57 protein-coding genes, 1 tRNA gene and 1 pseudogene (2 of these 59 only partly in view) are annotated in these 55,637 nt (G+C 61.8%); 33 read left to right on the plus strand and 26 right to left on the minus strand.

Annotated elements, in window-relative coordinates; all coding sequences use genetic code 11:
- Positions 1–660, plus strand: partial view of an acyl-CoA dehydrogenase family protein gene (locus RS897_RS15810; RefSeq protein WP_315837457.1) — the 3' portion only. It extends 555 nt beyond the left edge of the window; the window shows 660 of its 1,215 coding nt (coding positions 556–1,215); the start codon falls outside the window, past its left edge; it ends in the stop codon at positions 658–660.
- Positions 653–1,450, plus strand: a complete 798-nt coding sequence (locus RS897_RS15815) for an SDR family NAD(P)-dependent oxidoreductase (RefSeq protein WP_315837458.1) — start codon at positions 653–655, stop codon at positions 1,448–1,450. Before RS897_RS15810 ends, RS897_RS15815 begins: the two co-directional genes overlap by 8 nt.
- 298 nt (positions 1,451–1,748) lie before the next feature.
- On the opposite strand, the gene RS897_RS15820 is transcribed toward RS897_RS15815, so the two are convergent.
- A complete protein-coding gene (locus RS897_RS15820) occupies positions 1,749–2,714 on the minus strand; it encodes an IS481 family transposase (protein ID WP_315837459.1) in 966 nt (321 codons plus the stop codon).
- 91 nt (positions 2,715–2,805) lie between these two features.
- Positions 2,806–4,359: a class I adenylate-forming enzyme family protein gene (locus RS897_RS15825; protein WP_315837460.1), complete on the minus strand. Its 1,554-nt coding sequence runs from the start codon at positions 4,357–4,359 to the stop codon at positions 2,806–2,808.
- Positions 4,360–4,653: 294 nt separating this feature from the next.
- Here RS897_RS15825 and RS897_RS15830 point away from each other — a divergent pair, with 294 nt between their 5' ends.
- The gene (locus RS897_RS15830; RefSeq protein WP_315837461.1) at positions 4,654–5,856 is read left to right on the plus strand and encodes an ABC transporter substrate-binding protein; all 1,203 of its coding nucleotides are present in this window, start codon (positions 4,654–4,656) and stop codon (positions 5,854–5,856) included.
- A gap of 97 nt (positions 5,857–5,953) precedes the next feature.
- Here the strand turns inward: RS897_RS15830 and RS897_RS15835 are convergent, their stop codons facing one another.
- Positions 5,954–6,904, minus strand: a complete 951-nt coding sequence (locus RS897_RS15835; RefSeq protein ID WP_315837462.1) for an AMP-binding protein — start codon at positions 6,902–6,904, stop codon at positions 5,954–5,956.
- A gap of 23 nt (positions 6,905–6,927) precedes the next feature.
- Here RS897_RS15835 and RS897_RS15840 point away from each other — a divergent pair, with 23 nt between their 5' ends.
- Positions 6,928–7,131, plus strand: coding sequence for a hypothetical protein (locus RS897_RS15840; protein ID WP_315837463.1), 204 nt, complete (start codon positions 6,928–6,930; stop codon positions 7,129–7,131).
- 553 nt (positions 7,132–7,684) lie between these two features.
- Here the strand turns inward: RS897_RS15840 and RS897_RS15845 are convergent.
- Complete coding sequence (locus RS897_RS15845; RefSeq protein WP_315837464.1) at positions 7,685–8,515, minus strand: alpha/beta fold hydrolase; 831 nt, start codon at positions 8,513–8,515, stop codon at positions 7,685–7,687.
- A gap of 257 nt (positions 8,516–8,772) precedes the next feature.
- Here RS897_RS15845 and RS897_RS15850 point away from each other — a divergent pair, with 257 nt between their 5' ends.
- The 13 genes from RS897_RS15850 to RS897_RS15910 all read left to right on the plus strand — a co-directional run bounded on the left by RS897_RS15850 (position 8,773) and on the right by RS897_RS15910 (position 22,931).
- Entirely contained in the window at positions 8,773–10,059 is a 1,287-nt protein-coding gene (locus tag RS897_RS15850) for an ABC transporter substrate-binding protein (protein WP_315837465.1), read from the plus strand.
- Positions 10,060–10,126: 67 nt separating this feature from the next.
- Positions 10,127–10,996 carry a branched-chain amino acid ABC transporter permease gene (locus RS897_RS15855; RefSeq protein WP_315837466.1) on the plus strand — a complete coding sequence of 290 codons (870 nt, stop codon included), beginning with the start codon at positions 10,127–10,129 and terminating at the stop codon, positions 10,994–10,996.
- The gene (locus RS897_RS15860; protein ID WP_315837467.1) at positions 10,993–13,533 is read left to right on the plus strand and encodes a branched-chain amino acid ABC transporter ATP-binding protein/permease; all 2,541 of its coding nucleotides are present in this window, start codon (positions 10,993–10,995) and stop codon (positions 13,531–13,533) included. The genes RS897_RS15855 and RS897_RS15860 overlap by 4 nt, the downstream gene beginning before the upstream one ends.
- A 20-nt stretch (positions 13,534–13,553) precedes the next feature.
- Positions 13,554–14,618 carry a Gfo/Idh/MocA family protein gene (locus RS897_RS15865; protein WP_315837468.1) on the plus strand — a complete coding sequence of 355 codons (1,065 nt, stop codon included), beginning with the start codon at positions 13,554–13,556 and terminating at the stop codon, positions 14,616–14,618.
- A 35-nt stretch (positions 14,619–14,653) separates the two neighbouring features.
- Entirely contained in the window at positions 14,654–15,463 is an 810-nt protein-coding gene (locus RS897_RS15870; RefSeq protein WP_315837469.1) for a sugar phosphate isomerase/epimerase family protein, read from the plus strand.
- Entirely contained in the window at positions 15,460–16,602 is a 1,143-nt protein-coding gene (locus RS897_RS15875) for an epoxide hydrolase family protein (RefSeq protein WP_315837470.1), read from the plus strand. Before RS897_RS15870 ends, RS897_RS15875 begins: the two co-directional genes overlap by 4 nt.
- Positions 16,603–16,654: 52 nt before the next feature.
- Positions 16,655–17,578, plus strand: a complete 924-nt coding sequence (locus RS897_RS15880; RefSeq protein WP_315837471.1) for an alpha/beta fold hydrolase — start codon at positions 16,655–16,657, stop codon at positions 17,576–17,578.
- 74 nt (positions 17,579–17,652) lie between these two features.
- Positions 17,653–18,468: a sugar phosphate isomerase/epimerase family protein gene (locus RS897_RS15885; protein WP_315837472.1), complete on the plus strand. Its 816-nt coding sequence runs from the start codon at positions 17,653–17,655 to the stop codon at positions 18,466–18,468.
- 3 nt (positions 18,469–18,471) lie between these two features.
- A complete protein-coding gene (locus RS897_RS15890; protein ID WP_315837473.1) occupies positions 18,472–19,305 on the plus strand; it encodes a shikimate dehydrogenase family protein in 834 nt (277 codons plus the stop codon).
- A gap of 158 nt (positions 19,306–19,463) precedes the next feature.
- A complete protein-coding gene (locus RS897_RS15895) occupies positions 19,464–20,273 on the plus strand; it encodes an IclR family transcriptional regulator (RefSeq protein ID WP_315837474.1) in 810 nt (269 codons plus the stop codon).
- A 63-nt stretch (positions 20,274–20,336) separates the two neighbouring features.
- Positions 20,337–20,948, plus strand: a complete 612-nt coding sequence (locus tag RS897_RS15900; protein ID WP_315837475.1) for a nuclear transport factor 2 family protein — start codon at positions 20,337–20,339, stop codon at positions 20,946–20,948.
- The gene (locus RS897_RS15905) at positions 20,948–22,018 is read left to right on the plus strand and encodes a maleylacetate reductase (protein WP_315837476.1); all 1,071 of its coding nucleotides are present in this window, start codon (positions 20,948–20,950) and stop codon (positions 22,016–22,018) included. The genes RS897_RS15900 and RS897_RS15905 overlap by 1 nt, the downstream gene beginning before the upstream one ends.
- A 43-nt stretch (positions 22,019–22,061) precedes the next feature.
- A complete protein-coding gene (locus tag RS897_RS15910; RefSeq protein WP_315837477.1) occupies positions 22,062–22,931 on the plus strand; it encodes an intradiol ring-cleavage dioxygenase in 870 nt (289 codons plus the stop codon).
- A 128-nt stretch (positions 22,932–23,059) separates the two neighbouring features.
- On the opposite strand, the gene RS897_RS15915 is transcribed toward RS897_RS15910, so the two are convergent.
- The 3 genes from RS897_RS15915 to RS897_RS15925 all read right to left on the minus strand — a co-directional run bounded on the left by RS897_RS15915 (position 23,060) and on the right by RS897_RS15925 (position 25,503).
- Positions 23,060–23,911 (minus strand): alpha/beta fold hydrolase, encoded by an 852-nt coding sequence (locus RS897_RS15915; RefSeq protein WP_315837478.1) that lies wholly within the window; start codon positions 23,909–23,911, stop codon positions 23,060–23,062.
- A 35-nt stretch (positions 23,912–23,946) separates the two neighbouring features.
- A complete protein-coding gene (locus RS897_RS15920) occupies positions 23,947–24,825 on the minus strand; it encodes an alpha/beta fold hydrolase (protein ID WP_315837479.1) in 879 nt (292 codons plus the stop codon).
- A gap of 141 nt (positions 24,826–24,966) precedes the next feature.
- Complete coding sequence (locus tag RS897_RS15925; protein ID WP_315837480.1) at positions 24,967–25,503, minus strand: TetR/AcrR family transcriptional regulator; 537 nt, start codon at positions 25,501–25,503, stop codon at positions 24,967–24,969.
- Positions 25,504–25,797: 294 nt separating this feature from the next.
- On the opposite strand from RS897_RS15925, the gene RS897_RS15930 reads away from it, so the two are divergent.
- From RS897_RS15930 to RS897_RS15940, 3 genes and pseudogenes are all read left to right on the plus strand, one after another.
- Entirely contained in the window at positions 25,798–27,000 is a 1,203-nt protein-coding gene (locus RS897_RS15930; RefSeq protein WP_315837481.1) for an ABC transporter substrate-binding protein, read from the plus strand.
- A gap of 113 nt (positions 27,001–27,113) precedes the next feature.
- Positions 27,114–27,350 (plus strand): annotated as a pseudogene (locus tag RS897_RS15935) (LysR family transcriptional regulator); the annotation flags it as partial.
- Positions 27,351–27,598: 248 nt separating this feature from the next.
- Positions 27,599–28,411, plus strand: coding sequence for an SDR family NAD(P)-dependent oxidoreductase (locus RS897_RS15940; protein WP_315837482.1), 813 nt, complete (start codon positions 27,599–27,601; stop codon positions 28,409–28,411).
- Between the two features lie 404 nt (positions 28,412–28,815).
- Here the strand turns inward: RS897_RS15940 and RS897_RS15945 are convergent, their stop codons facing one another.
- The gene (locus RS897_RS15945; protein ID WP_315837483.1) at positions 28,816–29,448 is read right to left on the minus strand and encodes a TetR/AcrR family transcriptional regulator; all 633 of its coding nucleotides are present in this window, start codon (positions 29,446–29,448) and stop codon (positions 28,816–28,818) included.
- A gap of 119 nt (positions 29,449–29,567) precedes the next feature.
- Between RS897_RS15945 and RS897_RS15950 the strand changes: the two genes are divergently transcribed.
- Positions 29,568–30,638, plus strand: coding sequence for an NAD-dependent epimerase/dehydratase family protein (locus RS897_RS15950; RefSeq protein WP_315837484.1), 1,071 nt, complete (start codon positions 29,568–29,570; stop codon positions 30,636–30,638).
- Complete coding sequence (locus RS897_RS15955) at positions 30,638–31,711, plus strand: MBL fold metallo-hydrolase (RefSeq protein ID WP_315837485.1); 1,074 nt, start codon at positions 30,638–30,640, stop codon at positions 31,709–31,711. The genes RS897_RS15950 and RS897_RS15955 overlap by 1 nt, the downstream gene beginning before the upstream one ends.
- Before the next feature lie 286 nt (positions 31,712–31,997).
- Here the strand turns inward: RS897_RS15955 and RS897_RS15960 are convergent, their stop codons facing one another.
- The 7 genes from RS897_RS15960 to RS897_RS15990 all read right to left on the minus strand — a co-directional run bounded on the left by RS897_RS15960 (position 31,998) and on the right by RS897_RS15990 (position 36,770).
- Positions 31,998–32,414 carry a nuclear transport factor 2 family protein gene (locus RS897_RS15960; protein ID WP_315837486.1) on the minus strand — a complete coding sequence of 139 codons (417 nt, stop codon included), beginning with the start codon at positions 32,412–32,414 and terminating at the stop codon, positions 31,998–32,000.
- Positions 32,415–32,460: 46 nt separating this feature from the next.
- Positions 32,461–32,886 carry a nuclear transport factor 2 family protein gene (locus RS897_RS15965; protein WP_315837487.1) on the minus strand — a complete coding sequence of 142 codons (426 nt, stop codon included), beginning with the start codon at positions 32,884–32,886 and terminating at the stop codon, positions 32,461–32,463.
- Between the two features lie 89 nt (positions 32,887–32,975).
- Positions 32,976–33,596, minus strand: a complete 621-nt coding sequence (locus RS897_RS15970; RefSeq protein WP_315837488.1) for an NADPH-dependent F420 reductase — start codon at positions 33,594–33,596, stop codon at positions 32,976–32,978.
- Between the two features lie 25 nt (positions 33,597–33,621).
- A complete protein-coding gene (locus RS897_RS15975; protein WP_315837489.1) occupies positions 33,622–34,572 on the minus strand; it encodes an SDR family oxidoreductase in 951 nt (316 codons plus the stop codon).
- Between the two features lie 62 nt (positions 34,573–34,634).
- Positions 34,635–35,369, minus strand: a complete 735-nt coding sequence (locus tag RS897_RS15980) for an SDR family NAD(P)-dependent oxidoreductase (protein WP_315837490.1) — start codon at positions 35,367–35,369, stop codon at positions 34,635–34,637.
- A 146-nt stretch (positions 35,370–35,515) separates the two neighbouring features.
- On the minus strand, positions 35,516–36,109 hold the full coding sequence (locus tag RS897_RS15985) for a malonic semialdehyde reductase (RefSeq protein ID WP_315837491.1): 594 nt from the start codon (positions 36,107–36,109) through the stop codon (positions 35,516–35,518).
- Between the two features lie 61 nt (positions 36,110–36,170).
- A complete protein-coding gene (locus RS897_RS15990; RefSeq protein ID WP_315837492.1) occupies positions 36,171–36,770 on the minus strand; it encodes an NADPH-dependent F420 reductase in 600 nt (199 codons plus the stop codon).
- A gap of 252 nt (positions 36,771–37,022) precedes the next feature.
- On the opposite strand from RS897_RS15990, the gene RS897_RS15995 reads away from it, so the two are divergent.
- On the plus strand, positions 37,023–37,922 hold the full coding sequence (locus tag RS897_RS15995; RefSeq protein WP_315837493.1) for a LysR family transcriptional regulator: 900 nt from the start codon (positions 37,023–37,025) through the stop codon (positions 37,920–37,922).
- A gap of 325 nt (positions 37,923–38,247) precedes the next feature.
- Here the strand turns inward: RS897_RS15995 and RS897_RS16000 are convergent, their stop codons facing one another.
- From RS897_RS16000 to RS897_RS16010, 3 genes are all read right to left on the minus strand, one after another.
- Positions 38,248–39,618, minus strand: a complete 1,371-nt coding sequence (locus RS897_RS16000; protein ID WP_315837494.1) for a tyrosine-type recombinase/integrase — start codon at positions 39,616–39,618, stop codon at positions 38,248–38,250.
- Positions 39,619–39,839: 221 nt separating this feature from the next.
- A tRNA-Leu gene (locus tag RS897_RS16005) sits at positions 39,840–39,924 on the minus strand.
- 68 nt (positions 39,925–39,992) lie between these two features.
- The gene (locus tag RS897_RS16010) at positions 39,993–40,382 is read right to left on the minus strand and encodes a YdeI/OmpD-associated family protein (RefSeq protein ID WP_315837495.1); all 390 of its coding nucleotides are present in this window, start codon (positions 40,380–40,382) and stop codon (positions 39,993–39,995) included.
- A 276-nt stretch (positions 40,383–40,658) separates the two neighbouring features.
- Between RS897_RS16010 and RS897_RS16015 the strand changes: the two genes are divergently transcribed.
- Positions 40,659–41,201, plus strand: coding sequence for a disulfide bond formation protein B (locus tag RS897_RS16015; protein ID WP_407654500.1), 543 nt, complete (start codon positions 40,659–40,661; stop codon positions 41,199–41,201).
- Here the strand turns inward: RS897_RS16015 and RS897_RS16020 are convergent.
- Positions 41,198–41,773, minus strand: coding sequence for a TetR/AcrR family transcriptional regulator (locus RS897_RS16020; protein ID WP_315837496.1), 576 nt, complete (start codon positions 41,771–41,773; stop codon positions 41,198–41,200). The two genes, RS897_RS16015 and RS897_RS16020, sit on opposite strands and share 4 nt — an antisense overlap.
- 126 nt (positions 41,774–41,899) lie before the next feature.
- Between RS897_RS16020 and RS897_RS16025 the strand changes: the two genes are divergently transcribed.
- Positions 41,900–42,331 carry an acyl-CoA thioesterase gene (locus tag RS897_RS16025; RefSeq protein WP_315837497.1) on the plus strand — a complete coding sequence of 144 codons (432 nt, stop codon included), beginning with the start codon at positions 41,900–41,902 and terminating at the stop codon, positions 42,329–42,331.
- A 3-nt stretch (positions 42,332–42,334) separates the two neighbouring features.
- Here RS897_RS16025 and RS897_RS16030 read toward each other — a convergent pair whose 3' ends face one another.
- Positions 42,335–43,387, minus strand: a complete 1,053-nt coding sequence (locus RS897_RS16030; RefSeq protein WP_407654501.1) for an AbrB family transcriptional regulator — start codon at positions 43,385–43,387, stop codon at positions 42,335–42,337.
- 249 nt (positions 43,388–43,636) lie between these two features.
- Positions 43,637–43,927, minus strand: a complete 291-nt coding sequence (locus tag RS897_RS16035; protein ID WP_315837499.1) for a PsiF family protein — start codon at positions 43,925–43,927, stop codon at positions 43,637–43,639.
- Between the two features lie 215 nt (positions 43,928–44,142).
- Here RS897_RS16035 and RS897_RS16040 point away from each other — a divergent pair, with 215 nt between their 5' ends.
- The 6 genes from RS897_RS16040 to RS897_RS16065 all read left to right on the plus strand — a co-directional run bounded on the left by RS897_RS16040 (position 44,143) and on the right by RS897_RS16065 (position 49,483).
- Positions 44,143–44,649, plus strand: coding sequence for a hypothetical protein (locus RS897_RS16040; protein WP_315837500.1), 507 nt, complete (start codon positions 44,143–44,145; stop codon positions 44,647–44,649).
- A 72-nt stretch (positions 44,650–44,721) separates the two neighbouring features.
- Complete coding sequence (locus RS897_RS16045) at positions 44,722–45,585, plus strand: LssY C-terminal domain-containing protein (protein WP_407654502.1); 864 nt, start codon at positions 44,722–44,724, stop codon at positions 45,583–45,585.
- A gap of 21 nt (positions 45,586–45,606) precedes the next feature.
- The gene (locus RS897_RS16050) at positions 45,607–45,993 is read left to right on the plus strand and encodes a CidA/LrgA family protein (protein WP_315837502.1); all 387 of its coding nucleotides are present in this window, start codon (positions 45,607–45,609) and stop codon (positions 45,991–45,993) included.
- Positions 45,990–46,529: an LrgB family protein gene (locus RS897_RS16055; RefSeq protein WP_315837503.1), complete on the plus strand. Its 540-nt coding sequence runs from the start codon at positions 45,990–45,992 to the stop codon at positions 46,527–46,529. The genes RS897_RS16050 and RS897_RS16055 overlap by 4 nt, the downstream gene beginning before the upstream one ends.
- A gap of 73 nt (positions 46,530–46,602) precedes the next feature.
- Positions 46,603–47,643, plus strand: coding sequence for a hypothetical protein (locus RS897_RS16060; protein WP_315837504.1), 1,041 nt, complete (start codon positions 46,603–46,605; stop codon positions 47,641–47,643).
- A 130-nt stretch (positions 47,644–47,773) separates the two neighbouring features.
- Positions 47,774–49,483, plus strand: a complete 1,710-nt coding sequence (locus RS897_RS16065; protein WP_315837505.1) for a long-chain-fatty-acid--CoA ligase — start codon at positions 47,774–47,776, stop codon at positions 49,481–49,483.
- A 185-nt stretch (positions 49,484–49,668) separates the two neighbouring features.
- Here the strand turns inward: RS897_RS16065 and RS897_RS16070 are convergent, their stop codons facing one another.
- The 4 genes from RS897_RS16070 to RS897_RS16085 all read right to left on the minus strand — a co-directional run bounded on the left by RS897_RS16070 (position 49,669) and on the right by RS897_RS16085 (position 52,956).
- Positions 49,669–50,049, minus strand: coding sequence for a nitrile hydratase accessory protein (locus RS897_RS16070; RefSeq protein ID WP_315838658.1), 381 nt, complete (start codon positions 50,047–50,049; stop codon positions 49,669–49,671).
- A gap of 5 nt (positions 50,050–50,054) precedes the next feature.
- The gene (gene nthB, locus RS897_RS16075) at positions 50,055–50,723 is read right to left on the minus strand and encodes a nitrile hydratase subunit beta (protein WP_315837506.1); all 669 of its coding nucleotides are present in this window, start codon (positions 50,721–50,723) and stop codon (positions 50,055–50,057) included.
- Entirely contained in the window at positions 50,723–51,343 is a 621-nt protein-coding gene (nthA, locus tag RS897_RS16080; protein WP_315837507.1) for a nitrile hydratase subunit alpha, read from the minus strand. Before nthA ends, nthB begins: the two co-directional genes overlap by 1 nt.
- Before the next feature lie 92 nt (positions 51,344–51,435).
- Positions 51,436–52,956 carry an AMP-binding protein gene (locus tag RS897_RS16085; RefSeq protein ID WP_315837508.1) on the minus strand — a complete coding sequence of 507 codons (1,521 nt, stop codon included), beginning with the start codon at positions 52,954–52,956 and terminating at the stop codon, positions 51,436–51,438.
- Positions 52,957–53,287: 331 nt separating this feature from the next.
- Between RS897_RS16085 and RS897_RS16090 the strand changes: the two genes are divergently transcribed.
- Both RS897_RS16090 and RS897_RS16095 read left to right on the plus strand, forming a co-directional pair.
- Complete coding sequence (locus RS897_RS16090; RefSeq protein WP_315837509.1) at positions 53,288–54,223, plus strand: cyclase family protein; 936 nt, start codon at positions 53,288–53,290, stop codon at positions 54,221–54,223.
- A 128-nt stretch (positions 54,224–54,351) separates the two neighbouring features.
- On the plus strand, positions 54,352–55,242 hold the full coding sequence (locus RS897_RS16095; protein ID WP_315837510.1) for a VOC family protein: 891 nt from the start codon (positions 54,352–54,354) through the stop codon (positions 55,240–55,242).
- A gap of 21 nt (positions 55,243–55,263) precedes the next feature.
- On the opposite strand, the gene RS897_RS16100 is transcribed toward RS897_RS16095, so the two are convergent.
- Positions 55,264–55,637 carry the final stretch of an SDR family oxidoreductase gene (locus RS897_RS16100; RefSeq protein WP_315837511.1) on the minus strand. The gene runs 634 nt beyond the window's last position, so only the last 374 of its 1,008 coding nucleotides appear in the window; the start codon falls outside the window, past its right edge; it ends in the stop codon at positions 55,264–55,266.

A 55,637-nucleotide genomic window follows, 5' to 3' on the forward strand; every position in this document is an offset into this window, starting at 1 on the left:
ATGGTCATTGCGAAGACCGACGTCTCGAAAGGCGCGGAAGGGATCAGCAGCATCTTGGTCGAACGGAACACACCGGGGTTGACGATTACCCCGCTGCCCGAGACGATGGGTTGCAAGGGGGGCGAGCACGGCCAAATCGATCTGGTGAACGTCCGTGTGCCAGTAACCAACATCCTCGGCAGGGAAGGCGAGGGCCTGACCCAAATGGAGGAGGTGCTCGAAATCAGTCGGGTGTTTATCGCCGCCACTTCGCTTGGCACCGCCGAGCGCGCATTGGATCTATCGCTCGACTTCGCAAAAAAGCGGGTGACTTTCGGCAAACCCATCGCTTCGCGACAGGCGATCCATCGCTACATCGCGGAAATGGGCACGGATATCTACGCGCTACGCGGAATGATCGACGACGCTACCGCGAAGTGGGACGCAGGCCGGCGCATTCCGGCCGAGGCCTCGATGTGCAAACTTTTTGGACTTGAGGCCGTCGGGCGCGTTACAGACCGAGCTCTCCTTGTCCATGGCGGAATCGGCTATACTCGCAAGTATCCGGTCGAGCGGCTCTATCGAGATGCGCGTCTCAACTGGCTAGAGGAGGGGCCTCCGACTATTCAGATGGCGGTTGCTGCGCACGCGTTTCTCAACGGCTATGACTGGAATGCTTGATATGGCCGGTTGCGCGGGCAAAGTTGCACTGGTAGTCGGCGGTACGCGCGGCATCGGCAGGGCAAGTGCACTGGCCTTGGCGAGTGCGGGGGCAACGGTAATTGTCGCTGGCCGTTCGCTCGAAACGGCCAACGAAGTCGCAAACGCGGCGGTAGCCCTAGGCGCCAGGGCGGAGGCTATGGCGCTCGACATTGCCGATCCAGCCCAGTCAAAGGTTGCTATCGACGAGGTTGCCAACCGGCATGGCGCGCTCGACATCCTGATCGCCAACGCCGGAATCAGCCCATACTGGACACGTGCCGAAAACGTGACTCCGGAAATGTGGGACACGCTTATGAATGTTAATCTGCGCGGAGCCTTTTTTGCGGTGCAAGCCGGAAGCATGCATATGCTGAAGAATGGGGGCGGAAGCATTGTTTCAGTTTCATCCGTGACGGCTGTCGTCGGCGTAACGCGGGGTCTGCCGTATGTGGCGTCAAAGGGAGGCATGGATGCCATGACCCGATCGCTCGCTATCGAATGGGCCGACCGGCAGGTCCGTGTGAACGGTGTTGCGCCAGGATACATCGCCACAGACATGACCCATGGCATGCGAGGAAACGACACACTAAAACAGTCGCTTCTCGACACGGTCCCGATGGCTCGCTTTGCTGACCCGGAGGAAGTGGCATCCGTGATCGCCTTCCTGGCATCGGACGCTGCCTCCTATATCACCGGCCAGACGATAGTGGTCGATGGAGGATTTGCGGCGGGTCGGGATTCTTCACCTAAGTACCGTTCCAAAAACTAGCTAAACATCGCTGGAAGGTCATAGACGGAATATCAGCCCATTCTCATGACGCTTCTACCCTGGAGCCGAATAGCAATCTGTGCTCGTGCGAGGCGGTCTTCGGGAGGATATGGGTCAGAAATTGCAAGCCTTCGCCTCTCTCGCAACTCCCGCTATCGATTGCTCGTCGCACTACGTGCATTGACCTAGTGCCGGCACAAGTGCCCCCAGTCACCGACCGCCTCGTGCTTGTTCTGAAAGCGCCGAATAAACGCTTTTCGACGGTTTCGACGTCATCATCTTCCGGTTATCAACGTCACTAGGTGTTCAGTCCCGAGGTCAAGTGGATGGGATCGAGCCGGAAGCGGTCTGGCTCGTTTGCCCAAGCTGTACAGATGGCTTCGTAGGGTGTGAGGCCGCGTAGCGTCTTCAACCGCTTGGCGAAGTTGTAGCCGTCCAGGAAGGCGCCGAGGTGGTCTTCGAGTTGGCGCTTGGTCTCATAATGGTATCGCCGGACGGTTGCCTCCTTCAGTGTTCGGTTCATCCTCTCGACCTGACCGTTGGTCCAGGGATGGTTGGGCTTGGTGAGACGATGCTCGATGCCATGCCCCCTGCAGGTGCGGTCGAAAGGATGGCCGCGCCACATGGCAGTTGGGCCCGATCGGTTCTTGGGCAGGTCGGCGAATTGGATGCCGTTGTCCGTGAGCACGGTGTGGATTTTGTAGGGGACAGCCTTGACCAGGTCGTTGAGGAAAGCCCTGGCGGTGGCAACGGTCGCCTTCTGCATCAGCCGAGCGAAGGCGTACTTCGAGGTGCGGTCCACAGCCACGAAGAGGTAGAGCTTGCCCTCCTCGGTGCGGACCTCGGCGATGTCGATGTGGAAGTAGCCGATCGGATAGGCCTTGAAAGGCTGCTTGGCAGGCTTGTCACCGGCGACCTCGGGCAGGCGGCTGATCCCATGGCGTTGCAGGCAACGGTGCAAGGATGACCGCGTCAGATGGGGGACGGTCGCCTGCAGAGCGTAGAGGCAGTCATCGAGAGGCAGCAGCGTGTGCTTGCGGAACGCAACGACCATCGCCTCCTCCTCTGCCGTCAGAACTGTCGAACGCACAATCTTCGGACCCATCGGAGCATCGTGAACAAAGGTCCGTTTGCGCCACTTGGAGACCGTCTTCTGATTAAGGCCGTGCTGCACGGCTAGATCTTTGAGCGGAGCCTTCGATCGCTGTATCGCCGCTCGGATGGCGTGCGTGGTCGTGGCGCTGCCGTGAAGTATCTGTCCCATAACTCCTCCCGGAATGAGGGATCAGCTTGGCTGATTCCCCCACACTCCGGGACCAGACACCTAATCATAGAGGAGGACCGGTCGGGCAGTATCAAATCTGGCGCACTTTCTCAGCCCAGTACTTGCTACGTACTTCACGGCGCAAAATCTTTCCGACGGTGCTTCGAGGAAGTTTGTCCCAGATCTCGATCTGCTTCGGCGATTTTACGCTACCTATTCTTCCTTTGCAGAACGCGATGAGTTCCTCCACGTCTAGAATGCACCCGCGTCTGACCTCGATCGCGGCGACGATGCGCTCGCCCCATTTCTCATCAGGGGCACCGACCACCGCGCAATCTTGGACCATGTGATGACTCATCAAAGCCTGTTCGACTTCGGAGGGAAAAACATTGAAGCCGCCCGTGATAATCAATTCGCGTTTGCGATCCGTAAGATAAATGTAACCATCCGGGTCCTTGTAGCCCACGTCACCCGAGCGATGCCAACCATTTAGTTGTGAAGCCGCAGTCTCGTCCGGCTGCTTATAGTAACCGACCATGAGCAAACCGCTCCTGCAAACAATTTCACCGGGAGTGCCATCGGAAATGATTTTTCCGTCTTCACCCATGATTTCGACATGGCTGAATGGTCCAGCGCGACCTGCGGAGGCGATACGGTGATTGAGTGCCGGATCAGACAGGATTTCTACATGATCTTCACGGGTCAGCACCGTCATAGTCATCATGCATTCGGTCTGCCCGTAGAGTTGCATCATAACATCCCCGAAGGCGGCAGCCGCAAGCCGCAGCTTCTCTACCGACATCGGTGCGGCACCGTACATGAAATATCTCAAGGATGAATAATCGTACTTTTTCAAATCCGGTTCCGACAGGAGCATGTAGATGAGCGTCGGCGGTAGAAACAATACCGAGATCTTGTACTTTTCGATACTCGTGAGAATATCTTTGGCGGCGGTCGAGTTTTGAATAACAGTGGTCGTTCCCAGCGGCAGTAGCGCCCAGTGTAGGACGCCGGCAGCATGGGTCAGCGGCGCCACGACCAGATGTACCGGCGGTGCGTCTAAATGCATCGTTGCATAGAAACTCGCGGTCATGACGCCGAAGGAATGGCTGTTATGGACAACACCCTTGGACGCGCCCGTCGTGCCACCGGATGAGAGTATGCAGACAACATCGTCCATCCTCGTGTCGGGAAAGGCCACGGGCTCGCCGGGTTGCGAAAGCCAATCGAGGATATAGGGGCGGTCGCCGTCAGACTTGTCGAGGCAGACGGCACCCTTCATCGCCGGCGACTGCTCTAGTAGTGCGGTCGCCTGGTCCGAAAGGCTTGAATGATAGAATAGCCAAACGCAGTCGAGCTTCACGGCGTGACGGACGTTTTCCTCCGTGGGATTTCTGTAGTTCAGAGGTACCCAGACTGTTCCAGCACGTTGGATCAAATACTGACTTGAAAGAACGTGGGGGTGATTTGGTGACACGACGCCGATTGACTCGCCAGGAAGGACGCCGGCGCGCAGTAACGCTTGGGCGCCGGCTTCGCAGTGTGCGTCAATCTCCGCGAACGTATATGTAAGTTCGCCATCGGTCACGCATACGCGGCCCGGATACTTGACGACGCCTTGTTTGAAGAAATCGATGAGCAGCATTGCTCTTCCTCCCAATTGCTCTTTTATGTTTGCGTTACGTCAAGGTAGATCGGCCGGCATTGACGACCGAGTCGCGACTGCCGTAACCGGATTCTCGACGACACATCGAACCGTCCTTGCATCGAAAGTCCACAACAGACGGCTGTTTCAATTGACTATAGAGTCAATAAATAGTATTTCAAGATCAATTGTGGTCTGGATCGGACAAAATCACCTAGCCAACGATCCAATAGAAAAATGAGCGCGCTCAAAAGCCGCCGTACACAGCCTATCGACAACCGGAGGAGATGCTAAATGAAAGCCCGTATGAGCCTTGGAGTGTTTATCGCGCTCGCGATACTAGTAAGACCGGCGTGCGCCGGCCAAGACGGTGTAAAGATCGGAATTCTTAGCGACATGTCCGGCCCCTATGCTTCGATAACAGGCCCGGGCTCCGTGGTCGCAGCCCAAATGGCAATCGAGGACTTCGGGGGCAGTGTGCTGGGCAAGCCCATTTCGTTCGTGTCAGCCGATCATCAGAACAAGGCCGATCTCGGCTCTGGCATCGCCAAGCGTTGGTATGATGCCGAAGGGGTCGACGCGATATTCGACGTACCGAACTCAGCGGTCGCCTTAGCTGTTGCGGCAATCTCCGGCGAACGGAAAAAGATCGCCGGATTCTCGGGTGCCGCCACCTCGACCCTCACGGGCGCGGCATGCCAGGAGACCACATCCGCCTGGGCTTACGATACTTATTCCCTCGTCAACGGATCAATTAAATTCATCACTCGACAGGGAGCCGATACATGGTTCTTTGTCGCGCTCGATAGCGAATCCGGAAAGGCCTTTGAGACGCTCGGGACCCGCGCCATCGAAGGCCTCAACGGGAAGGTGGTGGGAGCCGTACGGCATCCTATCAACACGGCGGATTTCTCATCTTTTCTTTTGCAAGCCCAAGGCTCAAAGGCCAAAGCAGTGGCATTGGCGAACGCCGGAAACGACACGGTCGTGTCGCTTAGGCAGGCACACGAATTTCGGTTGCCCCAGAGCGGGCAAAAGGTCGTTGCCCTCATTTTGGTGCTAAATGACGTGAAAGCTCTCGGGCTGGAGACCGCGCAGGGCGCGATCCTCTCCGAAAGCTTCTATTGGGACAGCGATGACGACACACGTGCCTGGAACAAGAGGTTCACGGATCGGCATGGCGCACCCGCAAATATGATGCAAGCAGGGGTCTATAGCTCAGTCTTGCACTATCTGAAGAGCGTCGCCAAGACGGGAACGGTTGAGGGAGGAGCGGTCGCCGCCGCCATGAAGTCGATCCCGGTTGAGGACTTTTATACAAAGGGCGCGGTCGTGCGTGCGGATGGTCGGGTTATGCGCGATATGTATATCTTCCGAGTCAAATCACCCTCGGAATCCAAGGGCCCATGGGATCTTTATGAGAAGCTCGGGAAGGTCGATGCCGTAGAGGCTTACGTACCGATCGACCAGAGTTTGTGCCCGCTCGTTAAGCGTTAGTCTTGAAGACTGTATCGGAAGGGCTGAAGCCGGCGATGTTCTTGTCGGCTTCAGCGGATCCGATCACATAATATCCGCGAATACGCGAGTTGGGAAATTATCGTAGACTGCGTCGCAGTGCGACCTTGTCGATCTTGCCGAGCGCCGTCACGGGCAGCCTTTCAAGGATCGTGATGCGCTTTGGCGCAAGCACAGATCCTTTTCGCTGTTTGACGTAGTCGATCAATGACTGCGTGTCGACGGCGCTTCCGTCCCTTAGGACGACGGCAGCGACGACGGCCTCACCCCAACGATCGTCAGGAACTCCGACAACTGCGGCTACGGCGACAGAGGCATGTTCGCTGAGCGCATCCTCCACTTCCCGAGGATAGACGTTGAATCCGCCAGATATGATCAGGTCCTTCTTGCGATCGACGATATAGAGATATCCCCGCTCGTCCATTCGTGCGACGTCACCGGTGTGTACCCAGCCTCCGGCCAGCGTTTCCGCCGTTAAATCTGGCTGTTTCCAATAGCCATCCATCGCTGCAGGAGTCCGTGCGCAGATCTCGCCAGCGTCTCCGTGCGCGACCTCGTTACCGTCGCTGTCAAGAAGTCTGACCTCGCAGGTAGCAACTGGAACTCCGCAGGAAGAAAGCAGCTCTGGATTACGGGGATCGTGATCCTGTCGCCTGAGAACGGATATCGGAAAGCACTCTGTTTGCCCGTAGCCTTGCGCGAGCACGGGACCAATTCGCTCTATGGCCTCGATGAGGCGGGCGGGAGAGGCGGGGGCCGCCCCATAGAATAAGTATTCAAGGGACGAAAGGTTGGCTTGGTTCAGGTATGGCTCATCAAGAAGCGCATAAAGCATCGTCGGAACAATAAAAGTGAAGTTGATTCCCTCGCGCGCAATCCGTTTCATTATCTGCGGCGGATCAAAAGCGCCGGCAAGATGGACAGTGCCGCCACGGCGCCATGTCGGTAAAAGCATCGTTCCACCGGCGTGACTGTTGGGAGCGATGGCGAGGTAACGTGGTGTTGACGGAAGGTCAAGATCGGCCAGCATGCCGAACGATGCAAAAGCGACCGATGAAGGCCACGCCGATCGAAGACTTCTATTCGGACAAAGTGGTGCTCCGGGCAGATGGCCGCGTCGTTCGCGACTTCTACCTATTTCAGGTTAAGAGCCCGGCGCAATCAAAGCACCGCTGGGACAATTATCTCGTGCTCAACAGATTGCCTGGCGCACAAGCCTTCCCGGCCGCCCGCAGCGAGTGCCCTCTGATGAAATAGCCGAAGGTTCGGATGTACGCCGTCCCAAATCCCTCGTGCCAGATTAGTCGCTGGTTACCGCCGGCTGGCCGCAATCCGCAAACACGCGTGTAGACAACGTCTGCCGCCTCAATGGCTTCCGGCGCGCGTCAGCCGAGTTCGAGCGCAGTTAAGTGGTCAATGTCGCCCTCACAGGGATTGGCACGCGCGAGCGAGTTGCACTCATGCCCGCCCTTCACCGGGCCGCAACGAATCTCAGTGGGATCGACGAAAAGCACGTCGGCTGAAGAATTCGGCCGTGACGTCGATCTAGCGACTGCGTGGGTGTTTCAGAACGCCGCAACAGCCGTCAGAACTCACAACGCCAAGATATTCGGTGGCTGTTCGATCCGAAGCGGAGCTTGTTGAACTGCTAAGCGTGCTTCAATACCGCGCTGCCTACGGTAAGGGTCCGTTCAAGGAAAGCGGGAGACGGTTTAACGACTAGAGGAGCTACTCGCAGAACTTGATTTGACAGCATTGGAGATACCGAAAGTTCGTACCCATTTGTGCAAAGCACGACGGCAGCACAACTCTATGCCAGCCTTCCGAGTTCGCGGGCAAGTTCAAGCGGCAGGTCCACCATGATGTCATGGCCGCATGACATCTTGGTAACGCGCCAACCTAGCAGCCCGGTTACCTTTGCGGCGTAGTAACGGAACGGGCTTGGATCCCAGCCGTCGGCGAGGATAAACACGCGCTCCTTGATTGCCGAGCCGGCTCCGGTAAGTAGAACTGGCGTCTCGAATGTCGCAAGTGATTGCGGGCCGCACCGCCGATCAACCCACGCACGCTTGTCTTCGATGACCTTGAAAGCTTCGGCCGGCAGTGCAGCCATCAGGCCGCTATTGCCCTTCACGGCGCTTCCCCGAAACCCGTCGACTAACGCCTTGGCGTTTTCCGGTGACAAGGCGAGTTCAAGGCATTTGTTCAGGGATTGCCCGTGCTCCGGAACGAAGGCGTCGAGGTACACCAGCGTTCGAATCCGCGAGCTCATTCGATCGGCGACGCCGGTTATCACCATGCCCCCATAAGAGTGGCCGCAAAGGATCACATTGGAGAGTTCTTCCGCTTCGATGCAGCCGCACACGTCCCGGATATGTGTCTCGAGTGTGATGCTTTCGCTGCTCAGATGAGAACGTTCACCCAAGCCGGTATGAGTGGGAGTAAACACCGTGTGTCCGGCGGCCCGGAGTGCGTTGGCGACGTCGCGATAGCACCAACCTCCATGCCAGGCCCCATGCACAAGTACGAAGGTTAGTGGCGATTTGGTTTCGGCGCCTTGTGCAGCCTCCGTGCTCGCGAGCGCGGATCCAGCGGCCGCCGCTCCTGCGATCGCGCCGCCGATAAACTGTCTGCGATGCATGCGCATTCCTCCGTACTATTGATGCACTCGTCCGCGCGGCTTCGGCGGCAATGCTTGTCGGGTCACAAATATATATACATATAGACCAAACGATCTATAAATGCAACGTTTGGCCGGAAGGTAGAGGCTCACTCAGGAGGCCATTGACATCCTGCCGAGACCGTACATATAGAAGAACTAGTTCACAGGCAAGAACGTACTTTGTCGCCACTGAATTGGCGCCCGAAATTGAAGAGCTCTTGAGAGCCAGAAACCGAATGTCGAGGGAGGAAGCTATGTCGTCTAATTCATCGCGCCATGCGGGCAAGATAAGTCGCCGTGCATTGATCGGCGGCGCGAGTGGCCTTGTGGTGGCGCAGGCAGCCGGGTCGAAGCTCGGCATGCCCTATTTCGGGAATGCCGCCGCCTCCGAGCCGATCAAGATTGGCATGATCTACGCGAAGACAGGCGCGGTGGCCGATCAAGCGGAGTATATGGCGCAGGGCAGCCTGTTAGCGCTCGAGCTTCGTAACAACACGGTTCTGGGTCGGCAGGCGGAGGTCGTTTGGCTGGATGAGCCGACGTCGCAGGCCGCTCAGCAGAATGCGGAGCGCCTGATCGGTGAACACAAGGTCGTCGGCCTCGTTGGAGGCTCGCTGAGCTCGAGCGCGCTGGCAATCTCGGCAGTCGTGAAGAAGGCAAAACTCCCATTCGTCGCCCCCAATGCCGGGGCGATCGACCTCACAGGTCGGCTTTGCAACAAGTATACCTTCCGTCTTCAACCGCCGGCCGATGCCCATACGCGTGTTCTCGCGCCGTATTGTGCGGGTCTTGGCAAGAAATGGTATCTCATCACTGCGGCGTTCGCTTTCGGGCAGGATATCAAGCGCGAATTCACTCAATTCAGCGCGGCCAATGGAGGCACACTCGTCGGTGCCGATGAAGTGCCGCTCAATACTGCCGACTACAGTTCTTTCATTCTTAAGATCCGCGCCGCCAAGCCGGACGTCGTGGTGGGCGGGCTGGCGGGGAGCGATATTTCGACGTTTCTGAAGCAGTGGAACGAACTCGGCATGAAGGGCAAGATTCCGTTCGCGGAAATAGCCGTCGGCGCCACTGATCTCTGGGGCGTGGGTCCCGAAGCGGCCGACGGCCTGTTCACGCTCAATTGGTACTACAAGAACCCCAACAACACCCCGGAAGAGCAGGCGATGGCGTCGACCTACGAGCAGAAATACAAGCGCCCGGCGGCCGACAAGGCATGGATGGGCTGGATGGGGATGAAGGCGTTGCTCGACTCGATCGAGACTACGAAATCGACGGAGCCTGGCGCGATCGTCAATGCGCTCGAAAATTGGGGAGTTCAGCGCGGTGGCGTCAAGGCGGGTTATCGTGCCTTCGACCACCAGATGGTCAACCGCATGCTTGTCGTTGGTATCAAGCCAAAGATCTCCGACAAGTGGGACTATTTCGACATTCTCGCCGAAACACCTTCGACGCATGCTGAAATCGAAAAGGTCTTCGGCGCGGAAACCCAAAGCGCATGCAAGATGGACGCGCTCTGAAAATAATCACGGGTGACGCGGCCTCGCATTTCCCGGGAATGCGGCTCCGTTCGATCGGGAGTGCTTCATGCTCGACATGATCATATCCCAGGCCGTGAACGGCCTGGTGCTGGGTTTTCTCTACGTTCTGATCGCCGTGGGCTTGTCCGTCATTTTTGGAATGCTCGGCATCGTGAATTTCGCTCATGGCGCGTTTTTCGCCATCGGAGCGTACCTCGCGCTGATGTTGAACCGCGAGTTTGGCTGGGGCGCGGTGCTACTCGCGCCGATCATCACCGGCCTCATCGGCGTCATTGTCGAGATGGTACTCATACGCCGGCTCTACGGAAAGGAACCGCTGCTTGGCCTGATTCTCACCTTTGCGCTGGCGTTGTTCATCGAGGCGATGCTTCGCCTCGCGTTCGGTGCCGCACCGCTCCCTTTCAGTCCGCCCAAATTCCTATCGGGGTTCGTGGAATACGGACCGATCCTGATCACCAAGTACCGCATCACCGTTCTCGCCGTTACGGTCTTCGCGCTTTTCGTATTCTGGAGTTTTCTTGAATACACGCCGTTCGGGCGGATCATTCGCGCCGGCTCGCGCGACGCGGAGATGGTGGGTCTTCTCGGCATCAACCTCCCGATCGTGCTCAGCGGCGTTTTCGGCATCGGCTGCCTGCTCGCCGGCCTCGCCGGCCTGCTCGCGGGCCCGCTCTGGACGGTGAATCCGTCGATGGCGGCGGGTGCGATCATGCCAGCTTTCGTGATCGTCACTATCGGGGGTCTCGGGTCCTATGCCGGCGCGATCATTGCTGGCGTCCTGGTCGGCATCGTGACGTCGATGACGATCCAGTTTCATCCCGATTGGTCCAGCGCCGCCATGTACATCCTGATGGCGATCATCCTACTGGTGCGTCCGCGTGGCCTCTTCGGCGAGCGGTGGGAGAGGTTCGAATGAAAGTCCGGTCGCTGCTACGGCATCCCGTTCTCTGGGTTGCCGTCGTCCTCAACGTATTGAGCGCCCTCTGGTTCGCGCTCGGCGCGCCTGTTTCACTTGTCACGCAGATCGCGATTTATACGCTGTATGGCGCAGGGGTGAACCTGCTCGTCGGCTACACCGGCCTCGTGCCGTTCGGTGCATCCGTGTTCTTCGGCTGCGCGAGCTATGCGGCGGCGTTCTTCCTGCTCGGCGGGATCGGCAACGAGTTTGCCGCGCTGGCGCTGTCGATCGCTTTCTCGATCCTGCTGGGTCTGGCCATCGGGGCGATCATCCTGCGCCGCAAAGGTCTGTATTTCTCGTTGTTGACGCTCGCCTTCTCGCAAATTGCCTTCGAAGTTGCGTTCAAATGGACTTCGGTCACCGGCGGCGAGAACGGCATTCAGGGCGTTCCCCGTCCGAATTTCGCCAGCGACACCTCGTTCCATTTCTTCGTGGTCGTGACGGTGGTGCTTGCCATGTGGCTGATGTGGCGGCTGGCGCATGCGCCTTTCGGCCGCGTACTCCAGGCCGTACGGGACAACGAACAGCGCGCGAGCAGCCTCGGCTACAATGTCTACCTCGTCCGTCTCGGCTCGTTCACGCTGATGGCTGCAGTCGTCGGCTACGCCGGCGCTCTCCTGACCCTGATGCTGCAAGGCGTCTATGCCGATAATCTGAGCTGGCAGCACGCAGGCGACAGCCTGTTGATGACCGTCCTCGGCGGCGTCCACCATTTTCTTGGCCCGCTCTGGGGCGCTATCGCTTTCATTATTCTGGAAAACCGCCTGTCCGCATTCACCGAGAACTGGTGGCTGATCTTCGCGCCGATACTGATTTTCTTCGCGTTGCTGTCGCCCGAAGGAATCCAGGGTTTGGCGCAGCGAATGGTACGGCGCGAGCGTTGGACATTGACCAACAACACCATTCCTCCCCGTCCTCACGCCATCAAGCCCTATGAAAGCGCGGCCCTTGCGATCGACCCGGCCAAGCCGATCCTCGAAACCCGCAAGCTCTCCAAGAGTTTCGGCAGCCTAGTCACGGCGAAGGAAATCGATCTTGAGGTTCGCCCCTTCGTGCTCCACAGCATCATCGGTCCGAACGGGGCCGGCAAGACGACCTTCTATAACATGCTGACCGGCGTTCTGCCGGTGAGTGGCGGCCAGATTTTATTCGAAGGCAAGGACATCACGAAGCTGCCGATCCACGCGCGGGCGCGTCTCGGCATCTGCCGTTCGTTCCAGATCCTCTCGATCTTCCCCAACCTGACTGTATTTGAAAACGTGCGGGTGGCCGTGCAGGCGCAGCGTCACGGCGCGAACGGATTGTTTTTCGACGCCCATGGCCTGACAGCGATAAACGACAGAGCCTGGTCTATCCTCGATGCGGTCGGCCTCGCCGACCGGGCAGCGGACCCCTGCGTCAATCTCCCCCATGGCGCCAAGCGCCTGCTGGAGATCGCAGTCACGCTTGCGATCGACTCCAAGCTGCTGCTGCTTGACGAACCTCTCGCCGGTCTTGCGGAGGCGGATCGGGTCGTGGTCGCCGATTTGATCAGGCGGCTTGCCGAGAAACACGCCGTGCTGCTCATCGAACACGACATCGACCGCGTCCTGGCCATCTCCGACCGTATCTCCGTTTTGCATCAGGGGCGCATCATCGCCGATGGGAAGCCGGCCGAGGTCGCCTCAAATCCGCAAGTGATCGCGGCCTATCTGGGCGCCAGCAAGACAAGCGGGCGGCATATGCCGCCGGCGGTTGAGCGGTTGGCCCATGCCTCACGGCGTCCGCTGCTCGACGCACGGGCCATGGCGGTCGGCTATTCCGGCAGTACGGTGCTCGCGGGAGTGAACCTCACCGTGCATGAAGGTGAGGCGGTCGCGCTGCTCGGCCGCAACGGCGTCGGCAAAACCACGATGCTCAAGGCGCTTACCGGCAGCCTGCCCTTGAGCGCGGGTGCCATCACGTTCAACGGCGTCTCGCTGAACGGACTCAAGCCGTATCAAATAAACAGGCTGGGCATCTCGTTGGTGCCGGAAGGCCGCCGCCTGTTTCCAAATCTCACGGTCATGGAAAACCTTCAACTCGCGGCGCGTTCGGGCGGCATCAGCATTGCGGAAGTGTTCGAGCTTTTCCCCCGTCTCCAGACGCGCCAGAAGGCGAGGGCGGAGAACCTGTCCGGCGGCGAACGACAGATGGTGGCCATTGCCCGCGCGCTCGTCGTGCCCAGCAAGCTGATCCTGCTCGACGAACCGTTCGAAGGCCTCGCGCCGGCAGTGGTCAACGAGGTGATGGAGGCGCTCGTCAAGCTGCGCGGCAAGGTCGCGATGATCGTCGTGGAACACCACGCCGAGACCGTCCTGACCATCGCGGACCGGGCCTGCGTGCTCGTCAATGGGGCGGTCGCATTCGAAGGCGAGGCACGCACGCTCGGAGAAGACCACGCACTCCAGGCCCGGCTGCTCGGTGTGGTTCAAGACGAGGCGTCGGCCTCCTTCGCCGAACAGGCAATCGCGTAATCAGACAAAGGGAAATTCGGGTGGCTTCAGCACGTATCGGTATCATCGGCCTCGGCACGATCGGCAAGGCGCATTGGAAGGTCATCCGCGAGTCGTCGCAGACGACGTTGATCGCGGTCGCCGATCCCACGCCTTCGGCGCTGGATTTTGCGCGCTCCGAGGACATCCCGGCCTACGCCGACTACTGCGAAATGCTGGAAAATGAGACGCTCGACGGGGTCATCGTCGCCGTGCCGAACGCACAGCATGTACCGGTGGCGCTCGCCTGTATCGAGCGAAATATCGCGGTGTTGGTCGAAAAGCCGGTGGCCGATTCAGTCGAGGACGCGCGCGTGATGTGCAAGGCAGCCGAGGCACGTGATGTGCCCCTGTTGGTCGGTCACCATCGTCGCCACAATGCTGCCATCCAGCGTGTGCGCCGGGGTATTCATGACGGGCTCATCGGGCGGCCAGTGACGGCTACGGTCATGTACAACCAGCTCAAGACGGCGAGCTATTTTGACCTCGATTGGCGACGGCAGGTCGGCGGCGGACCCATCCTGATCAATCTGATTCACGAGATTGACCTGATCCGCTTCATGTTCGGCGAGATCCACTCGCTCCAGGCGGTCAGCTCCAACGCCGTGCGTGGATTTGCGGTCGAGGACACTGCCGCGGTGCTGTTGCGCTTCCACAGCGGCGCCATCGGCACGATCAGCGTTTCGGACACTGCGGTCTCGCCGTTCTCTTGGGACCTGACTTCCGGCGAATTCGACCTGATGCTGGAAACGTCCGATCGAATGAAGCGGCAGAAGGTCAGCACACATGTTTTCTCGGGAACGGAGGGTTCCCTGACGCTGCCGACATTGCAACACTATCATTATCGCGGGGTCGCCGAGCCGGGGTGGCGCAGCGATCTCAACGCCGAAGTGCTGGCCGCCGAAAGCGCCGACACCTATCTGCGCCAGGTCGAGCATTTCGCCCGCGTCATCCGTCGCGAAGAGGCACCGCTGGTGTCAGGCAAGGATGGAGTGCGTACGCTGCAGGCGACCCTTGCGGTCAAGGAAGCGGCAGCCACCGGTCAAACGATCATGCTGAGCGAATAGACGCGCGCCGGCTATCTCTCCGACGAGGACAAGGAATGCCACTTCTTTCGTTAGCCCACTTCACGGTCGTTGAAGCAGATCCGATCACGCTGATCGAGTCCGCGCAGGCCGGAGGATATGATGCAATCGGACTGCGCATCGTACCGCCTTTTCCAACCGACCATGTATTCCCGGTGATCGGCAATCCGAACTTGATCCGCAGCATCAAGCGGCGGCTCGTGGAGACAGGCATTAGGGTGCTCGACGTCGAAGCGATCTGGCTGACGGCCGAAAGCGACGTCGCGTCATTGGAGCCTGCTCTCGACGTCGCCGTCGAGTTAGGCGCTGGATATGTGATCGTAGTGGGCAATGACCCCGATCGCGGGCGGCTCGCGCGAAACTTTTCCCGCCTCTGTGCGGCGGCCAACCTCAGGGGGGTGCGGGTGATGCTGGAATTCATTCCGTATTCCCAGATCCGCTCGCTGGCGCAGGCCGTCGCACTGCTAACGGAGGCCGCGCCCACGAATGCGGGCGTGCTGGTAGATGCGCTGCATCTCAGCCGCTCGGGCGGCAGCCCGGCAGATCTCGCGCAATACGATCCGGCGCTGTTTTCCTACATGCACTTGTGCGATGCGCCGGCTATCCTCCCGGCACCGGAAGGGGTGCGGCCCGAGGCGCGAGAAGGGCGGCTCTATCCGGGAGAAGGTGGGCTTTGGCTCGCTGATTTCATCAGAGCATTTCCCCGGGACACGCCGATCGCCATCGAGGCCCCGAGCGCCCGCCGGGCCGGCTTGCCGCCGGCGGAACGCGCGGGCTTGGCTGCGTCCGGGACGAGGCAGTTGCTCCGGGAGCTAATCGCAAGATGACCACTCCATTCACGCTTCCGGTCCCCGACGAGCAGGTTGGCGCGCTGCGGGCTCGACTTCTTGCAACGCGCTGGCCGTCCTACGATTCGCGTGACGATCGGTCGCTTGGTACGAGCTCCGATGATGCCAGGCGTTTGGCGCAGTATTGGGCCAATCAGTTTGACTTCGACTCTCTGCGACAGCGCCTTGCTGCGTTACCACATGAGAACGTTACCATTGACGGTGCGGCGGTTCATCTCGTGCATGCCCGAAGCCCGCATCAACAGGCGGTGCCCGTGATCATGACGCACGGCTGGCCCAGCAGCTTCCTGGAGATCGTCCCGCTAATCGAGCGGATGACCGAGCCGGAACGGTTTGGTGGTCGTGCCGAAGATGCCTGCCATCTCGTCATCCCGTCGCTGCCGGGATTCGGCTTTTCTTCTCCTGCGCGAAGCCTCGAAGGATATACCGGCGCTGCCATCGCCGACCTGTGGGCGCGCGTGATGACGTCGCTGGGATACGAACGATTCTTTGCCAGCGGCGGCGATATCGGCGCGCGGGTGACGTCGTGGCTCGGTGTGCGACATCCGCAGCGGGTGAGGGGCATTCATGTCAGCTCGAATGCGCTCCGGGTGGCGTTGCCGGGCGAGGCGGTACCCACAGTGGACGAGCGGGCCTATCTTGTCCGGCGCGAGCAATGGGCTACTGCGGAGGGCGGCTACATGCATGTTCAGCAGACCAAACCGCTCAGTCTCGCCTACGGACTGAGCGACTCTCCCGCGGGGCTCGCTGCCTGGCTGGCGGAGAAGTGGGGTTCCTGGAGTGACGGGCTGGATTGCGCGAGCACCGAGGTCATGGACATCATCCTCAGCCACGCCTCGCTCTATTGGATATCGAATACGATCGCCACATCGTTCCTGCCCTATTTTGTCTACGATTGGCCGCCCGGCGCACGGTTGGATGGCGCGCAAGTCAAGGTACCCGTCGGCTTCTACCTGTCGGCTGCTGAGATTGGCGGCATACCGCCGGAATCCTTTGCCCGCCGGCAGTTCGAGATCGCGCGCTGGAGTGTCTTGCCGCGCGGAGGTCACTTCATGGCTACCGAGGAGCCCGGTTTACTGGCGGATGATTTGCTGGCGTTTATCCGCGCCTTCCGATGAGCTGCTCGCCGCGAAAGAAGTCGAATCAATTTGTCATTGAAAGATCGTCCACATGAGCCAGGCTTCGCGCCTCTTTGAAGGGTTTTCAGCGCTCGATCGCCAGACCTCACGTGTGCGCTTCGCGGGCGTGATCGGCGGAGAGGGGCCACCGGTCCTCCTGTTGCATGGCTATCCGCAATGTCATGCCACCTGGCACGATGTCGCGCCGGCCCTGGCGGAGAGCTACACCGTCATTGCACCCGACCTGCCGGGCTACGGGAAGAGCCGCGTGCTCGATGACGGGCCCTGGCACAAGCGGGCGGTCGGTGCGGAACTCGTCGCGCTGATGCGCGCGCTCGGGCACGATCGCTTTGCCGTCGTCGGACATGACCGGGGAGCGCGCGTCGGTTATCGGCTCGCGCTCGATCATCCGGATCGTGTGAGCGCGTATTGTTCGCTCGCCGTCGTGCCGACACTCGATGTTTGGCCCGCCGTCGACCGGCAATTTGCCAAGGGAGCCTTTCACTGGTTTCTTTTCGCCCAGCCAGGCGATTTGCCGGAGCGCATGCTGGCGGCCGATCCGGATGCCTTTCTTGATGCCACGCTGAACCAGATGGCCGGCGGAATCGAGAAACTCCATCCCGCCGCCGTGGACGCTTACCGCGAGGCGTTTCGACGGACTTCGGTGCGCCAAGCGATGATAGAGGACTATCGGTCCGCCTATGACGTCGATGTTGAACATGATGCGGCTGACCGTGCATCGGGACGCAAGATTGTTTGCCCCGTGATGGTGCTCTGGGCCGCCGAGCGGCTTGTCGCCAGTGGAATGGAAAGCGGCAAGCTGACGGCGCCCGATGTTTGGCGCCGTTGGGCGGACGACGTCCAGGGATTCGACATAGCCTGCGGCCATCTTTTGCCGGAACAGGCTGCCGAAGCGGTAATCGAAAAGGTCGTCCCGTTCCTCGAGGCTTCGTTGCGGAGCGATGCAAATGATTGAATCGCGCACGGACCAGGAGATGGAAGCCGTTGCTCCGTGGCCACCGTGCGTCTCGTCAAATTGAAGGAAACCACGTGAAAACTCTCTCCCTTGGCGCAAGCACATGGACCTATCTCCAGACATGCGGCTTGGAAGCGGCCCTTCGGCGCTTGCAGAGCGTGGGATATAGTCGATTCGACGTTCTTACGATTCCACCGCACTTGTGGCCCTACGACATCGATATAACCCAACGTCGCGCGCTTCGCGATCTGCTCGCCAGCGAAGGCTTGAACTTCGATTCGTTGAATTTACCGAGTACCGATCAAAATCTGTGCAGCGTTACGCCGCAGATGCGCGAATACTCGGTCCAACAATTTCTCGACATGATCGACCTCTGTGAAGAGGTCTGCGTGCCGATGATCGTTGTTGTTCCGGGAAGACGGGCCAACTTCGTACCGCCGCCGCCGGAAGCGTCGTACGGTTGGTTAAAGGCCGGACTCGATACGCTTATTCCCCACGCGGAGCGGGCGGGAGTGCGTTTGATCTTGGAAAATCACCATATGAGTCCGATGCCGACGGTGCAGCAAATGGTGACGTTTCTGGAATCGGTTGGCAGCGATCAGCTCGGAATTGCGTACGACGTAGCGAATGGTGAATTCGTTGGCGAAGACCAGACTCAAGCGATCCGTACTGCCGGACGCTGGTTACGCCAGGTCCATCTTTCCGATGCAAGCCGCAGCAAATGGGATCACGCTCCAATTGGTCAGTCCGCCGTCGACTTCGCCGCGGTTGTGCAGGCGTTGCGTGAGATCGATTTTTCCGGGACGAGCATCGTGGAAGTGATATCTCAAACACCGGATGCCGATATGGCCGCAGCCCGGCAAGCGCTGCACCTCCATGGCTGGAATTGAGTCATGGCCAACGCCCCGGCATCTGAAGCGATTGGCTTGGATAACGACTTTCCCAACGGACAGCTGCGCATTTACGGGCTCATCGGTGATCCGGTGTCGCAGGTGCGCGCACCATCTCCGATGACTCAACGTCTGCGTCAGGCCGGCCTCAACGCGGCCCTTCTGCCGCTGCACGTGCCGGCCGTCGTCTTGCCGATAGCATTTGGCGGCCTGAAGCTAATCAGAAATCTCGATGGTTTGGTGATCACCGTGCCGCATAAGATACCCATGGCCGAATTGGTCGATCGCTGCTCCGAGCGCGCGCGCCTGGTCGGCGCGATTAATGTCGCGCGTCGCGAAGCGGATAGCTCTTGGAGCGGTGACATTCTCGATGGTGTCGGCTTTGTGCGCGGCCTAATAGATCGCGGTTTCGACCCAAATGGTCAGAGCGCCTTCGTGATCGGTGCGGGTGGTGCCGGGTGTGCTGTTGCCATGGAACTTGTCCTGGCCGGAGCATCGGTGCGCGTCTTCGATGTCTCCGCCGCCCGCGCCAACGCGCTCGCAGCGCGCATGCAACAGGCCAACTATTCGGTCGCATCGGTTGAAACGGCCGATCCGCGCGGAGCAGCCTTGGTAGTGAACGCGACTCCCCTCGGCATGCGCGAGGATGATCCTCTCCCGCTAGACCCGGCGCTGTTGTCGCCGGAGATGCTGGTAGCCGAAGTGGTCATGAAGCCGCCAGTGACGGCATTCTTGAAGCACGCGATGGCGCGTGGCTGCCAGACGCAGCTCGGCGAAGCCGTGATGCTTTATCAACTCGATGCTCAAGTTGAATTCTTTCGGAAAGGACTCGCTTAGTTCCGGGCAAGAACGGCGTTGAAAGAGCTCACCAGGCGCCTCGCCGTTGGGCTCCTGATAGCGCGCAGTGCTCGCGACCCGCGAGACGATTCGTGCCGCGTTGACAGGCCCCTCAAATTGGCAGAAGAGTTCGTATATGTGAACTGAGAGGGTTGCTCATGTCAGATTCTGTTCTGGCGGCCGTCAAATCTGCCGATCGCGTGCTCGATTTGCTCGAGTTGCTCGCGCACGCGGGGCGCGAGATGTCGCATAGCGAGATCGCCGAGATATTGCAGATTCCCAAGAGCAGCCTTTCGCAGTTGCTGAAGAATTTGATCGCCCGTGGTTATGTCGAGGGCACGGTTAACGGCCGCGGATACCGTGTCGGCGAGGCGCTGCTCAGCCTGTCGCAGAGCGCAGGGCGAATGCGCGATCTGGCGACGCAGTCGGAAACATTCCTGGCGGACCTGACGCAGAAGACCGGAGAGAGCAGCGCGTTGAATCTTCTCAGGGGCGACGATGCCGAGGTCGCGGCAACCATTCTCGGACCGCATCGACTTGTCACCCATATGCGGTTGGGCGATCTGGCCCCGCTCTACGCCACTTCCGGCGGTAAGGCGATTTTGGCATACATGCCGGGCGATTTTCAGAAGGAATATTTTGCCCGTGTCCAGTTCGAGCGAGCGACGCCGAAGACCATCCATTCGGTCAAGGTATTGCGGCAGGAGATCGAGAAAATCCGTACCAAAGGCTTTGCGTACTCCCACGAGGAGTGGACCCCCGGGATCATCGGCATCGGAGTTCCGGTGCTTGACCCCGCCGGAGAACCGCTGGGAGCAATTAACGTCGCAATTCCGGCATCGCGCTTCAATCCGGAGATGCAACGCAAGGCCGAGCATGCCTTGATTCAAACCCGCGATGACTTGCTGCGGCATCTGCTCCTGCGTCCGCGCCTGAAGCGAGGAGACATCGAATCCCGCCGCGATTGACATTCACCAAGAATGTACATATATGAGAACTTGTTCGTAAATAAGAACAAGTTGGAAATGGATATGGCGGCGAAGTCAGAGCAAGAGGTGACGGATCACCGACAGATTCGGGACTTGCTCGAAAATTGGGTGGTCTGGCGCGACTCCGGCGATTGGGAGCGATTTCGGCAGGTATGGCACGCCGATGGGCGCATGATGGCAACCTGGTTCCAGGGGAGTGCCGACGAGTTCATTCGCGTCAGCCAAGACGGCTGGGCGCGCGGCGTGAGTATCCTGCATTTCCTCGGAGGAATTTCGATCGAGGTGGCTGGCGACCGCGCAATCTCGCAGACCAAAATGACAATCTCCCAGCGCGGCGATGTCGAGGGCGTAACCTGTGACGTCGTTTGCACCGGGCGCTTCTATGATTTCTTGGAAAGGCGAAACGGGCGCTGGGGCATCGTTCTACGGCAGCCGATTTATGAGAAGGATCGAATCGACCCGGTCTCGCCCTCAGCCAAGCTGGAGCTCGACCCTGCCTTGTTGGCTCGTTTTCCCGAAGGCTACCGCCACCTCGCGTATATGCAGACGCGGATCGGCTACACAGTCAAGCCGGACATGCCGGGCCTCAAGGGACCGAAGGTAGATCAACTTTATTCGCAAGGCGCCGCGTGGCTTGGCGGGGCGACACCCTAGTGCAACCGGCCACAGCTTCCTTTACTTACGTTCCTAACCCCGGCCGAGTGTTGTTCGGGTCCGGTAGAATGCGAGAGATCGCGGCGGAGTTGGAGCGATTGGGCTGCCGACGAGCCTTCGTGGTCTGCACGACGGACCAACGCGAACTGGCGCTGCGTGCGGCTACGGAATTCGGAGCTCGCTCGGTGTTCGCGGAAGCGACGATGCACACGCCGATGACCGTCACCCAGGCGGCGCTTTCCCAGTTGCAGGCTGCGGATTGCGACAGTCTTGTCGCGATCGGCGGCGGTTCAACGATTGGCCTGAGCAAAGCCTTGGCGCTGCGGACCGATCTACCGCAGATCGCGGTCCCCACCACCTATGCGGGCTCCGAAATGACACCGATCCTGGGGGAGACCAGCGAAGGCCAAAAGACCACTCTGCGTTCGCCAAAGGTGCTGCCGGAAGTCGTTATCTACGACGTTGACCTGACACTCTCGCTGCCACCTGGGCTCTCGGCCGTCAGTGGCGTCAACGCCATCGCGCATGCGGTGGAGGCGTTATATGCCCACGACACCAATCCTGTCATTTCGCTGATGGCGGAAGAAGGCATCGCGGCACTCGGGCGCGCTTTGCCATGTATTCTCACTGTACCGAACGAAATTGCCGCGCGCGAAGCTGCCCAATACGGCGCCTGGCTGTCCGGCATTTGTCTCGGCTCTGTTGCGATGGGGCTTCATCACAAGATCTGTCACGTGCTGGGCGGAAAATTCGATCTACGCCATGCCGAGACGCACGCTGTCATGCTGCCCCATGTTGTCGCGTATAACAGCGCTGCCGCGCCGGCAGCGATGGTCCGCGTCGCGAAAGCTCTGAAGAGAGCAGGCGCTGCATCCGGTCTGTTCGCGCTCAATCGGACGCTCGCCAATCCGCTTTCCCTGGCCGAACTTGGCATGCCCCGGGAGGGTATTGCGCAAGCGGTGGATCAGGTCATGCAGGATCAATACTCGAACCCTCGGCCGCTCGATGCGGCTGCATTGCAATCGATGCTTGCGAGGGCATGGTCAGGTGAAGCCCCACGTGGCGGATAAGCCACCAGCGCTTCGTCTCGAGCGACAAGGACAAGAGGCAGCGATGCGAAATTTCGACGAGACGACCATAACTGAAGCGGTGCTGGAACGGGTGCGCAATGCGCCCAATCTCCGGCAGCGTATCATCAGCGAGGCAATAGTCCGTCACCTGCACGATTTCGTGCGCGAGGTAGAGCCGAGCCAAAAGGAATGGGCCGAGGCTATCGCGTTCCTGACCCGCGTCGGCCAAAAATGCACAGACACAAGACAGGAATTCATTCTGCTTTCCGACACCCTAGGTGTTTCGATGCTGGTGGATGCGATCAACCACCGCCTTCCCGGCAATGCTACCCAAACCACGGTGCTGGGCCCCTTCCACGTTGCCGACGCGCCCGAGTTCGCACTCGGGGAAGATATCTCCGGCGGAATGGCCAGTGAGCCGCTTCTGGTCGAGGGCAGGGTCAGCGGCATCGACGCAAAGCCGATCATCGGTGCGGTCGTCGAGTTTTGGCACGCCGACGCAGAGGGTTTCTATGACGTTCAAAGCGAGACGGGGTTGGCCAGCCTTGCCGGACGCGGCATCGTGCGCACCGATGCCAAGGGAGAGTTCTGGTTCCGAACCGTCGTCCCTGCCGCGTATCCTATTCCCGATGATGGACCGGTAGGGGACATGCTCAAGGCGCAAGCCCGTCATCCATACCGTCCAGCGCACGTCCACTTCATGATCTCCGCGCCGAACTGCGAAACCCTCGTAACACATTTGTTTCTGGCAGACAGCGAGTACCTCGATTCCGATGTTGTGTTTGGCGTCAAAGATGCCCTGATTTGCGAACTCGAGACGCAATCCGTTGGACCGACCGCGCGAGGCAACAGGGTTGCGAAGGACATGGCGGCACTGCGCTACGATTTTGTACTCGCCGATGCCGGCAGGTGACTAAGGTTTCGACGGTCCTGCTCTCTGACGGACAAATCAGAACCGCTAGAACTGACATAGCCGGTAAAGACGCGTCGCACTTCCGCCGATAGCGGCGACGATGATGCGGGAGTGCTGGTCCTAACGCTTCATTGAGCGAAAAATTTGAGAAGTGCTTCGGCCGACTCCGCCGGCCGTTCCTCTACTAACCAATGACCACATTCCGGGATGCTGCCACCTGACACGTTGGTAGCAAATTCCTCCAGCATGGGGACGATCTTCGGTCCCCACCGATGCTCGCCTCCCAATGCGAGGACAGGTATCGTCAAGGGATTTTGCTTCCAGTTTAAAGCGTTTGCGTGGTCCTCCGGGAAAGCGCGGTACCACTCGAGGCCACCCCGGGTATTCCCGGGCTTAGCCATAGCGCGCGCATAAACTTCCACTTCCTCGACCGGTAGCGCACCATGGTTAAACGTCCGATCGGCGAAGAACACCGAGACGTAGTCGAACTCGCGACCGTAAATGAGGCGCTCCGGCAGATCACGCTTCATATGGAACGCGAAATGCCAAACCATCGGGTCAGCGAAATTCGCCTCCCACTGGCTCCATCCCGGCATCGGCGCATCCAGGATTGCAAGGCGCGTCACAGCCTCGCGGTGCGTGAAGGCCAGGGCCAAGGCGACCATCGCTCCGATGTCATGCCCGCAGACAGCATAGTGCTTGAAACCTAATGCTCCCATTGCGCCGTGCACGTCTTCGGCCAGGCTTGCCTTGTCATAGCCGCCCTGAGGGCAGTCGGAATGACCTGCTCCGCGCAGATCGAGGGCAACCACGGTATGTCGCTCGGCAAGCACTGGCATAATCTTGCGCCATTCCCACCAGGTCTGTGGCCAGCCATGGAGGAGAACGAGCGGCGGCCCCTCGCCACCTACGACAGCATGGATCTTTACATCACCTGCGCGCAGCACTTGATGACGGAAGTCGTCCAACTTGGAATTCATTGCGGGTCCTTTCGTTGAATTTGGCGTCGAGAAGCTCAACGTGCGATCGATGGTGCCGTCACCAAGAAATCAGTGATCACGCGAGCTAACTCGCTCGGAGTTTCCTCTGCAGGGTAATGTCCGCAGCGTTCGATGATCGTGGCCCGAACATCTTTCGCGACCCGACGAATGGTGTGTTCGGAAGCGGGGCCGTAGCCCCACTCAGTTCCGATCGCCAGGACGGGCATTGGCAGGGGCGTCCGTCCCCAGACGGAATTATCGCTCCGGTCGATTGGTAACGTGCGGTAGTAGCTAAAGGAGGACCTCAACGCGCCTGGTCGCTGAAGCGCGCGTGCGTAATGTTCGATGTCGGCGTCGCTCACTGAATTTGAATCGAAGAGTCCAACTTTCTCGCGCCGCATGAAATGATCCACGAAAAGCTTCTCCCGTCCGCGAACCAACTCCTCGGAGATGTCGCCAGCCATATTGAAGCCGAAGTGCCAGCTTCCACCTTTCGACACGTCCATCGCTTCTTCCTGGCCGAAACTCGGAAGGCTGCTCTCGATGAAGATCAGGTGGCTAACCTCTTCCGGCCATTGTGCGGAGTAGGCATAGGCGACGTGCCCACCGAGATCGTGACCGGCCAACGCGATGCGCGACAAACCAAGCGCCCGCACAAAATCCCTGAGGCGACAGGCAATTGTCTTTTTATCGAAGCCGCCATCGGGTTTCGACGTGTAGCCAAAGCCCGGCAAATCAGGAATCACGACATCGCATTCTGAAACCAGGAGCGGTGCCACCCGGCGCCAAGCATGCGATGTTTGTGGCCAGCCATGAAGCAAAACGATCGGAAGTCCGCCATGGCCTGACCGGTGATAGGCGAAGCGGATGTCACCGGCTCGCAGGGATTCGTAACGTCTCACTTCAGTGTCCACGGCAATATCCCTTGGAGATTCGATAAGGACTACCGGCAAACCAGCGCACACCGGCAAATTCGCCCAGATCGCGTGAGGTTATTTGTAGACCTTTTGGTTTAAAAATGCTCGCACGAACCGACTTGCTTGGCATGGGATGAACTACTTTGCGAAGCGATCGATAAGGGTCTGGACCACGGCTTGGGATGCACTCCGGTCCGAACTCGTCTTGCTAACGACACGCATGCCTTCGAGCAGACACAGAATCAAGCGGGCGGCCGTTGCGGGCTCGACACCATCCGCTAGTCGACCTCCCGACTTTGCGCGCACCAATGCCGCCGTCAGCCGCGTCTCCATTGCCTTAAAAAACCGCCGAATTCGCTGCTCTACCTCGGTGTCATGGCCAGCCAATTCCATGGCGGTCGCCACGACTAGGCACCCCCGCTTTCCGGCAGCCCCACTGGTCCGCTCGACGTATCTCGCAAGACACGCTCGGACGCCAGCCAAAGCATCTTTTTGCGGGTCCAACTCGACATCGAGGCGCGTCAAGGACTCGGCGATGTATCGGTCGAGAGCATGCAAGAAAAGCCCGTGCTTGTCGCCAAAGGCTGCATAGAGGCTTCCGCGTGAAAGATTTGTTGCCTCAAGGAGGTCAGGCAACGATGTCGCGTAATAACCAGACGACCAGAAAACGCCCATGGCGCTTTCAATAGCCTCATCCGTATCGAACTCTCTCGGGCGGCCACGCGCCCGTTGCGAAGTCTGTCGTATCATGCCCCATAAATAGACCAATCGGTCGCGAACAGCAAGCGTGTTCTCACAGTGGCGCGCCGGCGTGAGACTGCCTCAACATGGAACGACAGGGTTAAACGCTCACCCTCCTGCGCTGAACGACAGGGACCGTGAGGCGACGCCCGGAGTCCAGGGCGAGGGGGTTGCATTTAAGGACCGAATGGTCCATAAATTATTGAGCCGTATAATCGGAGGATGCGGATGGGGTCGGTTACAAACAAGCCCGTAAATGTGGCCGTCGTGACCTATCTCTCGGGGCGCGCAGCTGCGCCTTTCGGCTTTCCCGCCCGGAATGCCGCAGAACTCATGGTGGAAGCCATCAACGCCGGAGACGAACTACCCGAGCCATACTCGTCTCGGGGCTTCGCCGGTCGCAAGTTGTCCTTGAGAGTTTACGACGAGGGCGGCTCAGAGAGCGACCAGGTCGAACAGTTGCAGCGCATACGCGCCGACGGTGCAGACATTGTCGTTGGCTACGCGGGCAGCGCAATTGCGATGGCCATTGCTCCTATCGCCGAAGAGCTACGCCTGCTGACCGTCATCGCCGGCGGCGGCGCGAGTCAGTTATTCGCTCGGCAATGGGACTGGGTGTTTCGTACCCAAACGACAACAACAACGGACGCTGTCGGAGCTGCTCGCTATGTGGCAGCCCAACTCGGTTTCTGTGGCTTGGGTTTTGGCGGCATCAACCAACAATACGTTTGGGGAACGGATAGTTGGAGAGAATTTCGCGCGGCATTGCAGGTTCTTCAGCCGGATGCCCAAGAGGTGGGGGGGCATTTCGCCCCGCTATATTCAGGTGCAGTTGATACCCCGATCAAAATTCTGAAAGAGCAAGGTGTCCAACTCGTACATTCCGGTAATTGGGGTCTTGATCTGTTTCGGTTGGTAGAAGTCGCACGGAAAGCAATACCGGACGCGCGCTTGCTTTTGGTTTCCGGAGAAAGCGGACTTCACCGTCTGGCTAAGACAATTCCTGAGGGGACAATCATCGGTGGCCGCGGTTCGCACGGGCTGTTGGCACACGACACAGAGTTGAATCGCTGGTTCAATGCCTGCTACCGCGACCGATACGAAGTAGCGCCGATTTATCCCTCGTATGGAGTTGCCAACGCGCTACTCGGTCTGAAGGCTGCGTGGGACAAGGCCGGCGCAACTTCAGCGACGATTGATATCGCGTCATTGCTGGCCGGTTCAACTTTCGAAGGTGTGGGATCCACTATCTCTATGGCTCGTGCGAACGGTCGTCAGGCCGTCGCGGAGGCTGTCTACGGGACGGTAAAGCGGAGCCCGGGCGGGGAAATAGAGCTGACCGAAATAATGCGCTTTCGGCCGAGCGAGGTAAACCCGCCGGACGGAATGGCCGGACTGGAGTGGATTGAGAGTCGTTTCGGCAACCGGTAACTCAAGTACGTATTTGCTCCGACAGGATCCTTTCCTCAAGTGAAGCCCGGGTCGTTCAAATCACTGGGAAGAAATGGCTCTTATTATCGAGCTTGCCGTAGAATGGCCCCTTGATATTGGATGGCCTCTCCCTTGACCAACTCAGGACCTTCATCGTTTCTGCCGATGAAGGTAGCTTTTCGGCCGCTGCCCGTAAATTGCGTCGGGCACAGTCCGTGATCAGCGATTTGGTCGGCGGCGCCCGGCTGTTCGATCGCTCGGCGCGCTATCCGACGCTGACGCCAGCCGGCGCCGCTTTGCTCGCCGACGCTCGGGGCATCGTCGCGGGCGTCGACTTCATGAAGGCGCGGTAGCTCCTGCGACGCGTGGCCTGCGCAAAATGGTGCATAAACGCACAACCGATGTTGAAGATTCGGGAATCCCGTTCGCTTGCGCACCTCCTACTTAGCTTCGTGAAGAGGAGCCGGCCCGCGCCATGCCTTGCGCGCGGGGCGCGCGCGGAGACCTGATCGCGCGGTCGGCGTCTGCTCGCGGCAACGCGAGGTGGCGTTCTACGTGCCGAGGTTATCGTTGGACGCAATCGTTGGAGATCGACGGCATGAAGATCGAACTGAAGGGCCGCAAGGCGATCGTAACGGGATCTACCGCCGGCATCGGCCGCGCGACCGCGGAAGGACTGGTACGTGCCGGCGCTTCGGTCGTCGTCAACGGCCGAAAGCAAGAGCGAGTCGACGAAGCTGTGCGGCAGATGCGCAAGTCGTTCCCGGGGAATGAGATCTCGGGCGTCGTCGCCGATCTCTCGACCGCCGAGGGCGCCAAAGCCTTTTGCGCGCAGGTGCCGGACGCCGACATCCTCGTGAACAACGTCGGTACGGCTTTCATCCGGGAATACAAAGGCGTCGAGGACATTGCGAAAATCCCCGACGAGGACTGGCTTGGCCTGTTCCAGTTGAATGTGATGAGCGGCGTGCGCCTGACGCGCCACTACGTGCCGCGCATGGTGGCGAAAGGCTGGGGCCGCGTCGTGTTCGTGAGCAGCGAATCCGCGGTCAACATCCCCAAGGAAATGCTTGACTACGGCATGACCAAGACCGCGCAACTCGCGGTCTCGCGCGGGCTTGCCGAGGCGGTCGCGGCCACGGGCGTAACCGTCAACGCCGTCCTGCCGGGACCGACCCGTTCCGAGATCCTGGGTGACTTCATGGCGAAGCAGGCCGAGGCAAACGGAATCACACAAGAGCAAGCCGAGCAAGGCTTCCTGAAGGCGATGCGTCCGACCACGCTCATCCAACGCTTTGCGACCACCGACGAGGTCGCCAACATGATCGTCTACGTGTGCTCGGAGCAAGCTTCCGCGACCAGTGGGGCGGCGCTGCGCGTAGACGGCGGCGTCGTCCGCTTCGTCGCTTAGCACCCGGCTTGAACGAAACTCGAAGAGAAAAGTTACCAGGCTGAAGAATGCCGTATCTGCCGACGCGCTCGATCAAATCTTTCGGTCCGCCTGGACCCATCAGGGTTGGACGGAGAGCCCTGTCGAGGAACGCGTGATCCGCGCGCGCCACGAAATCATGAAATGGGGGCCGACTTCAGGCACCTCCAGCCCGGCACGGTTCGTCTGGGTTCGCAGTCCGGAAGGCAAGGCAAAGCTCGCAGAACGCGCTTTCGAACGGAATCGACCCAAGATATTGCTGGCGCCCGTCACGGTGGTTATCCGCAACGAAGGAAGTCAGCGGCCGTTCAGTGGTCCAGAATTTCTTCCGCACGATTTCGGCGCGAAATCTTCTTCGTTCGTCCCGCTCTGGATTTCGACTGGCGTCAGACCAGGTCGACCCCGGCTTGGAACGCCGCGCAAAGCGTACGCACGACGTTGCGGGCCATCCGCTCGCTGGGCAAGCCGGCCGCAACGGCGGTGGCAACATGTGCAGGATGAACAAAGACGGTGACGGCGTCTCGCACGACGACCGCCGCGGCCTCGACGTTGTCGATCCGGATCTGCTTGCGCCGGACGCCATCGGCGAGGATGCGGGCGATCAAGGCCGTCATCGCGACCGAGTAGGCCGTGATGATCTCCGGCCGCTCTTCAACGATGCGGCGATAGAGCCCGTAAACCTCAGGATCGGTCGCAAAACGTTCGCGCTTACGGGCATGCAGTGCCAGCACCATTCCTTCCAGACGCTCGACGATGGGTCCATCCGTCTCGACGAAACGGTTTGCCATCTCCTCCTCGTCACGCATCGCTTCGATCACCAAGGCGTCGAATATATCCGCCTTGCTGCGGAAGTGCCGGTAGATCGTCGTGTGTGAGGTGCCGAGGGCGCGGGCAATGTCCACCACGTTCGTCTTGGCCTCGCCGTGGCGTCGTACCTGGATGCGCGCCGCGTCGAGGATCTGCGTACGAAAGGACTGTTCGTCGATTTGTGAGGCGGGTTCGGACATGTCGGCCTTCATGTTGGCAACATAAAGTAGCTTTCTGGAACAAACAATGCAGAACATATTATGAAATATGTTCGTTGAATTATGTTTGGACGAGTGCTACGTTGGGGTCTCACCTCACGAAGGGAACTCCGATGGCGAACTTGAACATCCCCCCCGAACCATCCCGCACCGCGCTCGTGACCGGCGGTTCGGGCTTCGTCGGCGGACGGCTGATTCCACATCTGCTGGAACGCGGCTGGAAGGTTCGGGCGCTCGCGCGAAGTCCTCAAAGCGAGGCCGAAGTGCGAGCGCTGGGTGCCACGCCGGTAAAAGGCAGCCTCGCTGAAAAGTCAGCGTTGCGAGACGCCATGGCGGGTTGCGAGGTAGTGTTCCACGTGGCCGCGCACTTCAAGCTCTGGGGCAAGCAGTCGCTTTTCGATCAGGCGAACGTCGAAGGAACGCGCAATGTCGTGGACGCGGCCGCGGCCACCGCAAGTGTGCGCAGGGTGATCGCTGTCAGCGCGGCCGCTGTGGTGATGGGTGACCCCGAGCCTATGATAGATATAGACGAGACCCTTCCCCTGCAGTTCCGCGCCTTCTCCCCTTACAGCTCCTCGAAGGCTAAAGGCGAGCGCCTCGTATTGGGCGCTAACCGCGTGCGACCTGACTTCGAAACGATCGCGCTGCGCCCACCATTCGTCTGGGGTGCCGGGATGCCGACCCTCGAAGAAATGGTCGAGACCGTACATGCCGGCCGCTGGCAATGGGTCGACGGCGGTCGGCAGGCGATGTCGAGCTGTCACGTCGACAACCTTTGCGATGCACTTGTTCTCGCCGCGGACCGAGGCCGTGGCGGCGAGGCCTATTTCGTTGCCGACGGTGAGAAAAGCACACTCAAGGGCTTCATCTCGGCTTTGCTCGCCACTCGCGGCGTAAGCGTGTCCGACAAGGCTGTCCCGTTCCGGGTGGCTTGGACGATGGCAGGTCTGATGGGAGCTGTCTGGCGCCTGCTGCGCCTCAAGGGGCAGCCTCCCATCACTCGCCAGATGCTCCGATTGATCGGAAAGCCTTTCACGGTCCGCACCGACAAGGCGCAGGCCGATCTGGGGTACACGCCGCGAACCACGATGAGCAACGGACTAGCCGCCATGGGAGGCGCCAAGTCCGGCCCTGCCGGTTTGACTTCTCATCGGGGCGACCGCCACGCTGTCGCTGCGTCCTGATGGTGAGCAACAGGCCCTCGCGACGCTCGGCAATTGCGGGCTTCACCGCTCTCATTGCGAGCGTTCTGCCGAACCGCGCGTTCGCACGAACCAACACCTATTATCAAGGACCGGCCAGCGACCACTTCGACGGCACACGCTTCTTCAATCCGGGCACCAGGGACGAGGACCGTGGCCTGGTCGACGTTCTGCGTTGGCAGCTTGGCTCCCGCGCGACGCCTTGGCCGGCCACCCTGCCTGCTATCGTCCCCGACCGGCCGCCGGCGCGGTTGGAAACAGCTCGTTGTCGCGTCTCGTTCGTTGGTCACGCGAGTTTCCTCGTTCAAGTCGATGGCCTTAATATCCTCCTCGATCCGGTCTGGTCGGAACGCGCCAGCCCGCTGGCGTTTGCCGGGCCGGCGCGACACAGTCCGCCCGGCATCGCCTTCGACGACTTGCCACCCATCGACACGGTCCTCGTCAGCCACAGTCACTACGATCACATGGATCTCGGCACGCTCGCCCGCCTCTGGCGGCGCGACCGGCCTCGAATCATCGTGCCGCTCGGCAACGATGCCATCATTCGGGGTGCGGACCACACCATTGCTGTTGAGAGCGGCGACTGGGGTGACAGTATTCGTTTGAACCCGCAGGTCGTCGTTCATCTTCGCCGGACGCACCACTGGTCGGCACGCGGACTCAACGACAGGCGGCACGCTTTGTGGGCGTCGTTTGTAATCGAGGCGCCGGGTGGCGGCATCTACTTCGTGGGCGACACGGCCTTCGGCGATGGCGGCACGTTTCGTGACGTGGCCCGCGCGCATCCACGGCTGCGGTTGGCGCTGCTGCCCGTCGGGGGTTACGCGCCTCGCTGGTTCATGAAGGATCAACATATGAATCCGGCCGAGGCCGTGGAAGCCTTGCGCCTCTGCGGTGCGCGGCAAGCGATCGGTCATCACTGGGGTACGTTCCGCCTCACGGACGAAGGTTACGATGAACCGTTCCGAGACCTAGCCACGGCGCTCGCGGAAGCAGGGATGCCTCCCCAATCGTTTGCAACGCTACTGCCGGGCTCCGTTGTGAATCTTTCCTAATACTGACATTCGACGCCGCTCCAACTCAACGTCAAAAAAATGTCGGCGCAGAAGATCCTCTCGTTGCCGAAGTAATTGAACGCGTCAGTCGGAGCCTCCAGCGCCTTCGTTCCGATCCATTGGATCACTTCGCTACCCAAGCCTAAATGCGTTGCCGTTTGCACGAGCGCCTCGTCCCATCGCGACAATAAGGATCCCGCTGATTCTCGGAAGCGCGCTCTTCGGAAATGTTGCCGCTGTGGAACGTATTCGCTAATTTTTCGCGTGGAATCGGTCTCTCGACAGGCTACGGCCTGGGGCTCGCGTCCATCTTAGATGCGCGCGCCAGTGCTTGCGTATCGATATACTCCCGGATGTTCGTAAGTTTGCCATTTCGGACGGTTATGGCGAAGATCCAATGATCCTCGAACGCTCTATTCGTCGCTTTGATTTTTCCCTTTGCGAAGCCGACGACCAGAACCCGGTCTCCTCGTGCTACGAATTCGGGAGGCGCTGGGTAAGAAGTCTCCACCGTCTCGGAAGCCTGCTGAAGCAAATCCGCCAATCCCGCATGCCCACGATGCGTACCGGCCAGCGGCCAGTCCTCGCCCGGAATGATCCACTCGATGTTCTCGGCGGACAACGCGAGCAGACCTTGCCTGTCGCTTCGGCCCATTGCCGCAAAGAAGTCCCTAACGATCTGGGTATTCTGTTCGATGCTCATCACACCTCTCCATTTCTCTCACATCGGATAGCCCAGCGCCGGCGATTCAGCCGGGACCGACGCCTAGTTGCTGCTGCATCGCGGATGCCTCGTTGTAGCAATGAAAGGATACTATCTTCCCGTTCTCGAGGTGAAAGACATCGCAGGACGGGACGTCGATCACCTTGCCCGTCGGAGCTAGTGTTCCGGAAGCAAGGGCAAGTTCACCTCTGTGCGTCCCCTGAATTGCGGTCTCTACGACGACGACATTCCCCGCGACGTAGACGTTCAACATTTCACGGTGGACGTCGGGAAAGGCGTTTGCGAGTCGCGCAATGGAATCGCCGATGGCCTGCCCGCGGAACTTCACGCCGGTAGCCATATCCCACATGTAACCTTCGGCAGAGAACATGGAGACGAACTTTTCGGTATCAGTTCCTCGCCCTTCTCCCGCTGCATAGAGCTCTCTGATGATTGCTTCATTGCCGGGCATTTCAAATCCTTTCTGCAGTTCGTTGTGGGCCCGATGGTGCGTCGGAGCTGTCGTCAAGCCACGCGTTGTCGGTTCGTGGTGTCGGTGATTCAGCCGATCTCGACTTTCAACGCGACGTCCCAGGTGCCTGCGCCGCTTTTGGCCAGGCCGATCATCATCAGGCCGAGTGCCTCGAGCGTCTGGGCCATGTTGAGGCCGCCGACGTCGAGCGGACGCAACCCGAGACTCTCGAGGAAGGTCGAGACGCGCATCTTCGCCTTCGCATCGTCGCCTGCGATGAACGCGTCGAGCCGTCCACCCTTGGCAAGGACGTGGCCAAACATGGTGTTGAACGCCTTCACGACATGCGCGCCGGCGGGGAGGCTCTTGGCGATCTCCTGTGCGCCAGAACTGCCGTGGGGCGTGACGAGGCCCGAGAGGTCGGGGGCAACCGGGTTGGTGATGTCGATGATCACCTTGCCGTCGAGCGCTTTCCCAAAGTCGGCCACCGCCGCCGCCGCACCTGTGTACGGCACGGCGAGGATGACAATGTCGCCCGCTGGCGCCGCGCCGTAAGCCCCTGTGGTTGTTCCGGCTGCGAGCCGGTCGGCCAACGCCCGCGCCCTGGCGGGGTCGCGGTTGACGACCTCGACGTTATGCCCGGCGTTGGCAATACGGCCGGCGATCGCCGTGGCCATCTTTCCTGCGCCTACGATGCTGATGGTTCTCATGCTCAGTCTCCTAGGAGTTACGGTGCTAGGCGGGCTCGACCGACGGGAAGTAGTGGCCGTTGTCGAGGTCCTCGAGCAGGCCGGGCTGAGCGGGTCTCCAGCCGAGGGCCTGACGCGTGATGGCATTGGACGCCGGGAGGTCCAGCGTGACCAAATTCGTGAGAAACCCGAAATATCCCGGCAGCATCAGTACGTCGGCGGGAATGCTCACGGCCGGCAGGCCGAGACGGCTGCCGATGGCCTCGGCGATCTCGCGAAACCGGATGCTCTCGCCCTCGATCCCGTGCCAATATTTGCCGGCCGGGCCCTTCTCCAGCGCCAAGCGGAACAAGGAGGCGAGATCGCGGACGTGCACGGCCGGCCAAACGTTCGTGCCGTCTCCGGGATACCCGATGACGCCCTTCTCCTTCGCGAGCCCGATCAGCAGCGGCAGGAACCCGGCATGATCGGTCGTGCTGTGCATGACGGGAGGAATCCGCACGATCGAAGACCGCACTTCTCGCTCCGCGAGGTCGATTACGGTCGTCTCCACGATGTTGCGAACCCGCAGAGTACCCCTGTACGCCTCGCCGCCGGGAAGGGCCGGGTCCTCCTCTGTGGCTGGCCGGCCTAGGTTTTCCCATCCTGGCGAGCCGATGCTGCCCGACACGACCAGCGCTTTTCCGGAGCCTGCCAGTGCCTCGCCGTATGCGAGCATGATCTGGCGCTCCGCGGCGGCCACGGCGTCGAGTCCGCCGAAGGTAAGCAGGTCTTGCCTGTGCGCGACGTGAATGACGCCGTCGAAGTCCGCGGCCGCCGCCTTGAGCCCGTCGAGATCCTCGAGGCTGCCGCGACGCGCCTTCGCGCCGAGCGCAGACACCGCCGCAACAGCCGCGTCCGACCGGGCCAGGGCGGTGACTTCGTGGCCGGCGGCGACGAGCTCGGAAATGATGTAAGGACCGGAATGGCCGGTCCCGCCGATGACGAAGACGTGCATGTTGCTCTTCCTTTGCAAGGGCGCTCCGAATGATCGAACGGAGCGCCGCTTGGCGTCGCCCGTCAGAGTTGGGCGAGGCCGCCGTCGACGGCGAGTTCGCTCGCGGTCATGAAGCTGCTGTCCGGAGATGCTAGAAACGCAGCCGCTGCCCCGAGCTCCGCCGGATCGGCCATGCGTTGGAGCGGGTTCATCGCGGCGAAGGCTCTCTGGCCCTCTTCGCCCAACGCCGCCTTCGCGAGCTCGGTCGCTGTCGGCCCCGGCGACAGCACGTTTACCCGTATGCCGGTGCCCTTCAGGTCCTCCGCCCATGTCCTTGCGAGGTTACGCACTGCCGCCTTGCTCGCGCTGTAAGCGGTGAACGCCGGGGCGCCCGTGGTGCCGGCGCTCGATCCGGTCAGGATGATCGAACCGCCCTTGCCCATCAGCGGCAGCGCCTTCTGGACCGTGAAGATCGTACCCTTCACATTGGTGTCGAAGGTTTCGTCAATGTGCTCGGCGGTGATCTTGCCGAGCGGAAGCTGGCTTCCCGCCCCGGCATTGGCGAAGACAATGTCGAGGGTTCCGCGCTCGGCCTTCACTGCCGCGTAGAGTCGGTCGAGGTCGGCCTCATTGGATACCGAGCCCTTCACCGCGCGGGCATTGGGCCCGAGGTCGGCCACAGCGGCGTCGAGCGCTTCCTGCCGGCGGCCGTAGATGAAGACGAATGCACCCTCCTCGACGAAGCGCTTCGCGGCAGCGTGGCCGATGCCGGTGGCGCCACCGGTGATCACGGCGGTTTTTCCATTCAGTCTGTTCATGTCATTCATCCTTCGTTGGAGATTTGATGTTCGGGCGTATCCGTGCTGCGTGCACACTCGGCCGAGAAGGCCAACTCCGGGTGAGGAGTTGGCGCGATCGATGGAGTGGGCAACGAGCCCCATCGGATGGGTCGAAGACTGGCCGCTTACGCCCAGCGACCGGCTTCCTCAAAACTTAGGCGAGGATTGCGCGGGAACACGGAAGCTGGATCGCCGTGCCCGATGCAGCAGATGAAGTTCGACCGGACCCGCGTGCCCGAGAAGAACGCCTTGTCCACGCCGGCATTGTCGAAGCCGGACATGGGGCCGCAGTCCAGCCCCAACGCCCGCGCAGCGACGATGAGATAGGCGCCCTGCAACGTCCCGTTACGCATTGCCGTCACCTCAGCCACGCCCGGTGCCGCAAAGGCCTTCTGCATGGCCTCGGCGTTGTGAGGCATGAGCTTCGGAAGCTCGCCGGCGAAATCCAGATCGTGACCGATGATGACCGTGACAGGAGCCTTCAGAATTTTCGGCTTGTTCGGTTCCATGGCAAGCCCCGCGAGCGTTGCCTTGCCGTCCGCGCTACGGACCCAAACGAAACGCGCGGGACTGCTGTTCGCAGATGTCGGCCCCCATTTCATGAGGTCGTAGACCTCGCGCACCGTAGCGTCCTCAACGGGACGATCTGCCCAACCGTTGGGGGTGCGGGCGGAACGGAATATCTGATCGAGTGAGTGGTCGGACAATGCGGCTGTCATGGATAGATCCCTTTCGGATTGATTCAGATTTGTTTGCTGCGACATCTGTGATCGCGAGCCGTCAGTCGAACTTGACCAGGTCCTGGAAGATCAGATGAGCCCAACTATTCCCGCGCGCCTGGACAAGCCGTCCGCCTTCCGAAAGCCCGCCGAGTTTGATCGGCGAGAAACCGAGTTTTTGAGCGAGCGCCGCAATCTCCGTCTCGGCGGCGTTATCGTCGCTCGCCAGAAACATGACTCTCCTGCCGCCGTGCACGGCCGGATCCTGGCCGAGGATGGCGGCGGCCAAATGGTTGAAGCCCTTCACCAGTCTCCCATCAGTAAAGGCCTGCGCGACGGCTTTGGAAGAAGGTTGCCCCCCCAGTTCCTCAGGGGACACGCCGTAGGCATTGGTCACGTCGACGATGGTTTTTCCCTGCCAGGAGGGCAGCGCCTTCGCGACAACCCGGTGCGACTCGAAACGGACAGCCAAAAAGACTATGTCCGCCTTGACCGCCTCCGCCAGTTTCTTCGGGATGATGGTGGGTCCGATCGCGGTCGCAACGGATGCGAAGCTTTCCGGGTCGCGAGTGGTCGCAACGGATACTTCGATGCCGTTGCGGGCGAACGCTTTGGCGAGCGCCTGGCCGATGTTGCCGAAGCCGATGATTGCGTAGCTCATGTACTTCTCCTGCGGCTTGGCGGTGGGACCCGGCAAGCCCCCGAGTGTTGCGGATGCGGCGCAGTGGAATCCGCCAGCGGGTCATTGACGGGCGCGTCGCCGCTTACGCTTTGGAGTTAGCGCGCCGAATTCAGCGCTATCAGTACGGAAAGTCGCACAATGGTGGTGCATAATCTCACCACCCGCATTACATGATCGGTGCTAACCGCACCGCACTACGGCAATGCATCGGGGTGTGTGGACAGGGACACGATGGCGATCGATTGGGACGATGTTCGGTATTTTCTAGCGGTGGCGCGGCACGGGTCTGTCCGCGCGGCCGCCGACCGCCTCGAGGTGAACCACGCCACGGTGCTGAGGCGCATCGCGCAGCTGGAGGAGCGCCTCGGGGTGCGCATGTTCGAAAAGCTGCCTTCGGGCTACCGCTTGACGGCTGCGGGCGAGGAGGTCCTTGAGTTCGCGGACCAGATGGAGGCGTCATCGCACCTGCTGGAGACGCGCGTCTTCGGGCGCGACCAGAGCGTGCGCGGGCTTCTGCGGGTGACGCTGGCACCGCCCCTTGCGACACATCTACTGATGCCGGACTTCGCCAATTTCGCGCGTCTGCATCCGGACATCGAGATGGACATCATGTCGTCCGGCGAGCTGGCAAATTTGACCAACCGACAGGCCGACGTCGCGATCCGCGTCGTCTACGACCGCAAGACCCTGCCGCTCAATCTTCATGGCCTGAAGGGACCGGAGCTGTTCGGAGGCGTCTACATATCTCGCGATCGACTAGCCGCGTGGCGTGCGGGCACGCCGGATCCCATCCGGTGGATCGTCATAAGCGTTCATGGAATTCCGGATTGGGCCAGCGAGGGTGAGGTTCGCACCATCGGGGTTCCATTCAGGACTTCGGACGCTGAGACGCAGCTCGTTGCGGTACGGCAAGGCCTCGGGATTACGACGATGCCGTGCTTCGTCGGAGATGCCGACCCTCAACTGGTAAGGGTGCCGGGCACCGACCTGCACATGTACGGAACCGTCTGGCTTCTCACAAAGGGGGAGTCTCGCAAGACGAAGCGCGTGCGGCTCTTCACGGAGTTCGTGTCCCGCAGGCTCGCCGCCTATGCTCCGCTTCTCGCTGGGCTGTCCATATCGCGCGACTGATGCGCAGCAGGTCGTCGGCGACGCTTGCAGTGGACAAGTGCCTGCAAGCGGCCATCCCCAGCGTACGACTTGGGGCGGTCCTCGGCATCAGGTCTGAAACCCGACTTCGTCAGGTCTGACCGCTGGCGTGGTGCTCGCGGCAGAGAACGACCCCTGGCAGACGTCATAGGAGCCCGCTCATTACCGGTGGGCGTGGAGGTCGGGTTTCGGCGGCGACGTGCGCGGCTCAAGGCGACCCCGCGTGGACATTGCCAGCGTCCGCATTTCGCGTGGCTTCGCCAAGGTCAGCTTTCCGCACCGTGTCGTAGACCCTCGGCGTAGAGCATCAGGGCTGCGTGCCGCGCTTTATCGGCATCACCTTCTTGGGATCGAGCCAGCCATCGATCCGGTCAGCCCAATGCTGCATCAGCTTCGTGCGCGAGCCGATCAGCGCGAGCGGTCCGTGCTTCTTGTAGAGCCCTTCCACAGTGGAGTTATCGAGATGCGCGAGCTGCAGCTCGACGACATCGCCATCCCACGCCTTGGTTTCCTTGATCTCTTCGTGGTGAGACAGGGTCGAGAAGGTGGTCCGGAATCCGTGGGCGCAATGATCGGTCTTGGTGTCAATGCCAAGCAAACGCAAGCGCTTGTTGAGCGTATTGTTTGATAGCGGCGCGTCCTTCGAGCAAGAAAACGCGTACCGGCGATGGCCGGTCAGCGCCTGAACGCTGCGCAAGATTGCAAGTGCCTGCCGCGACAAAGGCACGACATGGTCCCAACCAGTCTTCATTTTTGTTGCTGGGATGGTCCAGCGTTCGGCATCCCAATCGACCTCGCTCCACTCCATTTCATTAACCATGCCGGGGCGGGGAATTGTCAGCGCATCGAAGCGCAAGGCAAGACCAACGACGTCACTAAACCTCGCTCTAGCCCACGGTACGCTGATGAGCTTGAAGACGCGTGTCACGTCGCGAAGTTCGGTGACGCCAGGACGCGGCGTTGAAATGTTGGCAATCATCTGACCATTCAGGTTGCGGAACGGATTATAACCGTCGCCTTCGACATCGGCATAGTCGCAGATTTGCTCACCGATGCTGCGCACGCGGTCGCGCGTTTCCAGCTTTCCTTCGGCTTCATATGAACGCATGAAAGCAAGCACGTCCGGACGCTTGATGTCTTGCCTGCACAGCTTGCCGAAGCGATCCTTGACGTAGCCGACCCGCAGCTCGAGCACCTCGATGGTCTTGGGGTCGCGCACCGCGACGATCCTGCCGCGTTTGACTTTCTCGACCTTCTTCTTCGCGAGCCACTCGTCGGCCCATTGCCCGAAAGGTCGGGCAGCCGACTGCCTGTGCTTGTCGAGTTGCTTTTCGGTGCTCGGGTCTTTGCCTTCCTTGAGGAGGTCTTTGGCCTTGTCGCGCTCGCGCCGCGCGTCGGCGAGCGAGAACGTGCCATCCTTGCCGTTGCCGTAAGGACCGATGGAGTAGGTTTTCTGACGGCTGTGAAAGCGATAGGCCATCCGCCAGAGCTTGGAGGCAGCGTTGCCGGGCCGGCTCGCGTCCGCCGTGACGAAGAGATACAGACCGCCGCCTGTCACGTCGGAAATCTTGGCGGGGCTCCACGCGCCCTTGTCGAATTTCGGTCGGGCGGCGCGGCAGTCGACGTCGGTCCTGATCTGCTTGGGCTTGGCGCACGCGCCGTCGTTCTTGCGGGTCATCTGCTCATTCCCTCGTTCGGAATAGCGAAAGTCACCATGAACGTTTGTTCTCCCGATACCAACACGATACCAACAAAAATACCAACAAATCGGCCGGATGGGATCGGATGAGAACAAACGGTGACGAACACCGATGTACGCCGAAAGGCCTATTTTTCAAGGGTTTCCGAGTAGTGAGCGGACGGTTGCGGACGCTTCAGAACGAGCCCGAACAGCCTAGTTGGTGCCCCTGGCCGGAATCGAACCAGCACTCCTTGCGGAACTCGATTTTGAGTCGAGCGCGTCTACCAGTTCCGCCACAGGGGCCCACGGGGCCTTGCCGTGAGACGGCGGGACCGCGAAGCGGGCGGACTATATCCGGCAATCCCCGTGGGTCAACCGGCCTTTCGCCGTGATTTGGCAGTTTTTTGGCCTGAGGCCCCGCCCACGGATTTCGCCGCGGGGCGCGGGGATTTGCGAGCAGGGCGGGGCTTGGCAGCGGGCTTAATGGTGGACTTGGTCGCTGGCTTGGCATTCCCGGTCCATGTCATCCGCATGTAGACCCCGCCCCGGCGCAATTCGTCGAGCATCTGGTCGAGCCGTTTCAGGCGGGTGTCCTCGCGTTTGGCCTTGTTGATCCACATCAGATAGTCGTTGCGCTGGTAGGCCGGCCTCGCCTTGTAAAGGTTGGCCAGGCCCTGCTGCGTGAGTGCGGTGCGGACGAAGGCCGGCATCGGCTGCCGCGGGCGGATCAGGCGATCGGCGGAGGGGGGCGCGGAGGGCATCGAGAGGATCCTTGTCGGTGCTGCGGTGCTGGGGACAGTATCCGGCCCGCATGCCCGATCAACTGGCCATCCGGCGGGGGCTGCGGCCGGAATTGTTGCGCCGGTGGGGATTCTCTCTTGCTGAAACTGTTGGAAAGCGTTTTCGAGCGAAGTGGAGACCGGTTCGCGCTGAGAAAACGCGTCAAAACAAAAAGTCTGACCACCCATTCGTGAATGAAGGTGTCTCGACACCCGGCCGCCCTCGCGATACGACGCGGGAGCAATCGGGAGCCCAGTGTGAGTATGGACGCGAGTGTGAAGCCTGCCGTCTCGGGCCTTGAATCAAGGTCCGCCGTTTTGGCCGCGACAGCCATCGCCGTCATTGGCCTCGCGACCATTGCCGGCGCCTGGTTCTTCCAGCTGGTGCTCGATATCCGTCCCTGTCCGCTCTGCCTCGAGCAGCGCTACGCCTATTATCTGGCGATCCCGCTGGCGGTGCTGGTGGCGTTTGTGGCGAAGCAGGGGGCGGCACGACCGTTATTGATCGGTGGCTTTGTGATCCTGGCGCTGGCGCTGCTCGCCAATGCGGGTCTCGGCGGTTATCACGCCGGTGTCGAGTGGGGCTTCTGGCCTGGCCCGACCGAATGCACGGGGTCCGCGGTCGATCTCGGCAGCGCCGGCAGCCTGCTCGAACAGCTGGACAAGGTGAAGGTGATCCGCTGCGACGAGGTGCAGTGGCGTTTTCTCGGCATCTCGCTGGCCGGATACAATGTGCTGATCTCGCTGCTGATGGCCGCCTTTGCGCTGTGGGGCCTGCGCGCATCGCTGCGGCGCGCTTAGTCTGTCGTCACCAGGGTATCGGTCCCCGTCAGCAGCGCGGCGCAGGCGTCCAGCAGCCGGGCGCGCCGGCGCGGGCTGTCCGCCTCGAACTGGATCAGGCTTTGCCCGAACACGAACGAATAGAACAGGAAGGCGCGGGCCCGCGCATCGTCAGCCGATAAGCCGGCTGCCCCATAAAGCTTTGCCACGTTCTTCAGCCGCGCGGTGTCCACCTCGGCCACCGCCGTTGCCGCCGGTGCGTCGCTGCGGGCCCATTGCCGGATTGCCAGCTCCACCGCCATCGCCTCGGTGTTGATGCGCTCGGCATAGAGCCGGATCAGCGCGGTGAGACGATCGCGCGCGCTGTCGCCGTCACGCCGGGTCTGCTGTTCGATCGCGGCGATCCGCCCCGCCGACCAGGTCGCGAGCATGTCGTCGAGCAGGTGCCGGCGGTCGCGGAAGCGCCGGTAGAAGCCGCCCTTGGTGACACCCATGCCCTCGGCCAGCACCTCGACCCGCACCGCCTCGATGCCGCCGGCGGCCAGCGCCGCGAGGCCCGCCTTGATCCAGACGTCGCGCCCGTTCTCGTTCATCCGCCGTCCTCTGATACGCCGCCGTATTGCTAGCCTGGATCGGTCGTGATACGTTACCGTATCAGAAGCAGGCAGGCAGCGTAGGCGCGCGATGCTGCCGGGCAGGCGAGGGACGGAGAGGCAGCCATGAGCAGCGGCGGATTCCTGACCCACAAGGGCACGGTCTATCCCTGGCAGTGCGATCATGTCGGGCACATGAACATCATGTGGTATGTCGGCAAGTTCGATGAGGCGAACTGGAACGTATTCGCCCGGATCGGGCTGACGCCGAGCTACCTGCGCGACAGCCATCGCGGCATGGCCGGGGTGCAGCAGAACATCAGCTACAAACGCGAACTGCTGGCGGGCGACATCATCGATGTGGAAAGCCGTTTGCTGGAGATCCGCGACAAGGTGGTGCGTTTCAGTCACGAGATGCGCAATGCCGAGACCGGCGAGATCGCCGCAAGCTGCGAAATCACCGCGGTGCACATGGATCGCCGCATCAGAAAGTCCTGCGCTTTCGAGGATCGCATTCGCGCGAGAGCCGCCGATCTCGTGGCGACGCAGCCGGTCTAAAACTCAGTCGTCCAGATCGTCGTCATCCCTGCCGAACAGATGGACAATGCCGGGGGTTGCGATCGAGACGAAGACGAAACGTGCCAGGTGATGCGCGCCGACGAACACCGGATCGATATGCAGGGTCAGCGCCAGCGCCAGCATGGCGTCCATCGCGCCCGGCGCGAACGCCACGATCAGGTCGCTGAGCCGCGCATTGGTCGCGAGCACCAGCACGGCAACGAAAGCGGCTGAAATCACGATCGCCACCGCGAACGATCCCAGCGCGGCGGCGACATGGCGCAGCAAGGTGCGGCCGGAGATGCGGGCGAAGCGGGTGCCAATGAGCGTGCCGATGCCGGTCAGCGCCACCATGTAGGCCCACAGCGGCAGGCCGCCCTCGACCCAGCCGCTGCCGTGCAGCACGCTGGAGGCCAGCATCGCGCCGAACATCCAGCTTGCGGGAAATTTCAGCCAGCGCAGCACCAGCGCCACACCAAGCGATGCCGCGGCCAGGATCGCCAGCGACAGCGGCGTTGCCGGCGCGCCGCGGAGCGCGAGGCCGGTGTGCGGCATCATGCCGATCAGGCTCAGCACCAGCGGCAGCGCGGCAGTCAAAATGATGACGCGCAGGGTCTGCACCACGGCAATGCCGGGCACGTCGGCCTTTTTCTCGGTCGCCAGCATGATGATCTGTGACAGCGCGCCGGGACTGCCGGCGAGAAACGCCGAGGCGCGGTCCCAGCCATGGACGCGCTGCAGATAGAAGCTGCTGCCGAAGGTGGCGCCGAAGGTCGCCAGCGCCAGCACCGCGATGGTGAGGGGATACTCGCTGACGTTCTTGAGCATCTGCGGCGACACCATCGATCCCAGCGAGACGCCGAGTGTCATCAGGATGATGTGGGAGAAGATCGGCGGCAGTGCCAGCGGCCGGCCCGCGATCGCGGCCGACGCCACCGCGATCATTGCGCCCGAGATCAGCCCGCCGGGCAGCTGCGCCCACCAGAACAGCACCCCGCCGACCGCTCCGAACGCGATGGTCTCGAGCAGCTGCAGCGCGGCGGATCGCGTGAGCAAGGACTTGGTCGACAAAGACTGATCGGGCAATGCGTGCGACATAACAAGCTTATGTGTGCGTTGCACACTTATCGCAATCCCGGCACCGGGCCGCAATCACCAGTCTGCGCATGGGCGATGGCGCAGGTATCATGGCTACAGATGTCCGGCTGCAGATGCCCCGGCTGACGTCAGCCAGGACATGTCGACAAAACGTGCAGAAGGGACGGAGGTCCGTCCCTTCTGCTTCAATTTATGTGGCGGCCTGGTTTATTTCGCAGCCTTGCCGGCGTCGCGCTTGCACTGGGAGCGGAATTTCTTGCGCTCCTTGCCCTTAAGCCCCTTGGCGTCGGCCTCCTTCGAACATTCCAGCGAGGCGGCGGTTCGCTCGGGCTTGGCTTTCGCCTCGGTGGCTTTCGCAGCCGGGGCGGCGGGGGTCGCGGCCGGTGCGGCTTTGGCGGCGGGCGCCGCCGGGGCGGCGGCAGGGGCCTGGGCGAAGGCCGTGCCCATCAGGAAGAGGGACGCGAACGCGACGGCAGCGGCACGGGACGCAAGTGTCATGGTGGACCTCGTGTTGAACAGTCGACGGGGGCAGTCGACGAGGGACGCACGTTCGCGGCGCGCTCCTGAACCGCAGGTGAATGGCCGATTGTTTCTGATCACGTTTTTTTGGCGGCGCAAACACGTCGGCGTTTGTAACGCCGGTGCGGTGGGCTAGGATGATCACTGGATCCATTGGCTCTGTTTCTGGATCTGGTTTTGCAAGGGAGGTTGCGATGAACATTCAACAGAAGATAGTCGGTGCTGCGCTGCTGTCCGGATTGCTGTGCGGCGCAGCCCTGCCTGCTCAGGCTCTGACCATGCAGGAATGCAGTGCGAAGTATAAAGCCGCGAAGGATGGCGGTTCGCTCGGCAATCAAAAATGGAACGATTTCCGCAAGACGCAATGCGGCACCGACGCAGCGCCGGCGACCACCGCCGCAGCGCCTGCGGCTCCTGCTGCCCCCGCGCCCGCAGCGCCCAAGGAGGCTGCGAAGCCGGCGGCGAAGACCGCTGCAGCGCCCGCGGCTGCACCGGCGGCCCCTGCCGCTCCGGTCGGCAATGCCGTTTTCCCGGCGGCGGTGGCGCCGAAATATTCCAGCGAAACGCCCGGCAAGGCGCGCATGCACACCTGCGTGGATCAGTATAATGCCAACAAGGCCAGCAATGAGAATGGCGGCCTGAAATGGATCCAGAAGGGCGGCGGCTATTACAGCGAATGCACCAAGAAGCTGAAGGGCTGACGGCACGACCTTCCCTGACGCGATCAGACGGCTTCGGCCGTCTGATCTGCTTTCCCTCTTGTCGCGCCACCGATGCCGGATTGTGCCGGCATCCCGCTGAACTGCTCCGTGTCTCAATCTCATAAGCCTGCGCGATCCCGCATCCGGCACACCACGTCGCTGGTGGCCCTGGTCATCCTGTTCTACGTGTTCGTGGCCTATGTCGCGTTGCCGGCGGTGTGGCGGCATTTCGAGCACGAGAAAAAACTCGCCGGCCTGCCGATGGTCACCGCCACGGCCCAGGGCATTCCCGGCGACCCGATCAATCTCGCACTGGTGGGATCGTCCCGCGATATTCTCTGCGCCATGCACGACGCCGGCTGGCATCCCGCCGATCCGGTCACGCTGCGTTCGAGTATCGACATCTTCGGCAGCGTGCTGCTGCATCGTCCCTATCCCACCGCGCCGGTCAGTCCGCTGTTTTATGCGGGGCGGCACGAGGATCTGGCGTTCGAGAAGCCGGAGGGCGGCAGCGCCGACCGGCGCCATCATGTGCGGATGTGGCGGGTGCTGAGTGAGGGCGATCAGCAGCGCCCGGTCTGGCTCGCCGCCGCCACCTTCGATCGCAGCGTCGGCTTCAGCCGTTACACCGGTGCCATCACCCACCACATCTCACCGGACATCGACTTCGAACGCCAGTTCGTCGCGACTGGCCTGCAGCAAGCCGGCCTGCTGCAGGCGCGCTATCAGGTCTCCGGCATCGGCCCGACTTTGCTGGCGCGCAATGGCGGCGGCGATCTGTATTTCACCGACGGCGAGGTCTGGGTGTTGCAACTGGTGGAAGACTGCCGCAAGCGTTCCGAGCCGCCGGACCTGCCGGCGAGCCCGGCGATCACACAGTTCAAGGACGCGCTCTGGAAAGGCATTGCGGATGCGGTGCGCAAGGAAGCAAACTAAGATGGCCTGCAGGATGCTCCCGTGATCGCAAGTCTCAGTCTGATCCTGATCTGCCAGCTCGTGGGTGAAATCTGCGTGCGCGCGGCCGGCGTGCCGGTGCCCGGCCCGGTGCTCGGCTTTGTGTTGCTGCTGCTCCTGCTGCTGGCGCGCGATCGCCTTCCCGTGCTGGCCCGCGGTCCGCTCACCGGCGGCGCAGTGGAAGGCACCTCAAAAGGCCTGCTGGCGCATCTGTCGTTGCTGTTCGTGCCGGCCGGTGTCGGCGTGGTGCAGAAACTCGATCTGATCACAACCCACGGCATCGCCATCATTACGGTGCTCGCGATCTCAGTCGTGCTCACCATGCTGGTGACGGTCGGCACCTTTCTGGTCGTCGGGCGCTGGCTGGCGTCGCTGCGGGAAGAACCATGAGCACGAATCCATTTTCGCTCTGGGTGTACCTGTCGCAGACGCCGCTGCTATGGCTGACGGTGGCGCTGGCGGTGCCGCTCTATGAGAACCGCCGGATCGTGTTTCGCGCGCTGGTGCCGATGCTGGTTGCGCTGGTGGCCGGCAGCATCACCGCCATCGCCTCCGTCGTGCTGCTGGCACACGCCTTCGGGTTGCCGCGCGAGATCGTGCTGGCCTTGGCGCCGAAGTCCGTCACCGCCGGCGTCGCCATGGGTATCAGCGAAACCCTCGGCGCCGATCCGGCGCTCACCGCGGTCGCCGTGATTCTCACCGGCATCATGGGCGCCATCGTGGTGACGCCGATGATGAACCGGATGGGCATCACGGATTTCCGCGCCCGCGGTTTTGCCGCCGGCCTCGCGTCCCACGGCATCGGCACCGCGCGGGCCTTCCAGGTGAATGAAGTCGCCGGCGTGTTCGCCGGCATCGCCATGAGCCTCAACGCATTGGTGACGTCGCTCCTGGTCCCGCTTGCGGTGACATTGCTGGTGCGCTGAGTTGCCGGCTTGAGGTCGCGGCTCGTTCTCCTCTATCGTTGCGATAGCAAAACAAAGAGAAACGGGAGGCGACATGACGGACGGCCGCATCGGGACTGTGCAATGGAGGGCGGTTGCCGACCTGCATCACGCCTACTTCACCGGGCTGATCATCAGCGTTGTCACCCGCCGCAGTGCGGCGGATGCCGCCGAGTTCGTGTTTCGGGTGTTCCGGCGCCAGCATCATGAACGCTTCCTGCCGGGCCTCGCCAAGCTCGGCCTCACTGGATTGCCGCCGGCGGTCGCTGCCGCGCAGTATCACTACCTTTCGAACTGGATCGGCGGCGTCAATGTCGAGTACATGCGCGAGACCGATCGCAAGGCCTGGATCCGTTATCCGCCGCCGCGCTGGATCTGGAGCGGCACCGCGATCTGCGCGATTCCCTCCGAGGTCTCCAGCGCCATGCTGCGCGGCTGGCATGCGCACAATGGCGTCTCGCTCGGCAATCCACGGATGGGTTTTGTCTGCACCAAGCAGACGGTGGACGGTCAGGACGGCCTCGAGGGGTATTACTGCGAGTACGACCACGACATCGCGCTGGACCAACGGCTGGTGTTCGCGCGCCATCTGGAGGCGCCGGATTTCGACCCGGCGCAGGCGCCGGCGCTTCCCGCCGACACCTGGCCCGCGGAGCGGTTGGCGCGCGCCTATCGCGACTACGCCATGGAATATGTCCGCACATCACTGCCGATCATGGTCAATCTGTTCGGCCCCGACGAAGGCGGCCATCTGCTCGAGCTCACGGGACGGCTGATCGGCATGCAATATGGCCCCCAGATCACGGCGGCGATGGGCGTCGAGCCCGGCCGCGGCGCCGCGGGTTTTACCGACATGATGCGGGCCTTCTTTCTTGCCGCGGGTGACGAGGTGGCTGATATCTCCGATCGTGCGCTCGACCAGGTGCAATGGAAGCTGGTGCGCGACCTCAACGATTTCCATCCCGCCGGCCGCCGCGCGCTTTCCGGCCTGATGCAGGGCATGCTGGCCGCCTACGGGCGGCACATGACGGTGACGGCAACGCCGGACGACACGCAGGCCCGCGTCCGCTGGGAGGTGCGCGCTGGCCGTCCGTAATCCGTAGGGTGCGCGCACCGCACAATCTGACAACGCATCACCCCCTTGCCATCCATGCCGGGGGGCCGATAGCTTCGCTCGAACAATCAAGGACCAAAATGGTCTTGCCAAAGGGAAGAAGGAAACGCCGATGACCGCGCATCCGTGGATCAAATCCTATCCGCCGGGCGTCCGCTGGGATGCCGAGATCCCGGTAATGCCGGTGCAGCAGATCCTGGAAGACGCAGCCGCACAATGGCCGGGCGGAGCCGCCGTCGATTTCATGGGCCGGCGGATGTCCTTCCGCGAACTCGATGATCTCGCCAGCCGCGCGGCCAAAGGGTTTCAGGCGCTGGGCGTCGGTCCCGGCGTTCATGTCGGGCTCTATCTTCCCAACACGCCGCATTATCTGATCAGCTTTTTCGGTGTGCTGAAGGCTGGCGGCACCCTGGTCAACTATTCGCCGCTCGATGCGGAGAAAGTGCTGGAGCACAAGGTCGAGGACAGCCAGACCGACATCATGATCACCCTCGATCTGGCGCTGCTGTACCCGCAGATGGCGCGGCTGCTGGACACCACGCGGCTGAAGACCCTGGTGGTCGGCGATCTCAGCGAGATGTCGGCGAAGCCGGACGCGGTGCGGGCGCAACTTGCCGCCGGCAAGCAACTGGCCGAAGTTGCTGTCAACGCCCGCCATCGCAGCTTCCAGAGCCTGCTCGACAATGACGGAGCGTACCAGCGTCATCCGATCGCGGATGTGACCGAGGCCATCGCCGTGCTGCAATACACCGGCGGCACCACCGGCCTGCCCAAGGGCGCGATGCTGACCCACGGCAATCTCACCGCCGCCACCAGCCAGTGCGCCGAGACCACGCGGACCGATCCGCCGGTGCTGCAGCAGGGGCAGGAGCGCGTGCTTGCGGTGCTGCCGCCGTTCCACATCTATGCGCTGACCGTGAACATGCTGCTCGGCGTGCGCCTGGGTGCCGAGCTCGTGTTGCACACCCGCTTCGACGCGGCCGCCGCCATCAAGGACATCTCCGAGAAGAAGATCACGTCGTTTCCCGGCGTGCCCACCATGTTCGTCGCCATCCTGAATCATCCCGACGCGAAGACGGCGGATCTCAGCTCGCTGCGCTGGTGCAATTCCGGCGGCGCGCCGCTGCCGCTGGAGGTGCAGCAGGCGTTCCAGACCCTGACCGGCTGCCGGCTGGCCGAAGGCTGGGGCATGACCGAGACGTCGCCCACCGGCACCTTCACACCGGTGCCGGGCGCGCAGAAGGCCGGCTCCTGCGGCGTGCCGAGCCCCGGCATCACCTTCAAGTTTCTCAGTGTCGAGGACGGCAAGACTTACGTCGCCCAAGGCGAGCGCGGCGAACTCTGTGTCAGCGGCCCCAACATCATGAAGGGCTACTGGAAGAAGCCGGATGCAACCGCTGCGATCATGACCGAAGACGGCTTCATGCGCACCGGCGACGTCGGTTACATGGACACGGACGGCTACATCTATATCGTCGACCGCACCAAGGACATGATCCTGTGCGCCGGCTTCAACGTCTATCCGCGCAACATCGAAGAGGCGATCTACACCCATCCCTCCGTCGAGGAAGTCAGCGTGATCGGCATCCACGACGCCTATCGCGGACAATCGCCGAAGGCTTTCGTCAAGCTCAAGCAGGGCGCGGCGGCTTTCAGCCTCGATGAGCTGAAGGCCTTTCTCGCGGACAAGCTCGGCAAGCACGAGATGGTGTCAGCGCTGGACATCCGCGCTGAACTGCCGAAGACCCCGGTGGGCAAGCTGTCGAAAAAAGAGCTCTACGAGGAAGAGGACCGCAAGCGCGCGGGGGCGACCGCGGCGTGAGGGTCTCGACTTAGGAGTGTCGCGAGGCCTATCAACTCATGAGGCGTCATTGCCGGACTTGATCCGGCAATCCAGCTTTCTTCGCGGCGTTGGAGAAAGCTGGATACGCGGGTCAAGCCCGCGTATGACGGAGGTGGGGATGAGAAGCATCGGCTCACACGAAGTGACGTGCTTGACGGCTACGTTTACCCCTCAAAATCCTCCGGCCGCAGCACGATCGGTGCTCCATGCGGCGTGCGATCCGCCGCGTGGTCCCAGGCGTCGCGGGTGCGGTGCAGGGTGTCCGTCGTGGTCACCTGTTTCTCCACCACCAGCTTTTCCAGCGTCGCCAGCCAGTGGCGGTAATAAGTGTCGCCGAGATCCGGATCGCCATCGGCTTGCGCCGTTTTGATTTCGTCCGCCAGCGCCGCCGCCCACTCATTCCAGCTGAACACGCCGCGCTCATGCAGGGTCACCGCCATGGCGAAGGCCTGGGCTTCCCATGGCTCGCGGAACACCGGGCCTTCGGCATCCCGGGGAATGCCGGGCACGGCTGCCGTCGCCCGCGCCGCCGCCTGGCTGTCGATCGCCATCACGCGTGATCCGGGATCGGGTCCAGATAGGATTCCCAGGCATCGACCGAGACCGAGGAGGTCGGATCGGCCTTGTCGCCCCACAGCTCACGGCCGTCGAAACGCACCGTGTAGAGCCATTGCGGCTGCTCGCCCGCCCCCATCGCATGGGTGTCGGGAAAGATGTGGCTGCCGTGCACCAGATCGATCACGCCGACGTGGCCGCGAACATAGTGCGGCAGGCGCGTATGTGTCGGTGGGTTCATCTGCTTCGCCCGGACCCGGTCGCCCACCTTGAACAGCGCCGGCGTCGCTGCAACGCGCAGGGTTGGGCTGCCGCGGCGAAGCGTCGGCAGCACCGTCTCGCGCGTCAGGGCGGCGGCTCCAGGTTTCGGCGGCTGCAATGCGTGTCCGGCCTCGATCTCGTCTGTCGTAACGAGATCGCGCTCCAGCATCAGGCGCTCCAGGCCCGCGAGCCAGATCTGGTAATAACTCTTGCTGAGATAGTCCGCGTGCGGGCGATCTTCACGCGCGAAACGCGACATGTCGATGTTCCAGCCGCCGGGCTTGGCCATCGCCACGGTCAGCGCGAAGGCACGGCGTTCCCACTCTGCATGGAACACCGGCTCGTTCGGCTCGGGTTCGACCGCACCGTAGTTCAGGCCACCCATGTCCTGCGCGCCGTCCATCAGGCAACCTCGCCCGGTTGTTTCGGCAATCCGGTGCCGATCATGCTGTCGCGGGTGACGAGTTCGGCGAGTTGCTCTTCGCTCCAGCCGTCGGTGCCGGCGGGCCGCTGCGGCAACACCAGGTAACGGATCTCGGAGGTGGAATCCCAGACCCGGATGTTGATGTTGTCGGCGAGTGTCACGCCGAATTCGCCGAGCACGCCGCGCGGGTCGATCACGGCGCGCGAGCGATAGGGCGCCGACTTGTACCAGACCGGCGGCAGTCCCAGCACCGCCCATGGATAACAGGAGCACAGCGTGCACACGACCATGTTGTGAACGCCCGGCGTGTTCTCGACCACCACCAGATGTTCGCTCTGGCGGCCGCTGAAGCCGAACTCGGTGATCGCCGTGGTGCCGTCGGCCAGCAGCCGGGCCCGATAATCCGGATCGGTCCAGGCCCGCGCCACCACTTGCGCGCCGTTGCGCGGGCCGACCTTGGTCTCGTAGGTCTCGATCAAGAGATCGAGCGCGGCCGGATCGACATAGCCTTTTTCGGTGAGCACGGTTTCCAGCGCATGCACCCGCAGCTCAGTCTCCGACAAGTCCGAATGGTCGTGATGATGATCGTGATCGCTCATGATACAGAGACTATCCGCACCGCCGGCATGGTGTCGAGGCGGACAGAATGCATTGCAGCATCCCCGACATCACACGGCAGGTCACTTGACCCTCAATCGGACGATTTGACCCCGCTCTTGGCGCGCAGGCGGAATTCCTGTCCCGCCTTCAGCCAGGCCAGCCGTTCGTCGCGCAACAGGGTGCGGCGAGTCTTGCCGGAATCGTCGCGCAAGGTGACCGTCGAGACCTCGTAGCTTTCCGGGTGCTTGTTGCGGCTGAGCAGGTCCGCGAGCAGCGCCGGCATGCTGTCGACCACGGCCTGCGCATCGACGCCCGGATTGATCTCGATGATGGCGTGGATGCGGTTGCCGAGTTCGGGATCGGGCAATCCCACCACAATGCTCGAATGCACATCCGGGTGCGCCACCACCGCGGCTTCCACTTCCGCGGGGTAAATGTTGGCGCCGCCGCGCAGGATCATGTCGGTCAACCGATCGCCGAGATAAAGATAGCCGTCCGCGTCCAGCTGCCCGACGTCGCCGATCGATTCCCAACCGTCAGTGCGGCGCTTTGGCGCGGCACCGAGATAGTGATAGCTGGTGCCGACGCCGTCGGCCGGCATGAAATACACCTCGCCGGTCTCGCCCTGCGGCACGTCGTTGCCGTCCTCGCCGATGATGCGCAATCCGCAAGCTGTGGGGTCGGCTTTGCCGACCGAACCCTTGTGGGCGAGCCATTCCGTGCCGGAGATCACCGTGCGGCCCTGGCGCTCGGTGCCGCCATAGAGCTCGAAGATTTTTTCCGGGCCCAGCCACTCGATCCATTTTTCCTTCAGCCATGCCGGCATCGGTGCGGCCATGTGGAACACGGTCTTCAGGCTGGAGACGTCATAACGATTTCGCACGTCCTCCGGCAGCGACCAGATCCGGTGCATCATGGTCGGCACGAAGTTGATCCATTCGAGCCTGTGGCGATCGATCAGGCGCAGCGCCTCCTCGGCGTCGAATTTGGTCATGCCGGTAACGCTGCCCCCCGCGAACAGGGCGAAGTGCGACACGATGAACGGCGCGTTGTGATACAGCGGCCCCGGATTGAGCAGCGCGGCGCCGATCTGCATCTGCAGCGGCGGCGCCACCGCGGTGTCGGTCACCGCCGGCTGGTGATCGAGGATCACCTTGGGGCGGCCGGTCGAGCCGCCGCTGGTCATCGCCTTCCAGTAGCGCGCCACCGGACGATCCAGCGGCTCGTCCGAGGCGCCTTCGGGGACAAAATCCTGCGGGACGGAATTTGGCGCGTTCCAGTCCGGCTCGCCGCCGACCACCAGCGCGGGTTTGAGGATGTCCAGAATGGCCGCGGCCTCGCCGCGCGGCAGCCGGTGCGACAGCGACGTCGGCGTCGCGCCCAGTTTCCAGATCGCAAAACTCGTCTCATAGAACGCATTGCTGTTGGGCAGGCCGATGGCAACGAAATCCCCGGCCTTGACACCGCGGGCGGCGAAGGCATGCGCCCGCCGGTTGGCGCCGCGTTCAAGCTGCTCCCATGTCAGGCCCTGTGCGCCATGGCGGACCGCGATGGTGTCGCCGGGCTTGCGTTCGGCATACCAGCGCGGCACGTCGGCGAGGGGAATCAGCATGCGTTTCTCCGAAACTCTTCAAAATTTTATCGACCCGATTGTGGTCACCGGGTTTGGTGGCTTCGAATTGACTTTCTGAACCAACGCGGGCGGGGCGTCTACACCCGTCACTGGCTCAGTGACCCGGACGTTGCGTGCATGGGGCCCTGAGCAGATCGCAGGGTGGCCTTGCACAATCCCGCGGCATCGCACAGGCGGCGCTCTGTCACACCGCGCGGGCCGATTGTGACAGCAACAACGTGATGCGGCCGACACGATCGCAACATAACATCGCCTGCCCGCCGTCCCGGTCCGAGGCCAATGCCTAAAGTTCACAAGGGAGGAAGATGCGATGTTCAGGACATTCGTCGTCAGTCTGTCTGCCGCTGTGCTCGTCACCGTTGCGCCTGCCGGTGCGCAGGACTGGACCAAATCGAAATGGGGTCCGAACGATGAGATCGGAGCTGCCAACTATCTCTCGCCAGAGATCGTGGTGAAAGCGGCCGGCCTGATCAAGACCGGCAAGGTGTATGGTCTCGGCATCGAGACCAATTCCAAGACCCCGGCGTTTCCGCCCCGCAGCTTCAAGGTGTTGGTACTGCAGCCGGGGCAGTCCGGTGGCTCTGGCCTCGGGCCGAGCAAGACCACTTACAATGACGATATCATCGAAGGTTGGGTCGGCGTCGGCAGCCAGATCGACGGGCTCGGCCATATCGGTGTCGACTGGACCTACTACAACGGCAACAAGTCGACTGACTTCGCCGCCGCCGACGGCTTGAAAAAGCTCGGCATCGAGAAGGTCCCGCCGATCGTCACCCGCGGCGTGCTGCTGGACATGGCGGGATATCTCAATACGGACATCGTCAAGGAAGGCACCGCGTTCAATGTCGCGGAAATCGAAGGTGCGGCGAAGAAGCAGGGCATCGAGATCCGCCAGGGCGACGTGGTGTTGTTTCACACCGGCTGGATCAGCCTGATCGGCAAGGATGACAAGCGCTACAACACCGGCGAGCCGGGTCTCGGGGTCGAGGGCGCGAAGTATCTGGTCGGCAAGGGTGTGGTAGCGGTCGGCGCCGACACCTGGGGGCTCGAGGTGGTTCCGTTCGAATCCCAGAACGTGTTCGAGGTGCACCAGATCCTGCTGCCGAGGTCGGGCACCTATATCCTTGAAAACATGAACACCGGTCCGCTGGCGGCGGACAAGGCCTATGAATTCCTGTTTGCGCTGGGCACGCCAAAGGTCACCGGCGCCGTGCAGGGCATCATCAATCCGGTGGCGATCCGCTGACGGCACCAGAAGCAAATAGCGGCCGGTATGCCACCCATGCCGGCCGCTTTGCTTGACGCAGTCCCGTATCTCGCGAAAGGATGTTCATCGGGACGGACTGCTTAACGCGCAACGCATCGAGGCCAGACATGTCGACGCCGATCACGGGCCTCGATCACATCACGCTGCTGACATCGGACATCGCCCGCGCCATCAGCGACTATGAAACGCTGCTCGGCCATGGCGTGGCCTGGCGTGCGCGCAGCGACGGTGCGGAGACGGCGATCTTCACGCTGGCCAACACCTCGCTCGAACTGATGGCGCCCGCGGGCGACGGCCCGGTCGGCGATCGCGTGCGCGCATCGCTTGACCAGCAGGGCGAAGGGCTCGCCAGCAGCTGCTTTCGCGTGTCCGACGCGGATCGCATGTTCCGCCGCCTGACCCAGTTGCAGCTGCAGCCCGAGCCGGTGGCCGAGGCCCACAGCGATAACTTGATCGACGGCGCATCGCTGCACTGGCGGCGCACCCGCGCGGCCCAGGCGGTTACGCACGGCGTCAAACTGTTCTTCCTGCAGCGTGCCGACGAGCGGCCGCTGTCGCAGCCGTCACATCCGGCGCCGGTGACCGGCCTCGATCATCTGGTGATCTCGACCGCGGATGCCGAGCGCGCGGCGGCGCTCTATGGCGCGCGCCTCGGTCTCGACATGCGGCTGGATCTGATCCGGCCCGATTGGGGCGTCCACCTGATGTTCTTCCGCTGCGGCGACCTGATTGTCGAGATCGCGCAGCGGCTCAGTGATCAGGCGGCTTTGCCCGCCGACCGGTTCATGGGCTTGAGCTGGCGTGTGGCGGACGCGCAGGCGACGCGAGCCCGTCTGGCCGACGCCGGCTTCGACGTCTCGGACGTGCGCCCCGGACGCAAGCCGAAGACCCAGATCTTCACCGTGCGCAATCGCACGGCGGGTGTGGCCACACTGGTGATCCAGCCGCCGCCAGCGGCTGCTGGTGCGCGCGGTGGCGAGGCCGTGGTCGAGGGTTGAATTCGCGATCGGCCGACCCGCTCAATTCACCAACAGGCTTTCCGCGCAAGCCACGATCGTTGCCTGGGCGGAACGCGGCGCGAAGCCGAGCAGCTGGCGTGCCTTGGCGGTGGAGAGGTTCAGCTTGCGGCCGAGCTCGGGCGTGAACATCCGCAACTGCGGGATCACCAGGGCCATCATCTTGAAGACGACATCCGGCATGCGCCGGGTCGGCACTTGCGCGGCCTTGGCGCCGAGTTTGCTGCGCAGGGTCTGCGCGACATCCTGCATCCACATGAAGTCGCCGGCGGCGAGGAAACGCTGACCGGCGGCCGGCGGCGCGGTCATGGCGCGGATGTGCAGGTCGGCCAGGTCGCGGACGTCGACGATCCAGAACCCCAGCCGCGGCAGGCCGG

It is taken from the genome of Bradyrhizobium prioriisuperbiae (assembly GCF_032397745.1).
GTDB lineage: Bacteria > Pseudomonadota > Alphaproteobacteria > Rhizobiales > Xanthobacteraceae > Bradyrhizobium_A > Bradyrhizobium_A prioriisuperbiae.

What these genes read in the sequence shown, in the direction of transcription:
- RS897_RS15895 (WP_315837474.1), top strand. Translation starts at nt 19,464, where the DNA reads ATGTCAGATTCTGTTCTGGCGGCCGTCAAATCTGCCGATCGCGTGCTC.
- RS897_RS15850 (WP_315837465.1), top strand. Translation starts at nt 8,773, where the DNA reads ATGTCGAGGGAGGAAGCTATGTCGTCTAATTCATCGCGCCATGCGGGC.
- RS897_RS15950 (WP_315837484.1), top strand. Translation starts at nt 29,568, where the DNA reads ATGGCGAACTTGAACATCCCCCCCGAACCATCCCGCACCGCGCTCGTG.
- RS897_RS16025 (WP_315837497.1), top strand. Translation starts at nt 41,900, where the DNA reads ATGAGCAGCGGCGGATTCCTGACCCACAAGGGCACGGTCTATCCCTGG.
- RS897_RS16010 (WP_315837495.1), bottom strand. Translation starts at nt 40,382, where the DNA reads ATGCCCTCCGCGCCCCCCTCCGCCGATCGCCTGATCCGCCCGCGGCAG.
- RS897_RS15915 (WP_315837478.1), bottom strand. Translation starts at nt 23,911, where the DNA reads ATGAATTCCAAGTTGGACGACTTCCGTCATCAAGTGCTGCGCGCAGGT.
- RS897_RS16045 (WP_407654502.1), top strand. Translation starts at nt 44,722, where the DNA reads ATGCCGGATTGTGCCGGCATCCCGCTGAACTGCTCCGTGTCTCAATCT.
- RS897_RS15990 (WP_315837492.1), bottom strand. Translation starts at nt 36,770, where the DNA reads ATGAGCTACGCAATCATCGGCTTCGGCAACATCGGCCAGGCGCTCGCC.
- RS897_RS16020 (WP_315837496.1), bottom strand. Translation starts at nt 41,773, where the DNA reads ATGAACGAGAACGGGCGCGACGTCTGGATCAAGGCGGGCCTCGCGGCG.
- RS897_RS15980 (WP_315837490.1), bottom strand. Translation starts at nt 35,369, where the DNA reads ATGAACAGACTGAATGGAAAAACCGCCGTGATCACCGGTGGCGCCACC.
- RS897_RS15815 (WP_315837458.1), top strand. Translation starts at nt 653, where the DNA reads ATGCTTGATATGGCCGGTTGCGCGGGCAAAGTTGCACTGGTAGTCGGC.
- RS897_RS15830 (WP_315837461.1), top strand. Translation starts at nt 4,654, where the DNA reads ATGAAAGCCCGTATGAGCCTTGGAGTGTTTATCGCGCTCGCGATACTA.
- RS897_RS15925 (WP_315837480.1), bottom strand. Translation starts at nt 25,503, where the DNA reads ATGGGCGTTTTCTGGTCGTCTGGTTATTACGCGACATCGTTGCCTGAC.
- RS897_RS16085 (WP_315837508.1), bottom strand. Translation starts at nt 52,956, where the DNA reads ATGCTGATTCCCCTCGCCGACGTGCCGCGCTGGTATGCCGAACGCAAG.
- RS897_RS15995 (WP_315837493.1), top strand. Translation starts at nt 37,023, where the DNA reads ATGGCGATCGATTGGGACGATGTTCGGTATTTTCTAGCGGTGGCGCGG.
- RS897_RS15825 (WP_315837460.1), bottom strand. Translation starts at nt 4,359, where the DNA reads ATGCTGCTCATCGATTTCTTCAAACAAGGCGTCGTCAAGTATCCGGGC.
- RS897_RS15955 (WP_315837485.1), top strand. Translation starts at nt 30,638, where the DNA reads ATGGTGAGCAACAGGCCCTCGCGACGCTCGGCAATTGCGGGCTTCACC.
- RS897_RS15840 (WP_315837463.1), top strand. Translation starts at nt 6,928, where the DNA reads ATGAAGGCCACGCCGATCGAAGACTTCTATTCGGACAAAGTGGTGCTC.
- RS897_RS15965 (WP_315837487.1), bottom strand. Translation starts at nt 32,886, where the DNA reads ATGCCCGGCAATGAAGCAATCATCAGAGAGCTCTATGCAGCGGGAGAA.
- nthB (WP_315837506.1), bottom strand. Translation starts at nt 50,723, where the DNA reads ATGGACGGCGCGCAGGACATGGGTGGCCTGAACTACGGTGCGGTCGAA.
- RS897_RS15970 (WP_315837488.1), bottom strand. Translation starts at nt 33,596, where the DNA reads ATGAGAACCATCAGCATCGTAGGCGCAGGAAAGATGGCCACGGCGATC.
- nthA (WP_315837507.1), bottom strand. Translation starts at nt 51,343, where the DNA reads ATGAGCGATCACGATCATCATCACGACCATTCGGACTTGTCGGAGACT.
- RS897_RS15845 (WP_315837464.1), bottom strand. Translation starts at nt 8,515, where the DNA reads ATGCATCGCAGACAGTTTATCGGCGGCGCGATCGCAGGAGCGGCGGCC.
- RS897_RS16040 (WP_315837500.1), top strand. Translation starts at nt 44,143, where the DNA reads ATGAACATTCAACAGAAGATAGTCGGTGCTGCGCTGCTGTCCGGATTG.
- RS897_RS16060 (WP_315837504.1), top strand. Translation starts at nt 46,603, where the DNA reads ATGACGGACGGCCGCATCGGGACTGTGCAATGGAGGGCGGTTGCCGAC.
- RS897_RS15910 (WP_315837477.1), top strand. Translation starts at nt 22,062, where the DNA reads ATGCGAAATTTCGACGAGACGACCATAACTGAAGCGGTGCTGGAACGG.
- RS897_RS15875 (WP_315837470.1), top strand. Translation starts at nt 15,460, where the DNA reads ATGACCACTCCATTCACGCTTCCGGTCCCCGACGAGCAGGTTGGCGCG.
- RS897_RS15985 (WP_315837491.1), bottom strand. Translation starts at nt 36,109, where the DNA reads ATGACAGCCGCATTGTCCGACCACTCACTCGATCAGATATTCCGTTCC.
- RS897_RS15975 (WP_315837489.1), bottom strand. Translation starts at nt 34,572, where the DNA reads ATGCACGTCTTCGTCATCGGCGGGACCGGCCATTCCGGTCCTTACATC.
- RS897_RS15870 (WP_315837469.1), top strand. Translation starts at nt 14,654, where the DNA reads ATGCCACTTCTTTCGTTAGCCCACTTCACGGTCGTTGAAGCAGATCCG.
- RS897_RS16055 (WP_315837503.1), top strand. Translation starts at nt 45,990, where the DNA reads ATGAGCACGAATCCATTTTCGCTCTGGGTGTACCTGTCGCAGACGCCG.
- RS897_RS15945 (WP_315837483.1), bottom strand. Translation starts at nt 29,448, where the DNA reads ATGAAGGCCGACATGTCCGAACCCGCCTCACAAATCGACGAACAGTCC.
- RS897_RS15960 (WP_315837486.1), bottom strand. Translation starts at nt 32,414, where the DNA reads ATGAGCATCGAACAGAATACCCAGATCGTTAGGGACTTCTTTGCGGCA.
- RS897_RS15855 (WP_315837466.1), top strand. Translation starts at nt 10,127, where the DNA reads ATGCTCGACATGATCATATCCCAGGCCGTGAACGGCCTGGTGCTGGGT.
- RS897_RS16035 (WP_315837499.1), bottom strand. Translation starts at nt 43,927, where the DNA reads ATGACACTTGCGTCCCGTGCCGCTGCCGTCGCGTTCGCGTCCCTCTTC.
- RS897_RS16000 (WP_315837494.1), bottom strand. Translation starts at nt 39,618, where the DNA reads ATGACCCGCAAGAACGACGGCGCGTGCGCCAAGCCCAAGCAGATCAGG.
- RS897_RS15880 (WP_315837471.1), top strand. Translation starts at nt 16,655, where the DNA reads ATGAGCCAGGCTTCGCGCCTCTTTGAAGGGTTTTCAGCGCTCGATCGC.
- RS897_RS15835 (WP_315837462.1), bottom strand. Translation starts at nt 6,904, where the DNA reads ATGCTGGCCGATCTTGACCTTCCGTCAACACCACGTTACCTCGCCATC.
- RS897_RS15820 (WP_315837459.1), bottom strand. Translation starts at nt 2,714, where the DNA reads ATGGGACAGATACTTCACGGCAGCGCCACGACCACGCACGCCATCCGA.
- RS897_RS15940 (WP_315837482.1), top strand. Translation starts at nt 27,599, where the DNA reads ATGAAGATCGAACTGAAGGGCCGCAAGGCGATCGTAACGGGATCTACC.
- RS897_RS16065 (WP_315837505.1), top strand. Translation starts at nt 47,774, where the DNA reads ATGACCGCGCATCCGTGGATCAAATCCTATCCGCCGGGCGTCCGCTGG.
- RS897_RS16090 (WP_315837509.1), top strand. Translation starts at nt 53,288, where the DNA reads ATGTTCAGGACATTCGTCGTCAGTCTGTCTGCCGCTGTGCTCGTCACC.
- RS897_RS15890 (WP_315837473.1), top strand. Translation starts at nt 18,472, where the DNA reads ATGGCCAACGCCCCGGCATCTGAAGCGATTGGCTTGGATAACGACTTT.
- RS897_RS15930 (WP_315837481.1), top strand. Translation starts at nt 25,798, where the DNA reads ATGGGGTCGGTTACAAACAAGCCCGTAAATGTGGCCGTCGTGACCTAT.
- RS897_RS16095 (WP_315837510.1), top strand. Translation starts at nt 54,352, where the DNA reads ATGTCGACGCCGATCACGGGCCTCGATCACATCACGCTGCTGACATCG.
- RS897_RS15900 (WP_315837475.1), top strand. Translation starts at nt 20,337, where the DNA reads ATGGCGGCGAAGTCAGAGCAAGAGGTGACGGATCACCGACAGATTCGG.
- RS897_RS15860 (WP_315837467.1), top strand. Translation starts at nt 10,993, where the DNA reads ATGAAAGTCCGGTCGCTGCTACGGCATCCCGTTCTCTGGGTTGCCGTC.